A 57,671-nucleotide genomic window follows, 5' to 3' on the forward strand; every position below is an offset into this window, starting at 1 on the left:
CCATCGGCACGGAATCGCGCAAGGTCGCCACTGCGGTACAAACGCGCGCCCGGCACGAACGGATCCGGCACAAAGCGTTCAGCGGTCAGGTCTGGACGTTGGTGATAACCCCGGGCGACGCCCTCGCCGCCCAGGTACAACTCACCCGCGACGCCCACCGGCAACGGCTGCAAACCGCCGTCCAGAATGTAGGCACTGCGGTTGCCCACCGGCCGGCCAATCGGCATGAACGCCGAATCGAACTCGGTATCCGGATAGGCCAGCCAGATCAGCGGCGTGATCACCGTTTCGGTCGGGCCATAGCCGTTGATCAGGCGCTTGGGTTGCAGCACCTGCTGGACTTCATCGAACGCGTGCTTGGCCATGCCTTCACCGCACGGGGTGTAGGAACGGATTGGCAAGTCACGCCCCGCTTCGCCCATGAATTCGGCGATCTGCCCCAGATAGGTCGGGGTGAAGCAGGCGATGGTGATGCCGTGCTTTTCGATCTCGGCGCAGGTGCGCTCCACGCTCCACAACTCGTCGTCGCGCGGCATCACCGCCGAACCGAACACCAGCGGCGTCAGCCAGCGCTCGTGGGCGCCGTCGAAGCTGATCGAGGCGAATTGCAGCTCGCGATCATCCGGGGTCATGCCGTACAACTCGCCGATCGACAGGCAATGCATGGCCAGCGGACCGTGGGCCACGCTGACGCCTTTCGGCCGGCCGGTGGAGCCCGAGGTGTAAATCAGGTACGCGAGGTTTTCGCCGCAAGTCAGGTTGACCGGGTTGGTTTGCGCCATGAACTCCAGCGGCTCGCGGTCGATTTCCAGCACCGGCAGGCCTTGAGGCAACGGCAGTTTTTCCCGCAGCCATGATTGGCTGATCATCAGCGAAATGCCGCTGTCTTCCATCAGGTAACGCAGGCGTTCCGTCGGGTACGCCGGGTCCAGTGGCACGTAAGCGCCGCCGGCCTTGAGGATCGCCAGCAAGCCGATGATCATTTCCGGCGAACGCTGCATGGCCAGGCCAACCCGGACTTCCGGGCCGATGCCCAGTGCGCGAAGACGATGGGCCAACTGGTTGGCGCGACGGTTGAGTTGGTCGAAGCTCAATTCCAGGTCGTTGAAGATCAGTGCAGTGGCATCCGGGCGGATGTCCGCTTGGGCTTCGATCAACTGATGCACGCAGAGCGGCTTTTGCGCTGCCGTGAACGCCGGGTTCCACTCGACCAACTGTTGCGCGCGCTCAGGTGCGGTCAGCAGGTCCAGTTCACTCAATGCCGCCTGTGGCGCGGCAACCATCGCCGCCAGCAGCGCGGCCAGATGCTCGCTCATGCGAACAATCGCTTCGCTGCTGAAATGCGCGCACTGGTAGCTCCAGTTCAGGCTCAGCTGACTCTCGGCGGTGGCCGCCAGGGTCAGCGGGAAGTTGGTGCGTTCGTGGTTCTGCGGAATCGAGAAGCTCAAACCGGCCGGCGCACCCTGTTGCAGCGCTTCGGCCACCGGGAAGTTTTCGAACACCAGCAGGCTGTCAAACAGCGGCTCGCCGGCACGTCCGGCCCAGCGCTGAATGTCACCCAACGCGGTGAATTCATGCTCACGCAATTCGAGGTTTTGTGCCTGCAAGCGGGTCAACCACTGGCCGACGCTTTCCACCGCGTCCGGGCTGCTGATCACCGGCAAGGTGTTGATGAACAGGCCGAGCTGACTTTCGGCACCTGGCAAATCCACCGGCCGCCCCGCCACGGTCGCGCCGAACGCGACGCTGCGTTGACCGCTGTAGCGTTGCAACAGCAGTGCCCAGGCCCCTTGCACCAAGGTGTTGAGGGTGACTTTTTGCTGACGGGCAAACTCGCTGAAGCGCTGGCTGGTGGCAACGTCGAAGGTCTGCCGATGGTCGGCAAATTCCGCCGTCGACAGGTTTTTACTGTCGCCATGGGCCAGGCTCTGCGCCAGCAGGGTCGGGTTGTCGAGGGTCGCCAGTTGCTCGCGCCAGAAGGTCTCGTCGGCGTGGGCATCCTGACGTTGCAGCCAGCCGATGTAATCGGCAAAACGCCCGGTCGGTGCCTGCACGTCCTGCCCGGCATAACGCTGCAAGACTTCGCTCAACAGCAGGGAATTACTCCAGCCATCGAGCAACAGGTGATGGTGGGTGTAGATCAGTTGCTGACGCTCATCGTCGAGGCGCACCAGGGTCAAGCGCATCAGCGGTGCCCGGGTCGAATCAAGTTGCAGGCGTTCGCTGTCGATCAGTTGTGCGAGCGCTTCGGTTTGATCGCTGCGGCCGCGCCAGTCGAGGCAGGTCATCGGCAATTGCAGATGACGATGGACCAGTTGCACCGGCGCCTCGAAGCCATCCGGGAAGTGGAAGCTGCTGCGCAGGATCGGATGGGTGTTGAGCACCGCTTGCCAGGCGCGGCCCAGAAGCTCGGTATCGAGGCCACGGGCTTCGACGCTGAGTTGGTTCACATAAGCGCCGGACTCGGATTCGTACAAGCTGTGGAACAGCAAACCGGCCTGCATTGGCGACAGCGGATACAGATCCTCGATCTGCGCCGGCGGCACCGGCAGGCCATCGAGTTGCGCCTGGGTCAGGTGCGCCAACGGGAAGTCCGCCGGGGTCACGCCGCCCGCGCCGTCGCTCAGGCAATGGGCGATCAGCGCCAGCAACTCGCTTTGATAAGCCGCGGCCAGCGCTTCGATTTCACGCGGGTCGAAGCATTCGCGGCTGAAGGTCCAGTCGAGTTTCAGCTCACCGCCATACACCTGACCGTCCACCGACAACCAGTTCGGCAACGGTGCGTCGGCCGATTGCGCGGCGCCGCTGGACTCCGTGGCCGGTTTGAACAGGGCGTCTTCGGCGAAGCTCTGGTCGAACTGCCCAAGGTAGTTGAAGGTGACGCGCGCTTGCGGCAACGCGGCCAGCGCCGCTTGGGTCGAGGCATCGCCCATGTAGCGCAGCAGGCCGTAGCCCATGCCTTTGCCGGGAATCTCGCGCAGTTGCTGCTTGATCGCCTTGATCGAACCCGCAAGGTCGGCAGTTGGCGTCAGGCGCACCGGGAACAGGCTGGAGAACCAGCCGACGGTGCGGGTCAGGTCGATGTCGTCGAACAGCTCTTCGCGGCCGTGGCCTTCGAGCTGAATCAGCGCCGATGCATCGCCGGTCCAGCGGCTGAGGGTGCGGGCCAGTGCGGTCAGCAGCAGGTCGTTGACCTGCGTGCGGTAGATCGCCGGCGCCTGTAGCAGCAACTGGCGGGTCTGTTCGCGGTCGAGGCCGATGCTGACGCCCTGGCGCAAATGCCCGGCCTGACTGGCTTGGGCGTTGGCGGCTGGCAACGAATCATTGGCGACGCTCAGTTGCGCTTGCCACCAGTTCAGTTCGTCGGCAGCGGCTTCGGAGCGTGCATAAGCGTCGAGCTTGTCGGCCCAGGCCTGGAAAGAGCTGGTCTTCGGTGGCAGCTCTTGCTCTTGGTAAGCGGCCTGTAAATCTTCCAGCAACACCCGCCAGGACACACCGTCGACAGCCAAATGGTGGATCACTAACAGCAAGCGCTGGGAACCATCAGCCTGGGCGATCAACGCTACGCGCAGCAGCGGACCGTCTTGCAGGCTGAGGCTGCGCTGCGCTTCGTCGCACACCGATTCCAGCGACTCACTACTGGCAACGCGAGCGGTCCAGAGCATGTCGATCACGTCGGCGCTGTCGGCACCGACATAACGCGCCGACCATTGGCCGTCGACCTGACTGAAGCGCAAACGCAGCGCATCGTGTTGCTTGAGCAGGCGTTGCAGGGCGGCTTGCAGGCGCGGCAATTCGAGGGTTTCGCGCGGTGTCAGCAACACCGCCTGGTTCCAGTGCGCCCGTTGCGGAATCGGCTCGTCGAAGAACCAGCGCTGGATCGGCGTGAGTGTTTGCACGCCGTCAACCGGCCCTTGTTGGGCCAACGGCGCCGCCTGTTCTTTGACCACCGCCGCCAGTGCTTGCAAAGTTTGCTGCTGGAACAGATCACGGGGCTGCAGGCTCAGCCCGGCACGACGGGCACGGCTGACCACCTGAATCGAAATGATCGAGTCGCCGCCCAGTTCAAAGAAGTTGTCCTGACGCCCGACCTGCTCCACGCCCAACACGTCCTGCCAGATCTGCGCCAGCACCTGCTCATGTTCGCTGCGTGGCGCTTCGAAGGCGCGCTGGCTGACTTGCGCGGTCGGCACCGGCAGGCGTTTGCGGTCGAGTTTGCCGTTGGGGCTCAAAGGCATTTGCTCGATCAGCACGGTCTGCGCCGGCACCATGTAATCCGGCAGGCTCGCCAGCAGATGGCTTTTCAGGGTTTCACGCCATGCACCTTGTTGCTCGGCATCGGCGCCGACCAACCCTCGGTCCTGCGGCACGATGTATGCGACCAATTGCTTGCCGCTCGGGCCATCGAGGGCCAGCACCACGGCTTCCTGTACGTCAGCATGTTCTTGCAGGCGCGCTTCGATTTCACCCAGTTCGATGCGCAAACCGCGAATCTTCACTTGATGGTCGATTCGTCCGCAATAGTCGATGGCGCCGTCAGCGCGATAACGCGCCAGGTCACCAGTGCGGTACAGCCGCTCGCCACTGCCGAACGGATCGACCACGAACCGCTCGGCGGTCAGCGCGCCACGACGGTGGTAACCGCGCGCCAGGCCGACGCCGCCCAAATACAACTCACCCACCGCTCCCAGCGGCAAGGGTTGCAGTTCGCTGTCGAGGATGCAGGTGCGCAGGTTGGTGATCGGACGGCCGATCGGCACGCTGTCGCGCCCCTCTTCGACGCAGGTCCAGTGGGTCACGTCGATGGCCGCTTCGGTCGGGCCATACAGGTTGTAGAGATTCGCTTGCGGCAGGCTGCGCAAGGTCTGGCGTTGCAGTTCCATTGGCAGCGCTTCACCGCTGCAAATGATCCGTTGCAGCGACGTGCAGGCCAGCGCCTCGTCGGCACTGATGAACGCCGAGAGCATCGACGGCACGAAGTGCAGCGTGGTGATCGCCTGCTCGACGATCAACGCGGCCAGGCGTTGCGGATCGCGATGTTCGCCCGGTGCGGCGATCACCAACGTGGCGCCCTTCATCAGCGGCCAGAAAAACTCCCACACCGACACGTCAAAACTGAACGGCGTCTTTTGCAGCACGCGGTCGCTCGGCAGCAATTGGTAGGCTTGCTGCATCCACTCCAGACGGTTATGCAGCGCCACATGGCGGTTGCCCGCGCCTTTCGGTTTGCCGGTGGAACCGGAGGTGTAAATCACATACGCAAGGTTTTCTGCGATGGCCAGGTTCGGCAGATCGGTGCCCGGTAGATCGCTCAGCCAATCGGCGTCGGCGTGCAGGCACAAGGTGCGCACGTTGTCCGGGGTCGGCAGTTGTGCCAGCAGATGTTCCTGGGTCAGCAGCAGCGAAATGCCGCTGTCTTCGATCATGTAGCTCAGGCGATCAAGCGGGTATTCCGGGTCCAGCGGCACATACGCGCCGCCCGCCTTGAGAATCGCCAGCAGGCCGACGACCATTTCAAACGAACGGTCGCAGGCAATCCCCACGATCACTTCCGGGCCGACGCCCTGGGCGCGCAAGTGATGGGCCAGGCGGTTGGCGCGCAGGTTCAGTTCGGAGTAACTCAGGCTTTGGCCCTGGAACACCAGCGCCGTTGCTTCACCGTTTTCAACCACGCGCTCCTCGAAATGCCGCTGCACGCAGACTTCGCCCGGATAGGCCCGGGCGGTGTCATTGAGGTCGTCGAGGATGCGCAGACGCTCGTCGGCCTCCAGCAACGGCAACTCGGCGAGCGGGCATTGCGGGTTCGCCAACACCCCGGCCAGCAGGTTGCGCCAGTGCCGCGCAAGGTGCTCGATGCGCTCGGCGTCGAACAAATCGGCGGCATAGGTCAGGCTGGCGAACAGCTTGTCGCCCTCCTCCTGAGTGTCCAGTTGCAGATCGAACTGCGTGGTGTGCGCCGTGGCGTTCAGGGCTTCGACGCGCAGGCCGGCGAGCAAGCCGCTGACCGCCGCCGGTTTGGCTTGCTGGTGGTTGAACATCACCTGGAACAGCGGGCTATGGCTCAGGCTCCGTTCACCTTGCAGCGCCTGCACCAGTCGCTCGAACGGCAAATCCTGATAATCCTGGGCATCCAGCGACGCGGCGCGGGTCTGGTCGAGCAATTGGCTGAATGACAGACGTCCGTCGAGTTCGGCACGCATCACCTGGGTGTTGACGAAGAAGCCGATCAGGCCACGGGTTTCCGCACGATTACGGTTGGCAATCGGCACCCCGACTCGCAGATCGGACTGGCCGCTGTAGCGATAAAGCAGCGCCTGGAAACTTGCCAGCAACAGCATGAACGGCGTGACGCCGCGCTGTTTGGCCAGGCTCATCAGACCGCTGGCCAAGGTCGCATCGAGGGCGAAATCCAGACGCGCACCGCGCTGGCTCGGTTGCGCCGGACGCGGACGGTCAGTCGGCAATTCGAGCAGCGGTTGTTCGCTGCTCAGGGTTTCCCGCCACCAGTTGAGTTGACGCTCCAGCTCCCCCGCTTCCATCCAGCGGCGTTGCCACATTGCGTAGTCGGAATACTGGATCGGCAATGCCTCCAGCGCAGCGTTCTGGCCTTGGCAATGCGCGGCGTAGAGCCGGGAAAACTCTTCCACCAGCACACCCATCGACCAGCCATCGGTGACGATGTGGTGCAGGGTCAGCAACAGCACGTGGTCTTCGGTGTCGAGTTGCAACAAAGTGACCCGCAACAACGGACCGTGCTGCAGATCAAACGGCCGGGCGATTTCCTGTTCGACGCTGTTCATCGCCAGATCGAAGTGCTGATCCTGAGGTTCGGCACGCAGGTCGATCTGCTCGATGGGCAGCGAGGTGAACTCGGCCAGCGTCTGCAGCACCTTCCCGTCATCCTCGACGAAACGGCTGCGCAAGCTCTGATGCCGCTCCAGCAGCACGTCGAAACTCTGTTGCAACGCCGCGACATTCAGCGGCCCGTGCAAACGCAACGCGGCCGGAATGTTGTACGCCGAGCTGTGCGGATCAAGCTGCCAGAGGAACCATTGGCGCTGTTGCGCATACGACAGTTCGAAGGTGGTGTGCGGCTCGGCGGCAGGCGGAATCGGCAGCTGGCCGAAGCTCACGCCCTGCTCTTGCATGCGGGCCAAAAATTCGCGGCGCTTTTCGGCAGGCAGTCCGGCGAAGCGGCTGGCGATACGCTGGGCAGTGGTGTGTTCCATCAGTTGATCTCCATCTCGTCGAGAAGCGACTCAAGCGCATCAAGACGTGCATCGTTGTCAGCCGGGGCGTGTTGCCCGGCCATGGCGGCATAAGCCTGAAGGTCGGTGGACTCGAACAGCGCGCGCAGCGGCAGCTCGATGCCCAGTTCCAGTTCCACGCGGGCGCTGGCCTGGGCGGCGAGCAGCGAATGCCCGCCCAATTCAAAGAAGTTGTCGCGTCGGCCGATCTGCGCCACGCCCAGCACGTCGGCCCAGATCGCGGCCAGTTGCTGTTCGAGGTCGCCCTCAGGGGCTTCGAATGGACGTTGCCATTCCTGAGCGTCAGGCACTGGCAAGGCCTTGCGGTCGAGCTTGCCGTTGCCCGTCAGTGGCAAGGCATCGAGCAGTAGCCAGTGGCTCGGCACCATGTAATCCGGCAGATCGACCTTGAGCGCGGCGCGCAGGTTGTCGCGCCAAGCGATCGGGGCAGTCGGGGTCTGCTCGGCTACGACGTAGGCGCAAAGTTGCGGCCCGCTTTCGCCTGCATGCACACTCAACACCGCTTGGCGCACGCCCGGTTGAGCCAGCAACGCGGCTTCGATTTCACCCAGTTCGATACGGAAGCCACGGACCTTCACTTGCTGGTCGATGCGGCCGAGGTAATCGATGCTGCCGTCGGCACGCTGACGCGCCAGGTCGCCGCTGCGATAGAGCCGCTGCGAGGCCTCGAACGGGCTCGGCACAAAACGCTCAGCGGTCAGGCCGAAACGGCCGTGATAACCCCGCGCCAGACCGGCGCCAGCGATGTACAGCTCGCCCGCCACACCCACCGGCACAGGTTGCAACTGGCTGTCGAGCAAGTACCAGCGCAGGTCGCGGATCGGCAGGCCGATCGGGCTCTGGGCCTTGGCGTCGAGGTCGGCGAGGCGGATGGCGCGATAGGTCACGTGCACCGTGGTTTCGGTGATGCCGTACATGTTGACCAGGGTTGGCTGTTGGTCGCCGAAGCGTTCGAACCAGGGACGCAGGCTTGCGACTTCGAGGGCTTCGCCGCCGAAAATCACCTGACGCAGCGCCATGCTTCGTGGGCTGGCGCAGGCAATCGGCAGCAATTGGCGGAACGCGGTCGGGGTCTGGTTTAACACCGTCACGCCTTCATCACAGAGCAAGCGATGGAACTCTTGCGGCTCTCGGCTGATGTAATACGGCACGATCACCAGACGCCCGCCGGTGCACAGCGAACCGAACAGCTCCCACACCGAGAAATCGAACGCGTAGGAATGGAACAGCGTCCAGACATCGTCCGGGCCGAAGTTGAACTCGCCAGCGGTGGCCGTGAGCAGACGCCCGACGTTGCCATGGCTGAGCAATGCGCCCTTCGGCCGACCGGTGGAGCCGGAGGTGTAGATCACGTAGGCGAGGTTATCCGGCGTCGCCAGTGCCGACAGGTTATCGTCGCTGAACGCGTCCAGTTGCAACGATTCCAGACTCAGCACCTGCAGACCGTCGAGAACCGGCAGACCGTCGATCAAGTGTTGCTGAGTCAGCAACAGCGTGATGCCGCTGTCTTCGATCATGTAGCTCAGGCGCTCGGCCGGGTATTGCGGATCGAGCGGCACGTAGGCGCCGCCGGCCTTGAGAATCGCCAGCAAGCCGATCACCAGCGGCATGGCCCGCTCGGTGGCGATGCCGACGCGCACTTCGGGGCCGACACCCAGCTCGCGCAGTGTGCGCGCCAGTCGGTTGGCCTGGGCGTTGAGCGCGGCGTAGGTCAGTTGCTCGCCTTCGTAAGTCAGTGCGATGGCGTTCGGCCGTTGTGCGGCTTGCGCTTCGAACAACTGGTGCAAGGTCGGCGACGTCGGTTGTGCCAGGAACGCAGGGTTCCAGTGCTGCACCAAGGCCTCTTGCTGCGACCCGTCAATCAGTGGCAGTTCGGCAACCCGTTGCTGCGGATCGCTGACCACCGCGCGCAGCAGGCTCAACCACTGCTCGGCGAGGCGCTGCATCGATGCCTCGTCGTAAAGGTCCGTGGCGTAAGTCAGGCTGGCATCGAGTGCTTCGCCCTGCTCCTGAGTGTCCAGCACCAGATCGAATTGTGTGGTGTGTTGCTGCCAGTGCAGACGTTCGACGTTCAAGTCAGCAACCGTGCGCTCAACGCTGGCACCCAACTGCTGCTGATGGTTGTAGAGCACCTGGAACAATGGGCTGTGATTGAGGCTGCGATCCGGTTGCAAGGCGTCGACCAACTGCTCGAACGGCAAGTCCTGATGCGCCTGAGCCCCCAATGCAGTTTGCTTGACCTGTTGCAGCAAGGTGCTGAATGGCTGCTGCCCGTCGATCTCGGCTCGCAGCACTTGGGTGTTGATGAAGAAGCCGATCAGGCCCTCCGTTTCGAGACGCGAACGACCGGCGCTCGGCACACCTACGCTGATGCTCGACTGCCCGCTCTGGCGATGCAGTAAGGTCTGGAAACTCGCCAGTAACAGCATGAACAAGGTCACTTGCTGTTCCTGGGCGCGTTGACGCAAACCGGCGAGCAGGTCGCGATCCACGTTGAGCATCAGGCTGGCACCGCGCTCGGTGCGACGGGCTGGACGGGTCAGTTCACTCGGCAATTCAAGCGGCGTTTGGTTGCCCGCCAGTTGCTCGCGCCACCAGGTCAGTTGGCGTGCGCCCTCGCCTGCTTCCAGCCAGTCACGCTGCCAACGGGCGTAGTCGCTGTAGTTCACCGGCAGGTCAGCCAAACCGGCGGCGCGACCGCAAGCGGCCGCCTGATACAACGCACTGAACTCATCGACCATGACCTGCATCGACCAGCCATCGGCGGCGATGTGGTGCACGGTCAGCACCAGGACGTGTTCGTCGGTGTTCACTTGCAGCAGCAACACGCGCCACAGCGGACCGTTGCGCAAGTCGAATGGACGGGCGATTTCTTCGGCCACGGCGGCATCGACCGACGACTGATCGAGCGTGCGCTGTTCCAGTTGCAGCGTCAGAGTGTCATGCAGCACCGGACGCGCCTGCAGGCCATCCTGTTCGAAGGTGGTGCGCAGGGTCTGGTGACGGACCTGCAACTGTGTGAAGGCTTCACGCAAGGCGTCGCGGTTCAGCGGGCCCTTGAGGTGCAGCGCGGCAGGGATGTTGTAGGCCGGGCTCTGCGGGTCCAACTGCCAGAGAATCCATTGGCGCTGTTGAGCGTAAGAGAGGATCGGCGGCTGATCGACCGCAGCGTGTTGCAGCAAAGGTTGCCCGCTGGAATTGGCCAGTGCAGCCCGCCCTGCAAATTCCGCCAGGTTCGCGGCGGAGAACAGGCTGCTCACCGACAGTTCGAGCTGCAACTGCTGACGCACGCGAGAGATCACTTGCAGCACCAGCAACGAGTGCCCGCCCAACTCGAAGAAGTTGTCGTCGCGGCCGACTTGCCCGACCTGCAACACGTCCTGCCAGATCAGCGCCAGTTGCGTTTCCAGCCCTTCGGCCGGGACGACGAAATCACGTAGGCCATCGCGAGCCTCGGCACGCGGCAAGGCCCGACGATCCAGTTTGCCGTTGTTGTTGAGCGGCAGTTTCGCCAGCAGGATCAGGTGATTCGGCACCATGTATTCCGGCAACGATTGACGCAAGACGGCTTTGAGGCCTTCCAGATACTCCGTCTCCGAAGCCACCGTGCCGTTGGCCACGATGTACGCCACCAGTTGCGAACCGTCCTGAGCGATGACCGCCGCTTCACGCACGTCTTCACGGGCTTGCAGGCAGGCTTCGATTTCACCCATTTCAATGCGGAAACCGCGGATCTTGACTTGATGGTCGATGCGGCCGACGTATTCCAGATGTCCTTCAGCGTTGTAGCGCGCCAGATCGCCGCTGCGGTACAGACGCGCGCCCGGCTCACGGGCAAACGGGTCTGGCAGGAAACGTTCAGCGGTCAGCGCTGGACGGTCGAAATAGCTTTGAGCGAGGCAGGCCGGCGCGCCGATGCACAGTTCGCCGACGCCGCCGCTTGGCAACAATTGACCCGCCGCGTCCAGCACATACAGCGCACGACCGGCGATGGCGCGACCAATCGGAATGCCAAACGCGTCGCTGGCGTCTTCGAGACGGCATTCATGCACGCTGGACACCACGGTCGCCTCGGTCGGGCCGTAGGTGTTGAGCAATCGCACATGGCTTAATCCGGCCTGATGCCAAAAGCGCAGACCTTCGACCGACATCGCTTCGCCGCCGACGTGGACCTGGCGCAAAGCACCGAGATTGCTGACCACGTCGCTCGCGCATTCGCGGGCCAGCAAATGCCAGTAAGCAGCCGGCAAGTCCGCCACGGTCACGCCGTGCTGGACGATTTCGGCGGCGAGACGACCGGCGTCCCACACCTCATCACCGCGCATGATCAACGCCGCGCCGACGCACAGCGCCGGGAAGCATTGCTCGACGAACCCGTCGAAGCTGAAGGTCGCGAACTGCAACACGCGGTCCGACGCCGACAGCAGCGAATAGTCGGCGGCGCCCTGGCAGAACTCGCGCAACGCGGCGTGGGCGATGGCCACGCCTTTGGGTTGGCCGGTGGAGCCGGAGGTGTAGATGATGTAGGCCAGGTCTTCAGCAACCGCGTGGTTGTGCGGATCGCTTTCCGGGTAGCCGGCGTTGTCGTCGAGGGTCAGACGTGGCACGCCTCGTACATCTTCCAGCAGGCCGGATTCGCACAGCAGCACGTCGAGACGGCTGTCGCCGATCATGTAGGCCAGGCGTTCGTTCGGGTATTTCGGATCGAGCGGCACGTACGCAGCGCCACTTTTCAGCACAGCCAACAGGCTGACAATCAATTGCGGACCACGGTGCAGCGCCAGACCGACGCGTTTGCCCGGACCGGCACCGTTTTCAATCAGACGATGGGCCAGACGGTTGGCCTGGGTGTTCAATTGCGCGTAGCTCAGGGGCTGGCCGTCAACCTGCAACGCCAGAGCGTCCGGGGTCGCGGCGGCCTGAGCGGCGATTTGCTCGTGGACCAGAAGTGTTGTGGATAACCCGATCGGCGGCGGTTGGCTGATCGCGAGCAGCGCGTTTTTGCCGTCGAGATCGAGCAGTTCCAGCGCGCCCAGTGCAGCGTCCGGCTGCGAAACCAATTGCGCCAACAGATGCTGCAAATTGGCCGACAACTCAGCGACCTGAGCCGCACTGAACCGCGCCGCGTCGTAGCTGAAGTCCAGGCTCAAGCCTTCGCCCAGTTCGATGCCCAGGGTCAGCGGGTAATGCGTGCGCTCGTGATTGTGCAGGTTGCCGAACGACAACCCGGCCGGCGCGCCCTGTTTCAACGCTTCGGCCACCGGGAAGTTCTCGAACACCAGCAGGCTGTCGAACAGCGCCGAGCCCTGCTGCCCCGCCCACCCCTGAATGTCGTAAAGCGGCACATGCTCGAATTCGCGCATGGCCAGGTTCAGCCCTTGCAGCTCGCCGAGCCATTGGCTGACGGTTTGATCCGGCTTGATCGCGCAGACCAGCGGCAGTGTGTTGATGAACAAGCCGAGCTGCTGTTCGATGCCTGGCAGCGGCGCCGAACGCCCGGCCACGGTGGCGCCAAACACCACGCAATCCTGGCCGGTGTAGCGATGCAGCAACAGGCTCCACGCCGCTTGCAGCACGGTGTTGAGGGTGACTTTCTGCTGACGGGCGAACTCGGCCAGACGCTGTGTCGCGCGGCTGTCGAGTGCTACGCGGCATTCCTCACTGCCTTCGACACTAACCGGCGGGCGCAAAGCTTCGGCCAGCAAGGTCGGCGCTTCGAGCGGTGCCAGTGCAGCTTTCCAGAACTGCTCACCCGCGGCGGCCGATTGCTGCTGTAACCAGCCCAGATAATCGCGGTATTGCCCGGTCGGTACCGGCAGCGATGGCCCGGCGGCGTAGTGCTGGATGACTTCGGCGAGCAACTGCGCGTTGCTCCAGCCGTCCATCAAAATGTGGTGGCTGGTGTAGATCAGGTGCCAGTCATTGGCGCCCGTGCGGACAAGCTTCAAGCGGAACAGCGGCGCGGTGCCCAGTTCAAAACCTTCGGCGCGCTCGGCGTCGGCCAGCGCATCGGTGTCGGTTGCTTCAAGCACTTCAAGCGGCAACGCGACGTTGCGGACAATCGCCTGGTGCGCGGTGTCGAGGCCCAGCCAGTGAAAGCTGCTGCGCAGAATGTCATGACGCTCCAGCGCGGTTTGCCAAGCCTGAGTGAATCGCTGCGGATCGAGGCCCTGAATGTCCAGGCGCAACTGACTGATGTAGGCGCCGACCTCGGGTTCGTAGAGGGTGTGGAACAGCATGCCCTGCTGCATCGGCGACAGTGGATATAAGTCTTCAAGCGTCGCGACTGGCAATTCGTCGAGTTGCGTCTGACTGATGCGCGCCAGCGGGAAGTCCGACGGCGTCGCTTGGGTTGCCTCAACCGCGCAGCAATGCTCGATCAGCGCATTGAGTTCTTGCGCGTAATCATCAGCCACACGCTGAATGGTCGCGGCATCAAACATCTCACGGCTGAAGCCCCAGCTCAGCGACAACTCACCGCCATAGACCTGGCCTTCGACCGTCAGCCAGTTGCCCAACGGCGCCGATGGGTCCTGCGCCACGCCATTGCCTTCGGTGGACGGCACAAACATCGCCGCGTCGTCGAACTGACGGTCGAACTGCCCCAGATAGTTGAAGGTGATGCGCGGTTGCGGCAACGCAGCCAGTTCGGCGCGGATCGCCGGGGAGCCGAGGTAACGCAGCGCGCCGTAACCGAGGCCTTTGTCCGGCACCGCGCGCAGTTGTTCCTTGATGGTTTTGATCGACGCGCCGAGCTCACTCGATGGCATCAGATTGACCGGGAACAGGCTGGTGAACCAGCCGACGGTGCGGGTCAGGTCGATGTCGTCGAACAGGTCTTCGCGGCCATGGCCTTCGAGCTGAATCAGCGTGCTGCCCTGCCCGCTCCAGCGGCACACCGCCCGTGCCAGCGCGGTCAGCAGCAAGTCGTTGACCTGGGTGCGATATGCCGCTGGGGCGTGTTGCAGCAGTTTGCGGGTTTGTTCGGCGTCGAGTTTGATCTCGAGTTTGTGCTCGAAGCGGTTTTGCAGCGCGCCGTTCGGGCGGTCGCATGGCAGATCGCTCGGCGCGTTTTTCAGTTGGGTCTGCCAGTGTCCGAGGCTGTTTTCAAAGACTGGCAGATGATCCTGCAAGCGAGCGACCCAGCGCTGATAGGTGCTGGTTTTCGCCAGCGACACATTACCGCCGCTGTAGAACTGCTGAAGATCTTCCAGCAGCACGCGCCAGGAAACACCGTCCACCGCCAAGTGATGAATGACCAGCAGCAAACGCTGAGTTGCGTCGGCCATCGTCACCAGCAGCGCACGCATCAGCGGGCCATTTTGCAAATCGAGACTGCGCTGGGCTTCGTCGCACAGGGCGTTGAGTTCTTCGACCGATTGCACCTGACGCTGCCACAAGACCGACTCGGTGGTCGGCGCGGCATAGGCTTGCTGCCAACCTTCGGCAGTCTGTTCATAACGCAGGCGCAGGCTGTCGTGATGGGTCAGCAATTGCTCTAACGCGCGATCCAGCGCTTCGACGTTCAACGCCTCGCGCGGCACCAGCAGCAACGACTGGTTCCAGTGCTGACGCTCGGGGATGACTTGCTCAAAGAACCACTGTTGCACCGACGCCAGCGCCACCGCGCCCACCGCCGGGCCTTGATCGATCAACGATTGCTCGCCGCTGCGAGCCGCCTGGGCCAGGCTGCGGATGGTCTGGTGCTGGAACAAATCCTTGGGGCTCAACACGATCCCGGCCTGACGCGCGCGGCTGACCACTTGCATCGAGACGATGGAGTCGCCGCCCAGTTCGAAGAAGTTGTCTTCCAGACCGACGTTGTCGATGGCCAGCACATCCTGCCAGATCGCGGCGAGGGCTTTTTCCATCGCCGTGCGCGGCGCGACGTGTTCGCGCTGTTGTTGCGAGCCATCGATTGCCGGCAAGGCCTTGCGGTCGAGTTTGCCGTTGGGGGTCAGTGGCAACTGCGCGAGGAACAGCAGGAACGCAGGGACCATGTAGTCCGGCAGATGCTGACGCAGTGCGGCTTTCAGGGATTCACGCAGAGTCGCTTGCGCATCGGCGTCGTCCATCAACGCCGGATCGCTCGGCACGATGTACGCCACCAGTTGCTGCCCGTTGACGCCGTCCTGCGCCAACACCGCCAATTCGCGCACGGGCGCTTGCTGCAACAGCCGCGCTTCGATTTCACCCAGCTCGATACGGAAGCCACGGACCTTGACCTGATGGTCGATGCGCCCGACGTATTGCAGCGAGCCGTCGGCCTGATAACGGGTCAGGTCGCCGGTGCGGTACAGGCGTTCGCCGTTGCTGGCGAAAGGGTTCGGCACGTACTTCTCGGCGGTCATGCCCGGGCGTGCAAGGTAACCGCGGGTGATGCCTGCGCCCGACAGGTACAGCTCGGCGGACACGCCTTGGGGCACCGGTTGCAGGTCGGCATCCAGCACATAGCTGGCGGTGTGCTTGAGCGGTCGGCCGATGTTCGCGCGGCCACCGGCCTCACGGCGAGTCCAGGTGGAATAGGTGGTGTCTTCCGACGGCCCATACAAATCGTAGACGTGCTCGACGGTCGGTTGCTGATACAGCGCCTCCACAAGGCTTTGCTTCAGCGGCTCGCCGGCCAGGTTGATGATGCGCACGCTCGGCGGGATCTGCCCGTCGCGCTGCAAGGCAGCGATTGCCGACGGCACGGTGTTGATCAGGCGCACCTGATCCCGGGCCGGTAGTTGCGGCAATTCCAGGGCATTGCGGGCGATGATCACCGAGCCGCCGTTGGCCAGGGTCACAAACAACTCCCACACCGACAGGTCGAAGCACACCGAGGTCGAGGCCAGCACACCCTGGATGTCTTCGCGGCTGTAGACCGATTTCGACCAGTCGATCAGCGCCAGCACGTTGCGATGGGCGATGGCCACGCCTTTGGGTTTGCCGGTCGAACCGGAGGTGTAGATCACGTAGGCCAGATTGTCCGGCGCGACGCGGGTGACCGGCGCGCTGGTTGGGTAAGCGGCCCACGTCATGTCGTCCATGAGCAGCACTTGCGTTTCGGCTGCCACGGTCAAGGTCGCGGCGACCGATTGCTCGGTCAGCAGCACCAGGGCGCGGCTGTCTTCGAGCATGTAGGCAACGCGTTCGGCCGGATAATCCGGGTCCAGCGGCACGTAGGCGCCACCGGCCTTGAGCACGGCGAGCAATGCGACCAGCAAGTTGTCGGAGCGCTGCATGGCCACGCCGACCCGGACTTCCGCACCGACACCCAGCTCGATCAACTTGTGGGCCAGGCGATTAGCCTGACCGTCGAGTTCGGCGTAGGTCAGTTGCTGGGTGGCAAAAGTCACCGCCAACGCGTCCGGGCTAGCCGTGACTTGCTGGCTGATCAGTTGATGAATGCACAGGTCCTGCGGGAAGCTTTCGTCGGCGCGATTCCAGTCATGCACGATGCGCTGGTACTCGCCGCTTTCCAGCAGCGGCAAATCGCTGATGCGCTGCTGCGAATCGCTGACCATGCCCTGCAACAGATGCGTCCAGTGCTGCGCCATCCGCGCGATGGTCGCGGCGTCGAACAGGTCGTTAGCGTAGGTCAGCGCGGCGTGCAGCTTGCCACCTTTTTCGTAAGTATCGAGGGTCAGGTCGAACTGCGTGGTGCGCCCTTCCCACTCAATCACGCCCAGCGCCAGGCCGGACGCCGTGCTGACCGTGGAAATGTCCGCGACCTGCGGCTGGTGGTTGTACATCACCTGGAACAGCGGCGTGTGGCTGAGGCTGCGTTCCAGTTTCAGCGCTTCGACCAGACGCTCGAACGGCAAATCCTGATGGGCCTGGGCACCGAGGGCGGTTTCCTTGATGGCGCGCAGCAACTCGTCGACGCGGGTCTGGCCGTCGAGCTTCGTGCGCAACACCTGGGTGTTGACGAAGAAGCCGATCAAGCCTTCGATTTCGGCGCGGTTGCGGTTGGCAATCGGCACGCCGACGCGGATGTCGGTCTGCCCGGTGTAGCGATGCAGCAGCGCATTGAAGGCGCCGAGCAACAGCATGAACAGGGTGATGTTGTGTTTCTGCGCCGTGGCCCGCAGTTGCTCGGCCAGTTGCGCATCCACCGCGAATTCGTAACGGGTGCCGCGATAGCTAGGCATCGCCGGGCGCGGGTGATCGGTGGGCAGTTCCAGCACCGGGTGCTCGTCGCCCAGTTGCGCCTGCCAGTAATCGAGCTGGAGCGCCTGTTCGCCCGCCTCCAGCCAGCGGCGCTGCCACAAGGCGTAGTCGCTGTACTGGATCGGCAACGCCGCGAGTTGCGGTTGCGTGCCGGCCTCGAAGGCGTCGTAGCAGCGGATGAATTCGTCGATCAGCACGTTCATCGACCAGCCGTCGGAAACGATGTGGTGCAGGGTCAGCAGCAGGACGTGTTCTTCGTCGGCGAGCTTGAGCAAGGTGACGCGTAGCAGCGGGCCGACGGACAGATCAAACGGCAACACTGATTGCTGCTCGGCCGCTTGAGCGACTGCCACTTCGCGCTCAGCGGCCGATAGCGCGCTGAAATCCACCTGATCGATGACCAACGGCGCGCTGGCCGGCACTTGCAGCAAGGTGTCGTCGGCCTGGCGCTGGAACACCGTGCGCAGGGTTTCGTGACGCGCCACCAGGCTGGCGAAGGCTTGCTCCAGCGCCGGCAGGTTCAACCGCCCGGTCAGACGCACCGCGCCGGGCAGGTTATAGGCGCCGCTTTGCGGGTCGAGCTGCCAGAGAAACCACATGCGTTGCTGGGCGTACGACAGCGCCTGGCGGTCTTCGGCTTCGACACCGGCAGGAATGGGAAACCGGGCGAAATCAACGCCTTCCTTTTGCAAGGCCGCAAGGAACATCTGGCGCTTTTCCAGGGGCAACCCGATAAACCGGCGAGCAAGTTTCAAGGAGTCTTCAGCATTCATTTCTAAGCATCCGGATCAGTGGCGGGAAGCACAAAGGCACGTCGTCCCTATAAAACGAATGCAGACCGGAAAAATTAGCGAATGAGAACAAGTATCAGGAAGGGGGATGGAACGAGGAAATACAGGGCGATGAAAAAACCTGTGGGAGCGGGCTTGCCCGCGATAGGGTCGGCACATTCAACAGGTATGTGACTGACAGACCGCTATCGCGGGCAAGCCCGCTCCCACAGGTATTGAGTGAAGCTTGAGATCTGTTAGCTGACGGCCATCAAGCCATGCCGGCGATGATGCACATCGAGCTGATCCTTGATCACCCGCAGCACCTTGGCCTCGTGCTCATGGATGAAGAAATGCCCGCCGGCCAGCATGTCCACGGAAAAGCTGCCGTGGGTTTCCTTGCTCCAGCCGATCAACTGCTCGGTGGTGGCGCGGTCGGCCTTGCCGCCGAGCACGTGCACCGGGCACTTGAGCAACGGACGCTGCTGCGGTTCGAAACGCCCGCACAGCAGGAAATCCGCACGCAGCACCGGCAGCGTCAGGCTCATCAATTCCTCGTTGGCCAGCACTTCTTCGCTGGTGCCATTGAGGGTGCGCAGTTGATCGATCAACTCGGCATCAGTCCTGGGTTCAGCGAAACCGCGATCGTAGTCGGCCCGCATGGTCGGCGCAGCGGTGCCCGAAGCGAACAGCGCCACCGGTTCCGGGCAACCCAGCGAGCGAAACGCATGGGCCATTTCACAGGCCAGCAACGCGCCCAGGCTATGGCCGAACAACGCGTACGGCGCCTTGAGCGTGGCTTTTTGTTCCTGCGCCAGTTGCAACGCCAGGCGCCGCATGTCGGTGTGCAACGGCTCGCCATACCGCGCGCCTCGGCCAGGCAGCTCCACCGGTTGCAGCTTGAGCCACTCCGGCAGCTTGCGCCGCCACCGGCTGTAAACCATGGCGCTCGCGCCTGAATAGGGCAGGCACAGCAATGTCAGCTGGGTCACCGGGCTTACCTCGAAAAGTTGTCTGTATTAGAGAACGGATGAGCACCGCGCAGAATTAGCCGTACCAATGACCCTGTGGGAGCGGGCCTGCTCGCGATAGCGGTGCAACAGTCACCATCAAGTTGACTGACACGCCGCTATCGCAAGCAAGTCCCCCGTTAATCTCTATTTCAGGTGACGAAACTTTCATGGTTCGGCGTGAACTCTCGCCAGCACCCGCCAGTCAGCTGATTAAGCCCTCAACTCAAGGCGCCAACGCTGATGCAGATTTCCCTCGACCAACAAGTTGCCCTCGTCACCGGTGCCAGTTCCGGCATTGGCGCAGGCGCTGCCAAGGCTTTGGCTGCCGCTGGGGCTGCGGTGGTGATCAACTACCATTCCCAGGCTGAGCCCGCCGAAGCACTGGCCCGGCAGATCAACGCTGAAGGCGGTCGCGCCCTCGCCCTCGGTGCCGATGTCTCCAACGAAGCCGATGTCGAACGCCTGTTCGCGCAAACCCTGGAAGCGTTCGGCTCGGTGGACATTCTGGTGGCCAATTCGGGCATGCAGAAAGACGCGCCAGCAGTAGACATGACCCTCGCCGACTGGAACCAGGTGATCGGCGTCAACCTCACCGGCCAGTTCCTCTGTGCCCGCGCCGCTCTGCGGATTTTCAACAAGCAAGGCATCCGTAAAGGCGTGTCCCGGGCCGCCGGCAAGATTATTCATATGAGCTCGGTGCACCAGCGCATTCCCTGGGCCGGCCACGTCAACTACGCCGCGTCCAAGGGTGGCGTGGACATGCTGATGCAAACCCTCGCCCAGGAAGTCAGCCACCAGCGCATCCGCATTAATGGCATCGCGCCGGGGGCGATTCGCACGGCAATCAACCACGATGCCAACGAGGAACAGTTGCTCAAACTCATTCCTTACGGCCGGGTCGGTGAAGTCGAGGACGTCGCCAACGCGGTGGTCTTCCTCGCCTCGGATGCCTCCGACTACATCGTCGGCACCACCCTGTTCATCGACGGAGGCATGAGCCTCTATCCGGAGTTTCGCGGCAATGGCTGATCATCATCCCGAACGACAAAGCAACATTGACGCCCACGGCATCATCGGCGACATGCGCAGCGCGGCGCTGGTCAATGACAAGGGCAGCGTGGACTTTTTCTGCTGGCCGGAGTTCGACAGCCCGTCGATCTTCTGCTCGCTGCTGGACACCCCCAAGGCCGGTATTTTCCAACTGTCGCCGGACTTGCCTGATGCGCGCCGAGAGCAGATTTACCTGCCCGACACCAACGTGCTGCAAACCCGCTGGCTCAGCGATCGCGCCGTGGTTGAAGTCACCGACCTGCTGCCGATCGGCGACAGCGAAGATGATTTGCCGGTGCTGATGCGCCGGGTTCGCGTGGTCAGCGGCCAGGCGACGTTTCACATGCGCTGCGCCGTGCGGCATGACTACGCACGCGCCAAGACCCGCGCGCGCCTGGATGGAAAGGACGTGGCGTTCGAGGCGGACGATCAGCCCGCTCTGCGCCTGTCTTCAGACCAGGTGTTGAGCCTTGATGGCAACGCGGCGGTGGCCGAATTTATCCTCGAACAAGACCAGAGCGCGGAATTCCTGCTCGGCGGCATCGACGACCCGCGCTTCAACGAAGGCGCCGCCGACTTGTGCCTGGAACGCACGCTGAAGTTCTGGCGCGACTGGAGCGGCCAATCCAATTACCGCGGTCGCTGGAGGGAGATGGTCAACCGTTCGGCCCTGGCCCTGAAGCTGCTGACCTCGCGCAAACACGGCGCGATCCTCGCTGCGGCGACCTTCGGCCTGCCGGAAACGCCCGGCGGCGAACGTAATTGGGACTACCGCTATACCTGGATTCGCGACGCCTCATTCACGGTGTATGCGTTCATGCGCCTGGGCTTCGTTCAGGAAGCCAACGATTACATGCGCTGGCTGCGTGGGCGGGTCAGCGATTGCCATGGCAAACCGATGAAACTCAATATCCTCTATGCCATTGACGGTCGCCAGGAACTGCCGGAAACCGAGCTCCCGCACCTGTCAGGCCACGGCGGCGCGACGCCGGTACGGATCGGCAATCAGGCTTACGATCAGGTCCAGCTCGACATCTTCGGCGAGTTGATGGACGCGGTGTACCTGGTCAACAAATACGGCGACGCCATCTCCCATGAGGGCTGGAAACACGCGGTGGAAGTGGTGGATCAGGTCTGTGAAACGTGGCAGCAAAAAGATGTGGGCATCTGGGAAATGCGTGGCGAGCAGCATCACTTCCTGCACTCGCGGCTGATGTGCTGGGTCGCACTGGACCGGGCCATTCGCCTCGCCTCCAAACGCTCCCTGCCAGCCCCGTTCGCTCGCTGGGACCAGACCCGTCAAGCGATCTACGCCGACATCTGGGACAATTTCTGGAACGAAGAACGCGGACATTTCGTCCAGCACATCGGCGGCACCGCGCTGGACGGTTCGATGCTGCTGATGCCGCTGGTGCGTTTCGTCAGCGCCAAGGACCCACGCTGGCTCTCGACCCTCGAAGCGATCCAGAAAACCCTGGTCCGCGACGGCATGGTCTACCGCTATCGCAACGAAGACAACCAGATCGACGGCCTCGCCGGCACCGAAGGCGCTTTCGCCGCGTGTTCGTTCTGGTACGTCGAATGCCTGGCCCGGGCGGGTCAGGTGGAAAAGGCGCATCTGGAGTTTGAACAGTTGCTCAGGTACGCCAACCCGCTGGGATTGTACGCCGAAGAATTCGACAGCCATGCTCGGCATCTAGGCAACACGCCGCAAGCCCTGACGCACCTGGCGCTGATCAGCGCGGCGAGCTTTCTGGATCGCAAATTGAGTGGGGAGAAGAATTACTGGCAGCCTTGAGACCGCGTCACCCCTTTCGCGGGCAAGCCACGCTCCCACAGGCCCCGTGTCGAACACGCCTTTTGCAACCGACACGAAACCTGTGGGAGCGCGGCTTGCCCGCGAAGAGGCTATCAGCCATACACAAAACTTACTGCCTACCCGCAAACCAGTAGCCAATGCGGGGCAAGCACCTACAACCATTAAACAAACCTGCCCAATCACCCGAAACCGCTCATTCCAACCGCTCGAAAACGTTTGTTGCCAGCCGTTACATCCACCCCTAACATCCACGCTCAACGGGTGCAGCGGAGCTGCCCAATAAAACCCGAATTCAAGGAACCAGAATGAGCCACCGCATCCACCGCCCCATCGACGCCCCGTTCCGTTCAGGCCTGAACCGCAACGAATTGTGGGAAGCCCACGACAAAGGGCTGATCAAATGCTGGGAAATCGGCCGCCAACGCGCCATCCGTTTCCCCGAGCTCGCCCAACGCTGCCTTGCCGGCGAACTGCCGGTGCTGGGCTGGAAAGGTGGCGTCAGCCGCAGCCTGAAAAAACTCGAAAAATACGGATCGCTCAAATACCTCGCCCAGTGGCAGGGTTTGCGCGGGGAAGATCTGGATGTGGGTCTTGATGAAGAGCGGGCGTTGACGTGTTCGCGGACCAGGATGGTGGTGACGTTTACGCCGGACCGATCGAAGTACTTCAACCAGGTGGCGGAAGTGGAAGCCTGAGACGGCGGCCCTCTGGTCGATGTGCTTCATTCGTTTGAAAAAACACCTCCGGAGTGTCCGATGAACCATGAAGCCTCGATCCAATACGCCAAAACCCAGGTTTTGACGGTCGCCTACGAAGAACACGGCCCAACCACCGGCGACCCCGTCATCCTCCTCCACGGATTTCCCTACTCCCCCCGCGGCTACGACGAAATCGCCCCGACTCTTGCGGCAAAAGGCTACCGCGTCGTCGTCCCGTACCTTCGCGGCTACGGTCTGACGGTTTTCAACAACCCCGATACCCTGCGCTCGGGCCAACAAGCCGCCCTCGCCCAGGACCTGTTGGACTTGATGGACGTGCTGGCCATCCCGAAAGCCGCCCTCTGCGGCTACGACTGGGGCGGTCGGGCGGCGTGCATCGTGGCGGCGCTTTGGCCGGAGCGGGTTCGTTGCCTGGTGACGGGTGATGGCTACAACCTGCAGAACATCCCCCATTCCACCGAACCGCTGGACCCGAAAACCGAGCATCGCCTCTGGTATCAGTATTACTTTCACACCCCGCGCGGCGTCGAAGGTCTGACGAAAAATCGCCGGGACTTTTGCAAATTGCTCTGGAAGTTATGGTCACCGACTTGGGCCAACGGCCCTGAGCGCTACCCGCTGAGCGCACCGGCCTTTGATAACCCGGATTTCGTCGAGGTGGTGATTCACTCGTATCGTCACCGATTCATGTACACGCCAGGCGATCCGGCGCTGGAGTGGATGGAAGAGACGCTGACCCGACAGCCGCCGATCAGCGTCCCGACGATTTCCCTGTGCGGGGCCGACGATGGCGTCGGACCGGCAGAGGAGATCGATGACGACATCGAGCATTTCACGGGGTTTTATGAGCGGCGAGTGTTGGCGGGCATCGGTCACAACATCCCCGAAGAAGCGCCCGAAGCGACCCTCAAGGCATTACTGGATCTGCTTCAGCGCTGACGGAAAACCGCTCGCGATAGGCTTGTGGCGTCACGCCCATGGCCCGCAGAAAACTGCGTCGAAGCGTCTCTTCACTGCCGAACCCACACTGCACCGCCACCCGTTTGATCGGCAAACCTGTGTCGCTGAGTAAACGACGCGCGGTCTCGACCCGGATCAGCTCAATGGCCCGCGCCGGCGTCTGGCCGGTGTCGGCGCGGTAATGGCGAACGAAGCTGCGCTCGCTCATGCCGGCTTGCAAGGCGAGGGTCGGAATGCCCAAGTCCATGGTGAGATGTTCGCTGATCCAGGCATGAAGTTCGTCGAACCGGCTGCCTTCCTTTTGCAGCGACAAGGTCACGCTGAACTGCGACTGGCCGCCCGGGCGTTTGAGGAACACCACCAGTTGCCGGGCGACCTCCAAGGCCATCGTGCGCCCCAGATCCTCTTCGACCATCGCCAACGAAAGGTCGATGCCCGCCGTGACCCCGGCCGAGGTCCAGACCGGGCCGTCGTTGATGAATATCGGATTGGGCTCGACCCGCAATCGGGGATACTGTTGCGCCAGTTGCTCGCAACGGGTCCAGTGAGTCACCACCCGCCGACCATCGAGCCAGCCACTGGCCGCCAGTAAAAACGCTCCGGTGCATACCGATGACACCCGCCGACACGCCGTCGCATGTTCACGCACCCACGCCACCAGCGGCTCGTCTTCGGCCGCGGCATAAACACCCCAGCCCCCGGCGATGATTAGGGTGTCGCTGCCTTGCTCGGGCAACGGCTCGGCCAACAGCGCCAGCCCCGCCGACGACATCACCGCCCCGCCGCCGCTGGCAATCACCGTTGGCGCGTAGGGCGGCGGCAAGCCGTGTTGACGGGCGATGTCGTTCGCCGAGGCGAACACCTGCAACGGCCCGGTGACATCGAGCAGTTGCACATTGGCGAACGCAAGCACATGAATGGTTTTCGGCATGTTGGCGTAATTCGTGGGGTGATTGGCGTATGCGCCAGATCCTACGAGCCTAGAGTGAAGCCGTCCACCCACTCCATGAGAAAAACACCATGACGTTGCAGATCGGTTTTCTGTTGTTTCCACAGGTTCAACAACTGGACCTCACCGGCCCTTACGACGTACTGGCTTCGCTGCCGGACGTGAAGGTGCACCTGATCTGGAAGGACCTTGTGCCGGTGACTTCAAGCACTGGACTGGTGCTGAAGCCGACCACGACTTTCGACGATTGCCCGGCGCTGGATGTGATCTGCATTCCCGGGGGCAGCGGTGTCGGGCCGTTGATGGAGGACGAGCAGACATTAGCCTTCATCAAGGCTCAGGCGGCCAACGCGCGTTATGTCACGTCAGTGTGCACCGGGGCGCTGGTGCTCGGCGCGGCCGGTCTGCTGAAGGGCAAACGCGCGACCACTCACTGGGCTTATCACGAACTGCTGGCACCTTTGGGCGCGATACCGGTGAAGGATCGCGTGGTGCGCGACGGCAATCTGCTGACCGGTGGCGGGATTACCGCCGGGATCGATTTTGCTCTGACCCTGGCCGCCGAGTTGTTCGATAAAGACACGGCTGAACTGGTGCAGTTGCAACTGGAATACGCCCCGGCACCGCCGTTCCATTCCGGCAGCCCGGAAACGGCGCCGCAAAGCGTATTGGCAGAAGCTCATCGGCGTTCAGCGCAATCATTGCAGCAACGGGCGCAGATCACTGAGCGGGCAGCGGCCAAGCTGTAGGAGCACTTTTCGACAGGAGAAAAAAAACCCGCCTCGGCGGGTTTCTCAAGACCATTTTCGACATCCTGTCGGCAGCCGTCCTGGCCAATGGTCGATCATCCGTGATCCTGAGGCACTCCCTGTGCTTCAGTTGATGGATCCAGAATAAGCGTATCGGCGAAGCATCAAAAGACGACATGCCCGTTAAGCCGTGTAAGCCTTTGACCATTCGAGCCATGAAGCACCACCGAGTGCAGTTTTCAGCAGACGAAAAAAAACCCGCCGAAGCGGGTTTTCCCAAGACCATATCGACTCCCTGTCGGTAGCGAATCCTTGCTAATGGTCGATCATCCATGATCCTGAAGCACTTCCTGTGCTTCAGTTGATGAGGCTAGATTACGCATCGGATCCAATGTGCAACAGACGACATAGCTACCATCGCGTGTAAGACATTCGCTATACCCGCCCTTCCGAAAACCCTTAGACGCGTCAGGCATCCAGCATGGAAGCCGCGAGTTCAGCGGCCTGCAGCTGACCTTGTGCTGCAACGTCATCGTTATCCTCAAGAAACCATGCCGCCGACAATCCCGCAAACGCCAACACCCATTGCAGCAGCCGGCGACGTTCAAGCCCCGCGACTTCGGCTACGACCTCGATTTGTCTTTGGAAGCGTTGTGGATGAGTCGCCGTCGGCAATTCGGGATTGCAGATCAGGTTGGCGTAGTCGAACCCGCGCTCGCCCATTACCCGCTTTGGATCGATGGCCAGCCAGCCTCGCGGGCCGAAATCCAGAACGTTGTCGTGGTGCATATCACCGTGCAAAACCACCACGTCCTGCGGTGCGGCGAGCAACGCTTCGGCGGTTATCAGGCTGAACAAATAAGTGCCGCCCTGCCTCTCGGCCGCCAGGCGCAATGAAGCGAACCATGAAGACAAGGGAATCAGCGGCGGTGGTGGTGATGGACGCGGAGCATGCAAACGAGCCAATGCCGCACACAGGATCCGGCTGGCTTCGTCATCCTGGCCGTTGAGCGCCATGCGCATCAGCGATCGCTCACCCTCGGCACGTTCAAGCACCAAGGCTTCGCTGTGATGGGCGTAAACCCGCGCGGCACCCTCGCCGCCCCACCAGGTCATCAGCAGATTGCCGAACTTTTCCTCGGCATCAATGGCGACTTTCAACATGGCCGGTGAATCATCCATCCGTACCGGCAGCAAACGACTGCCGGGCGTGATGATCGGTTCGCCGTCCGGCACCAGGGCCCAGCGCTCCAACCAAGGTTCAAACATGCAGGGTTTACTCTGACTGACTCTCGCGAGCCTTGGCGCTGGTTTTCAGAAACTCTTCGATATTGTTCATCTGCTCATCCCAGCCACGGCTGTCCATGCGGAATGCCTTGAGCCTGCGCGCTTGCGGGATGTGATCAAAACCGGACTCGGTGACCTTCAACAAGGTGCCTTCATCCATGTCTTCGAGCTCGAATTTCACCAGCGTGGTGGGCTCCTGGGAGTAATCGATATCGGGCTCAATCGCATACGGGTGCCAGCGAAACGAAAACACCCGCTCCGGCTCGACCCGCTCTACCAACACATTCCACAGCAAGTGCTCATAACCTGGGTAAGTAATCTGCCCTTGCGTCCATTCACCGGCGACAAAGCGCTTGCCTTCCAGCGCCACGCCAAACCACTGCCCGAAGGCTTCGGCATTGGCCACCACACGCCAGACGTGCGAGCGCGGCACTCTGAGCAGGATTTTCCTTTCGATGCGATCTGATGCTGGGTTCATAAGTCACCTCCTGTACTGAACAGTAGGCCTGTAAGACCACAAGACCAACCCTAAAGTTGTATCAATGGGGAGTTGTTATCAAGCATGTCTGAAATATTCCGCTGCATTTGCAGTGGTAAGTTCTGGCTCGCAGACGAATGCCAGGCAAAGTATGGGACCGTTAACGCAGGCAAGCCCCTTGGCTAAAGAGGTGGCGCCTGACTTCGTTATTGGTTGACCACCCTCTTCGCTACACTGCATTTCAACTTTTACCCATCACAGCGAGAATCACTATGTATCCACGCGTCCTTCTGGCGCTGACGCCGTTGTTGCTCACCACCGTTGCCCACGCCGCGGACTGCGACAACGCCACCGACCAGGCCACGATGAACCAGTGCGCAGCGCAGCAGCACAAGACGGCGGATAAGGAGTTGAATGCGCTTTACCAGCAGATCACCAACCGTTTGAAGAGCAACCCGGACAGCAAAAAGCTGCTACTCGGGGCGCAGCGTTCGTGGATTGCGTTTCGGGATGCCGAGTGCAAGTTCTCGGCGTCTGCTGTGGAAGGCGGGAGTGTTTATCCGCTGATCTACAGCAACTGTGTGACTGAGTTGACCAAGGCGCGGGTGGAGACTTTCAAGAATTATCTGAAGTGTCAGGAAGGGGATATGAGTTGCCCGGTGCCGGGGGCGTAATATTCGGGCGTCCTCAGGGGCCTCTTCGCGAGCAAGCCCGCTCCCACATTCGACCGCATTCCCCCTAAATAAACTCGGTTGTATGTGGGAGCGGGCTTGCTCGCGAAGGCGGCAGATCAGCCGCCGCAATTACCGGACAAATATCTGCGCGGTGGTAATCGCCATATCCCCACCCGGCAATTTGATGTTGCCGATCTGCTTCATGCTCTGCGGATCAAAAATCGCCACATCATTGAACGTCCCGGCCAGATAGATCTTGCTGCCGTCCTTGTTGAAGGAAATGCAGTAGTAAGAATGATCCAGCGTCGCCGCCTGCAGCATTTTCTTCTCCTTGATGTCGTACTTGGCCAAGCGGTTGAGCACGCCAAACATCAGGTTCGGATCCTTGGGCGAGCGCATGCCACTGAAGTAGATTTCCGTCAGCGGACCAAAGTCGGTGGTTTCGGTCTTGCCGGTTTTCAGGTCGATGCTGAACAGTCCGTACAGGTATTCGGCCGTTGCGGGGTCCTGCTTCTTGTCCTTGAATTTCGCCGTGGTGTAAAGCAGCGAGAAGTCGTGGCGATAGGTCTGCTGGTTCCACACGTAAAGCACGTCCGGCGCACTGTAGTTCGGTCGTTTCCAGTGGCGACTGGGGATCAGCACGTCGAACTTGCCGGTCTTCACATCGACCTTGTAGACATCCGCCCCCGCCACATACAGCGTGCCGTCGTCACCGCTCTGCATGATGGTCAGCTGCCGTGGTGCCGGGAAACTGCGCACGGGTTTGGCGTCCATGCCAGCGTCGGTGGCGTAGACATCGAGCCGAGGCTGTTGCACTTCGTAGCGGTCATTGAGCATCAATGTCGGGTTGGCGATGGCGAACAGTTCCTTGCCATCGTGGCTGAGGGTGAAGGCGAACATCGACTTGGCTTTCTCCCCCGGTTTCTGGGTGATGCTGGCGTGGAACACCTGCTTGCAGCTGTCGAGTTCAACGCCGTAGACATCGGCGTAGTGATTGTTCAGCACGTAAGCGGTCTTGCGATCCGGCGACAGCTGCACGGTGCCAGGGCCGAATGCATCCGGCATCTTGCAGGTCTTGAGCACCGTGTCGGTGGCCAGGTCGATGATGTGCAGGTTGTTCGGATAATTGGTGGTCACCATGTACTCGTGACCGGCTTGTAATGCGGTGTTTTCATCGGCCAGAACAGTGAGCGCAGAGGTGCTCAGGACGGCGAATGCGGCCAGGCCGCAGGCTTTGATGCTAGGCATGCTGGAATCCTTCTTCTCTGTCCGATCACTTGTCTTTAGGGAAGACAGTGCCAAGGTTGCGCCAGTTGTCGTTGGACGCCTGGGCATCCTTGTTCCAGTCCGGGTAGGTGCTCATCATGTCGGGCACCTGGGCCGGCCACCAGCAAGGGTCGGAACAGCCATAAAGGTCGGCTTCCATCGGCTGGCACAGCGACGACACCCCGCCAAACGCATCGATCTCCCAACCCGGGTCGGTGGTCGAGGCGCAGCCCGCAACAGAGCTCATCGCCACCACTTCTTCGATACGGTTTTCGGCCGCGGCCTCATCGAGTTTCAACGCTTTATTATTGATTGCCTTGAGATGTTTCATATCAGTGAGCCTTGCGCGGAGTGATGTAGCTGCTGATAAACGCAGGGTTGTGGGCCATGATCCGGGTGTAGACCTCGATGCCGAAGTCGACCCAGTCACGCATCAGTTCGCAGTAGTGATAGGTCGGGTGGGTCGGGTCGCCGTAACGGGCGTAGCTCTCGTGGTAGCAACCGCCGGAGCACAGATTGCGGATCTGGCAGTCCTCGCAACCGGTGTTGGTACGGTCCAGGCGCTGGGACAGGAAGTCGTTCAATTCCACCTGTTTCACACCGCTGTGGACGTTGCCGAAGGTCGGCAGTGATGAACCGGTAAAGCGATGGCACAGGTTCAGCTCACCCTTGTGATCCACCGCCAGCATCTTCAGGCCCGCGCCGCAAGGCAGGGCTTTTTTGTGGCCTTCGTGGATGTCGGTGATCAACTGGTGCAGGTTGGAAAAACCGATGTTGCGGTGCTCCAGCGCGGCTTCCAGATAACGACGACCCAGCCTCTTCATGCTGGCGAAGACTTCGATCAGTTCGTCGCTGGACAGGTTGAAGGTGCTGATGTCGCCGGAGGTCACGGGGGCAAAACCGACTTCGGCAAAACCCAGTTCGTTGAACAGGTGGTCCCAGATGGTTTCCACATCGGTCACGCCCGTCGTCAACGTGACCCGGGCGCCCACCGGACGGCTGTTGTAGCGCGACAGCAGCATCTCGGCCTTGCGCCGCACCACGTCATACGTGCCCTGCCCGCCCACGGTGATGCGGTTGCGGTCGTGCACGGTTTTCGGTCCGTCGATACTCACCGAGAGCCCGAAACGGTGGGCATTCAGGTAGTCCACGGTCTCTTCGGTGAGCAGCGTGGCATTGGTGGTCATGACGAACTCGACGAACTTGCCGGCCTCGCGGAAACGCTTCTCGCAATAATCGACCATGTACTCGATCAGCTTGCGATTGCTCAGCGGCTCGCCACCGAAAAACACCACGGTGAAACGCTCTTCATCCGGCGATTCGCGCAGCAGCATTTCCACCGACGCGATCGCGGTTTCGACGTCCATTTTCTTGCCCGCCGAGGGTTTGTCGAGGTCTTCCTTGTAGCAGTAGGTGCAGCTCAGATTGCAGCCGGTGTTGACGTTGAGCACCACGGTATTGATCGCGGTGCGCTCCACGCGTTTGGTGCCGATGTCCGGGGTCAACGGCGAGCCGTCGCTGACCAGCTCCAGGGACATCAGCTCGCGCAGGGTCTCGGTAATTTCTTCGCCGTTGAAACGCGAGGCCAAACGCTGGATCAAGTCCTCCGACGAACAGCCGGGACCGCGCAAGGTATCGATGATGGTGCCCGTCAGTTCATCGCTGGCGAACAGCGAACTGCTAGGGATGTGGAACAACATGCGGTCGGCATCGACGTGCACTTCGTGCAGGTTCCGCTCAACCAGATTCAAAATAGCGCCCATTGCAACCTCCTGTGCAAACCCCGTTTGACGGGGCCTGCGGTCATTCCGAAAAAGTGTCTGAAGCCTGCGGTTTCAGCCAACTCATGGAATGGGTGGATTGTTCCAGCGTTGCACGGTGACGATCATGTGGCCCTCGCCGGTCAGGGATTTCCCTGCATCGTCGACGGCGGCAATCACCTTGAGGTTGCCGGCATTGTTGGTGGACATCTTGCGTTGCGGGTTCGGCCCGGCATCGCCCGGTGTGAACACGCCACTGTCGGCCTGCATGGTGCCGGCGAACTTGACGTCTTCGTCTTCCTTGGCGCGATCGTCAAAGGCTTCGACCGACCACTGCGCCGGGAACACACCGATGCGATACGGCTTGCCATCAGCCCCCTTGCCCCAGGCTTCGGCATCGAAACGGCCCTGGACTTTCGGCGTCGAACCACCGCCATCGCCGATCCGCGCCACCGAGAATTCGGGCACGACTTTGACTTGGTTGATCTTGCTGTAGACCGACAGGGTCGGGCCTTTCAACGTGCCGACGGTGACGTTGCGCAGACCCGGTTGGGCGTTGGCGGCGGCCTTGAGCTTGACGCGCATACGCTCAGGACTTTGCTCGATGACGTCGACCACTTCCACGCCTTTGCCGAAATTCGGCTTACCGGTGAGACCACTGCCGATCAAGGTGATTTCCGTCTCGGCACCCGCCTTCAGATAACCCGGCTGCACCGCCAGCAAACGGCTGCTGCCCTGCTTGGCGGCGACGAAGTCCAGACCACGTTCGTCATGCTCGGCCTCGAACATCCTGCCCTGCATCGCGTTGCCTTGGGCGGCAAACACCTGGCGCATGGTCACGCCTTCAATGGTCACGTTGCCGCGCCATTCGTAACCGGTATAGAGAATCGCGCTGCCGTCGCCGTTGAACGGGCTGCCGTCGGCGTATTGGCCTTTGACGCTGACCTTGAACGTGTCACTGCCATCGGCCGTGACGCTCATCATGCCGGCCAATTCACCCTTGCCCGGCAAGTGGCCGCTGAAGCTCCAGTCACCCACCAGCGCTTCGGCTTTCGGCGCGGTGCTCAGCCATTTTTTCCAGGCCGGGTTGTCCAGCGGATAACGCTTGGCCAACAGCGGCACCATGTCTTTTCGAGCCAGGTCGAACCAGTCGCGGTCACGAGACAGCGCCTGGTATTCCAGTGACGGCCATTGGCCGAGGTGGAAGTTCACCAGGCGTTCCCATTCCTGGGCCGGACGCCGTTGCAGGGCGACCCGCGCACCGGAGTGGCAGCGGCCGCACATCTGGCTGGTCTGATCGTCGAACTTCTCGACAGTATTAAGTCGGCGCTCCAGCGCATAGCGAACGCTGTCGGTTTCGCTCGGCGCCAGGCCTTGAGTGTCGGCCAGGTATTTGACCAGGGTGCGGCGGTCGTCATCGCTGATCTGCAAACCGTGCATGACCTGCATCCGGGCGATGCTCATCAGCCAGCCTTCCGGGGTTTTGCGCTGGTGGCTGATGCGGCTCAGGGCATTGTCGGCTTCGGGGGTGTGACAACCCTGGCAGGTTTCCTTGAGGATGGTCTGGGCGTCGCGGGCTGCCAGGCTGTCGGGCGAATGCAGCGCCATACATGCGGCCACGGCCAGCAGACTGGCGCTCAGGCCTGATCGGAGTCTTCTCTTCATCAACGTCGAACCTCGCACGGTGCTTTCTTATTTTTGTGGCTTATCGTTTTTATGGTTTCTGCCGCCGGCGGCGCACCGCTGACGGAGGCAAGAGAAACGTCTGCGATGAGCAATACACGGAGCGTGCCAGCTTGCCGATAGCCTTTTTTATCAATCAGTTACGTGAAGACAAGACCTTCGAATCGCGCCTGTACGAGTCCGTCGGCGTCTAATATCGCGACAGGTGTTGCAACCTGAGACAAGCATAGATGGCCCGACCGGCACAGTTCATCGCCCGACGATTGACGGCCTCCGTCAGCGGGTGCGAAATGATGGTTCACCGATTGCCAGTCAGGGGATAACACAATGGCAAGCATCACTGTCCTGGCGGGGGACTTTCTGCAGGGTGATGGAGAGTACAGAGACGGCGTTTTTACCCTTAGAACGTCGCTTCACCCGTGGCCCGGCATCACCCTCCCGCTCTCATCGTTCAAGCGCGTGGAAGTCGCTAACCAGGAATCGATCAACAACATCAAGGACGCCATCGGCTTCGGCGTGGCGGGCGCGATGTTCCTGGGGCCTATCGGCGCGATTGCGGGTTTCATTTTGGCCGGCAAGGAAACCGAAGTGACCTTTCTGGCGACGCTCAATGATGACAAAAAGCTGTTGGCTGCCGTAGATGGCGACACGTTTGATGAGATTTCGCGGAAGATTCATTCCTGATCCGCCATTTCCCCGCAGCACTTGCGTGTTGCGGGGGACGCCGGCTCAACTGGCCAATGTCGAGGAAATGCGTTTATGAGCCTCGATTTTTTGCTGAATATCCGCCACAAGTACAGCAATGTCATGGGGACTGTTCAAGTTCCATACAGGGACGTTAGTGGCGATCAGATCCACTTTTCCTGTCATGCAGTCACAGACCCGGATCGTCAGGGATTGGTCTGCCTCCATGATGCACGTGCAGACCGCGGGCAGCATTTTGTGTTCAATGATGCTTTGAATTTCCAGGGTTGAAAGGAACATCGTTACCTCCCTTACGCCAGATGGTTGGCCGGATGAACGGACCATCGCTTCATCCACCGAGCTAGAAAATTCTAGTCCCCTAAAGTGGGTGTCTCAAGGTCGCAACAGGTCGCTCGTCGTCTCATAGTTGTCGCAATTTGCAACAGCCCCCTCTGTGTCCGCTGTTCCCATGAGCCCCCAAAACCCCGCCGACCAAGGGCGTCCCTGCCTTTCCTGGCACTTGGCACAGCCATTGCGAAAGCCTCGTTCTCACGAACAACAAGAGGTCTCGCCATGCCCCTCCCTTATCTGCTTCCCGCCACCTGCGCGTTCATCCAGCGCGCCCCGCGCATGCTTATCGGCGGCGACTGGGTCGAGGCCGCCGACGGCCAGACCATGCCCCTGCACAACCCGGCTACCGGCGAAGTGCTGTGCGTGGTGCCACGGGCCACGCCCGAGGATGTCGACCGCGCCGTGCTGGCCGCCCGTCAGGCCTTCGATGATTCAGCCTGGACCCGCACTCGCCCACGGGAGCGGCAGAACCTGTTGTGGAAACTCGCCGACCTGATGGAACGCGACGCCGAACTGCTGGCGCAACTGGAATGCCTGAACAACGGCAAAAGCGCGGCAGTGGCCCAGGTGATGGACGTGCAACTGTCCATCGATTTCCTGCGCTACATGGCGGGCTGGGCAACCAAGATCGAAGGCTCCAGCGTTGAAGTGTCGTTGCCGCTGATGCCCAACGATCAGTTCCACAGCTTCATTCGCCGCGAAGCGGTGGGCGTGGTCGGCGCCATCGTCGCCTGGAACTTCCCGTTGCTGCTGGCCTGCTGGAAACTCGGCCCGGCCTTGGCCACCGGCTGCACCGTGGTGCTCAAACCCGCCGATGAAACCCCGCTGACCGCCCTGAAACTCGCCGAACTGGTGCTGGAAGCCGGTTACCCCGAGGGCGTGTTCAACGTGGTTACCGGCACCGGCATCACCGCTGGCTCCGCGCTGACCCACAACCCGCTGGTGGACAAGCTGACCTTCACCGGCTCCACCGCCGTGGGCAAGCAGATCGGCAAGATCGCCATGGAGTCCATGACCCGGGTCACCCTGGAACTGGGCGGCAAATCTCCGACCATCGTCATGGCCGATGCCGACCTGAAATCCGCCGCAGCCGGGGCCGCCAGCGCGGTTTTCTTCAATCAGGGTCAAGTGTGCTGCGCCGGTTCCAGGCTGTATGTGCAGCGCAAACATTTCGATAATGTGGTGGCGGACATCGCCGACATCGCCAACGCCATGAAGCTCGGCAACGGGCTGGACCCGAGCGTCGAGATGGGGCCGCTGATCTCGGCGCGGCAGCAGGAACGGGTTTACGGTTACATCGAGAAGGGTCGGGAAAGTGGCGCGACCATCGCCTGCGGCGGTGAGCAGTTCGGGCCGGGGTTCTTCGTCAAGCCGACGGTGATTGTCGATGTCGACCAGAAGCACTTGCTGGTGCAGGAAGAGATCTTCGGCCCGGTGCTGGTGGCGATTCCGTTCGATGATGAGGCCGATGCGTTGCGCATGGCCAATGACAGTCCCTATGGGCTGGGGGCGAGTATCTGGTCGAACGACCTGGCGGCGGTGCACCGGATGATTCCGCGGATCAAGTCGGGGTCGGTGTGGGTCAATTGCCACAGCGCGCTCGATCCGGCGCTGCCGTTTGGCGGGTACAAGATGTCCGGGGTTGGACGGGAGATGGGGTATGCGGCGATTGAGCATTACACCGAGTTGAAGTCGGTGTTGATTAAGTTGTAGGTTTTGGGGGATGGATTGGTATTGGATTTAAGATCCACCCCAGCCCTCTCCCCATAGGGGAGAGGGGGAAAGGGAGCCGATCTTCATGGTTTTCAGAACCTGAGTTCGGTTCGATATTTCAGGTCGATGGAGCTCTAAGAATACCTCGGTCAGTCCCCTCGCCCCCTCGGGGAGAGGGTTAGGGTGAAGGGTCGATATCCCTGACTCAACAACCAACTCCTGACCACCCGCCCCTGCTCCACCGTCAACCCCGCCAGCACCTGCTCGGCCGGCTCGACACGCAACCGCCGCACCAACGGCGCCAGCTCAACCCCTTGCACATGCCAGATCCCCAGCGGTTGATCCGCCGTGATCACCACCTCGACCTCATCCACAAAACCATCTTTCAGCACCGGCGCCCGCTCAATTCTCAACGCCGCAAAATCCGCCTCGGCATGGGCCACTTCAGCATCAGGCCACTGTCGCCGCGCCTGCCAGAACGGCTGTTCCAGCCACCGCTGCTCATTGGCATAAAAATCCCGCCCGATCCGCGCAAAGCGCAAAAACAGCTGTTCCACTCGCTGTTGATGAAAGCGCTGGGCCAAGGCTGCTCGCTCGGGCTTACGCAACAACGTGTTGATCACCGTGGGCGCCTGCAACGCTGAAGACAAGGACTGAAAGATGCCATTGCCCGACAGCGGATCCACCGCCATCGCGGCATCGCCCACCCGAATCCAGTGATCGCCACACACCTGCGCGCTCAAGATCGCCGTGCTGCTGCGCGCATGCAACTGAAGATCGATTTCAGCACCAGCACCGAAAAACTCACGCGCCAACGCCGAGCCCTGACGTCGCGCGCGACAGTAATCCAGCAACTTCGCCTTCCCCGGCAAATCGGCACTGGCCACGTCCACCGTCCATTGCCAGTAACACTGGCCGTCGGCCCGTCGCGCCATCCAGGCCCAGCCGCTCTCAAGGCTCTCCACCGCGCTGGCGGTGCTGCCTGGCCTGCCTTGCCAGCGATTGAGCAGGCTGACTGTCTCAGGCCCGCGCAGGCCTTTGCCGAGCGCAGGAGCCTGACGACCACGCGCTTCCACCAGAAAATCCGCGTTCAGCGCCTCGCGCCCTTCAATTTCGACCCGATGTCCGGTCGCCGAGGTCTGAACGCCCAGCACCCGGCCTTCAATCAACTCGACGCCCGCCAGGCGCAGGTCTTCGCGCAAGCCTCTGTCGAAGCTCGGACGGTCCAACAGAAACTCGATGTTTTGCGCATGCTGCTGACCGTTCCACGACACCTGACGCTGAGAAGGCAACGCCGCATCCGCGAGCGCTTGATGCAGGCCCGCACCGCGCAAAGCCTCCAGCACCCGAATGGAAACACCTTCCAGCGCCGCAAACCGCCGCCACTCGCTGACCAGGGTCACGGCATAACCAAGCCGCCGCAAACCCAAGGCGACCGCCGCACCTGCGGGCCCCGCGCCAAGAATCAGAATCATGGGCCGAAGCGCCGTTCAGGACCGCGGTACCGGGCGTTCTCGCGCAGCCATTCGATGACGTGTTCATTGCTCGCATCGGGATGCGCAACCAGGAAACCGGCAATGTGCCCGCTCAACGCCGCACAGCCAAGACTCGCACCCGATTGCCCCGGATAGGTCCCGTGCACGCACGCCGCAAAATCGGCCTGGGCACTGTTGAGCCAGGACCATTCATGTTCGGCGCAACGGGCATCACCGGTGACTCGCAGCACTTGAGGATAATTCGCCGGAAACACGCCCTCACCCTGCGCCGGGCTGGAGGCGCACAGCAAAATGCCGCGCGCCACCGCCGCTGCGCAGGCTTCGCGCAACAGGCTTCGATCCTGTCGTAATCCCAGGCTCAAATTGATCAGCCGAACGTCCTGCGCCACCAGCCAGTCAATCGCGGTAGCGATCTGCAAGGCGCTGGTGACGCCCCGCTGGTCAAACACCTGGCCCACGCAAAACACCGCCGCAGGCGCCCGTCGACCGATCGCCTCGATCACCGCGCTGCCGTGGCCCAGCGGATCGTCGCGCAAGTCGCTTTCGGCCAGGCCATCCTCGAGCAGCGAGAAGCGCCGTCCCGCAACCACTTGCACCCGTTGCGCCGCCGAATGTCCGCTGTCGACCACGCCGATTCGTAGCTCAGGCTTCATGCAGCACCGTTTTTGAAGTGAGCAAGCCGTCGAGCAATTCAAAGCGCAAATCGGCATCGGCGAGCGTGGAAGGTCGATGGCTGATCAGGATTCGCGTACGCCCGGCAAACAGTCGGTCGATGGCCTCGATGACTTCGCGCTCGGTGGCTTCGTCCACCGCTGAGGTCGCTTCGTCCAATACCAGAATCAGCGGATCCTGCAACAGCGCGCGAGCGATGGCGATACGCTGTTTCTGCCCGCCGGACAGCTGCTGGCCGCGCTCGCCCAGCGGGCTGTCGATACCTTCGGGTAACGACTCGATCAGGCTGTCCAGTTGTGCCAGTCGCGCGACTTCGGCAATCGCTTCACGACTGGCGTCCGGCACCGCGTAGGCGAGGTTGTCCGCGAGGCTTCCTCGGAACAGCACAATGTCTTGACTGACCACGGCAATCCGCCGACGCAGTTGGAACAGGTCCAGTTCTCGCAGATCCACCTCTCCCAGTAGCACCCGGCCGGATTGTGGATCGTGATGACGTTGCAGAAGATCGACGAGCGTTGATTTACCGACGCCGGAGCCGCCGCTCAGGGCGACTTTCAAGCCATAAGGGATTCGCGCTTCGATGCCGCGCAAGGTCGTCGGGCGACCGGGATGGCTGAAGTGCACGTCGTCAAATCGCAACTCGCCGAAGGTCGGCATCGGCTTGGGCTCAACCGGTGTCAGCACCGTCGGTTCTTCACCACGCAATTCCATGACCCGACCGAGGCTGACGGTCATCCGCTGAATCGCGACATAAAGCCCGAGCAGACTCTGAACCGGCCCGACCGCCATCCCCAGGTACGTGGAAAACGCAATCAGCGCGCCCAGTTGCCAGGTCCCCTGCACCACCCAATAACCGCCAATCAAAAACGCACAGGCGCGGGACAATGACGTCAGTGTGCCGGGCACTGCCTGGGTGAAAAACTCGGTGACTTGCAGGCGCAGCAACTGGCTCATGTAGCCTTGACCGAGCGACTCCAGCCGACGCGACTCACGTTGTTGCTGGCCGGCCGACTGGATGAATTTCATCACCGGCAAAGTCTCGACCATGAACGAGGACATGTCCGCCGAGCGCTCGCGCAACTGCCGCACATCGCGCTCAACCTTGCGCCGCATCCAGCGCAGCCAAAGTATGTCGAGGGGAATCAGCACCAGCGCCAGCAGCGAGAGCTTCCATGACAGGGTCAGCAGCATCGCCACCGCAACCACCAGGCCAATGACGCTGGATACCGCCGAAAACAGTGAATCCACAGCGAAGCGCTGGATCTCCGCGACGTCGCCATCGAGGCGCGACATCAGATCACCGATGCGCCGCTGCCCGTAAAAACTCGGCGACAGGGTTTGCAGATGCCGATAAAGGTCATCGCGCAGCGAGAACAGAATCCGCCCGGACAGTCGCGTGTGCAGGTAGCGATTGATCCCCGACAGTGCCGTGCCGAGCAACCCGGCGAGAATCATCAACCCGGCAATCAACACCAGCATCGGAAAGTTTTTCGCCAGCAAGCCATCGTCGATCAGCAGTTTGGTCAGCCACGGTTGCACCAGCACCAGCGACGAGGCGCAGACCGACAAACCGAGCAGCCCGGCAATCGCCAATCGATGCGGGCGCACGAAACTGTAGAGCCAGCGCAGCGCTGCTTGCAGGGTTTCGGGGTTCTGGCTGTCGATCAGCCGAACGATCAAGCGCTGCATCACGAGCGCAACTGTTTGAGCTTGCGATACAGGGTCGCGCGGCTGATGCCCAAGGCGTCGGCGGCGGCCGAGACGTTGCCCTGATGGCTGTCCAGGGACTGGCGGATCAGCTCCAGTTCGTTTTCGCGAATGCTGCCTGATGCCGGGCGTTCTGTGGCGGTCAATTCGTCGAGCATGCTGTCGGGCAAGTGGTCGAGAGTGAGCACCGTGTCCCCGGGCTCACGCATGGCCAGCGCGGTACGCAGGACCATTTCCAGTTGGCGGATGTTGCCCGGCCAGTGATAGCCGTCGAGCAAGCGGCTCAGATCGTCATGCAGGACCATCGCCGGGGCACCAAGCTTGGCAAGCAGACGAGCAACCAAACCGCTGAAATCCTCGCGCTCGCGCAGGGCCGGGAGCATCACGCTGATGCCGTTGACCCGGTAGAAAAGATCTTCGCGAAAGTGCTTTTCTTCAACCAGGCGTTTGAGGTCGCGGTGGGTGGCGCAGATCAGTGCAACGTCGATGTCTTGTTCCTCGCCGGCACCCAGTGGCGCGACTTTGCGGTCTTGTAATACGCGCAACAAACGCGCCTGCAAGGCCAGTGGCATATCGCCGATTTCATCGAGAAACAAGGTGCCACCGTGGGCCTGTTGCAGGCGACCGATCATGCCGCCACGACGGGAGCCGGTGAAGGCGCCTTCGCGGTAGCCGAACAGTTCCGACTCGATCAGGCCTTCGGGGATCGCCGCGCAATTCACCGCAACGAAGGGCTTGTCACAGCGGGTTCCGGCCATGTGCAGTGCGCGGGCGATGACTTCTTTACCCGTGCCGGTTTCACCGAGCAGCAACACAGGCAATTCATTGGCCAGCCCTTGGCGAGCCATGCGCAAGGCCCGGGCGTAACGGACGTTGCTGCCGGCAAGGGATTCGAGATCCGGCTGCGGTTTGGCGGTTTTGGCGGTGGTGCGCGGCGGCGTGCTGACATTGATCGAACGTTGCGGCGCACGCAGGGTTTTGTAGAAGAATTCGCCTTTGGCGGTCTGCAAACTGCCGACGCCACCTTGATGCAGACGCGACAGCAATTGCAGGCCATCGACACCCAGAAACTCTTCGCAGCGTCGACCGACCAGCGCCGAACGCTCGGCACGCAGCAACTGACAGGCCTGGGCGCTGACCGCGAGGATCTGCCCGCCGAGGCTCACTGCCAGCAGGCCCTGCCAAGGGGATTCGAGGTATTGCCGACGGCTGTGGAAGGCCAGGACGATTTCGTCCGGATAACTGGCGTTGAACACGCGGCTTTCGATCTGGCTGACGGCCATGGCCAGCAACGCGGTGCTGTCATGCACGCGGCCGAGCGGGCCTTCGCGGGTCAGGTCGAGAACGCCGAGAATGTCGCCTTGCGGGCAATGGATCGGCACCGACGTGCAGGAGAAATCGCTGAGACGGTCGAGGTAATGTTCGCCGCAATCGATCATCGTCGGTCGCGCTTCGACGAGTGCGGTGCCCAGTGCGTTGGTGCCGCGAGCGGCTTCGCTCCAGCAGGCGCCGAGGGTGATGTCTTGCAGGCCGCTGCCCTTGAGGCGATCGGCGCGACCTTCGACAGCCAGGATGGTGGCATCGGAGTTGGCGAGGATGATCAGGCCTTCCTTGCCTTGGCGCTCGGCGAGGTAATCGATCGCCGGCAATGCGGCGTCGATCAACAGCCGATTGCTCGCCAACAGCACGTCGAGGCTGGCACTCGATTCCAGCGCCAGTTCGTGCTTGGCGTTGAAATGCACGCCATGGCTGAGACTGCGCCGCCACGAGGCATCGATTTCGGCCCGCAGCACGCCATCGGGGACTTCGCCCTCGAGATGGAGTTTTTCCCGGGCGAGCCGGGCTTCGCGGTGAAGCGTGGGAGGAGTTGTTTTTATTAGCGTCATCAAGCGCTCCGGATCGGTCCGCTTTGCGCTTATTCAAGATCAGCGCCCTGCCGCAATCTTTACGTTAACGTCAGGGCGATGGCAAGTGCCTTATGGCGCTTGTGTTCTGTCAGGTGGACCGCGTTATCGTTCTTCGCGGGAAAGCCCACTCCCACAGGTGACCGCACTCCTCTGAAAGAACGCGGTCACCTGTGGGAGCGGGCTTGCTCGCGAAGGCGATCTACCAGACACCATCAATCCTTGATTGCTTAGACGTGTGGATCGCCCGGTACCTTGCTCGGCGTGGCGTATTGCGGCTTGAGATGGCCGTCCTGATCGAGCAACCAGGCGTCCATGATTTGCCGCACGACCGGGCCGGCGACACGACCACCGGCCTCACCGTTTTCGATCATCACCGAGATGACAATCTTCGGGTGTTCAGCCGGAGCGAAGCCGACGAACAGAGCGTTGTCGCGGTTACGTTCCAGGGTCTTCGCCCGGTTGTAGCGCTCGCCTTGCTTGATCGCGACGACTTGCGCGGTACCACTCTTGCCGGCGATGCGGTACTGAGCACCCTGTGCCGCCGCTCGGGCAATCCCGCGGGCGTCGTGCATCACCATCTGCATGCCATGGTTGACCTGCTCCCAGTCACGCGGGTCCTTGAGCAGGATGTTCGGCATCGGATGCTCGTCCACCGGCGCAACACCGTCCACGGTCTTGGCCAGGTGCGGCCGGTTCCACACGCCTTTGTTGGCGATCAGCGCGGTGGCCTGGGCCAGCTGCAGCGGCGTGACCTGCATGTAACCCTGGCCGATGCCGAGGATGACCGTCTCGCCCGGGAACCAGGCCTGACGGCGCGTGGCACGCTTCCAGGCCTGGGAGGGCATCAGCCCGGCTGACTCCTCGAACATATCCAGCGAGACTTTTTCGCCGAGCCCGAACATCGCCATGTAGTCGTGCAGGCGATCGATGCCCAGCTTGTGGGCAAGGTCGTAGAAGTAGGTGTCGTTGGAGCGCATGATCGCCGCGTCCATGTCCACCCAGCCGTCGCCGCTGTGGTTCCAGTTGCGGTATTTGTGATCGAAGTCCGGGAGTTGGTAGTAGCCGGGATCGAAGACGCGAGTCTGAGGGGTGACAACGCCGGCATCGAGACCGGCAATGGCCACCTCGGGCTTGATGGTCGAACCCGGCGCGTAAAGGCCGCGCAGGACGCGGTTGAACAGCGGCCGATCAATGGAGTCGTGCAGCGCCGCGTATTCCTTGAAGCTGATGCCGGTGACGAACAGGTTCGGGTCGAAGCTGGGCTTGCTAACCATCGCGAGCACTTCACCGGTCGACGGGTCGAGCGCCACCACTGAACCACGACGATCGCCCAAGGCTTCCTCGGCCGCTTCCTGAAGTTTGACGTCCAGACTCAGGACTATGTTTTTGCCGGGGATCGGATCGGTGTGCTTGAGCACTCGCAGTACGCGACCCTGAGCGTTGGTTTCGACTTCTTCGTAACCCACTTGGCCATGCAACTGCGACTCGTAGAATTTTTCGATGCCCGTCTTGCCGATGGACTGGGTGCCGCGATATTCCACCGTATCGAGGGCTTTGGATTCTTTTTCGTTGATGCGACCGACGTAGCCGATCGAGTGCGCGAAGTGCGCGCCCAACGGGTAGTGACGAACGAATTGGGGCTCGACATCGATCCCTGGCAGACGGAACTCGTTGACCGCGAGTACCGCGATTTGCTGTTCACTGAGCTCGTAGAGCAGGGTGACCGGCACAAACGGGTGGCGCGCCTGCTTCATGGCCTTGTCGAACAGTGTCCGATCCTCGGCGGGCAAATGCAGGAGATCGACCACCTCATCCAGTTCTTCTTTGACGTCGGAGGCGCGTTCGCGGGTGATGGTCAGGTTGAAGCTGGGCCGGTTGTCTGCAAGGACTACACCGTTGCGGTCGTAGATCAGCCCTCTCGCGGGGGTGATTGGCAGGACATGTACGCGGTTGTTTTCGGAGATTGTGGAGTGATAGTCGAATTCAACCACTTGCAGGACATACATGCGCACCACTAGCGCGCAGGTAATAGCGACGACGAACAAGGCGCAAGCCATCAGTCTCTTGTTGACCAGCCGCGTCTCTTTTTCGTGATCCTTGATGGGTATCGGTTGGGGCATTTCTGCAGCAGCTCTTTGACTAAAAAAGGGGGCACCGCTCCGTAGGCTTTTCATCAGTCCGTTAAAAAACGAGCTGCACCATACCAAAAACCAAGCGGTCACTTTAGCCCGATTTACTCGAACGGTTGTCCTTGAGAGCCAAAACGACAGTCGGTTTTTTCTGTAACTCGTGCGTTTTGTTCAAGATTGATATTCCGATTCATGCATTTTTCTTGCAGGCGGGCCTGTAGATACTGGGTGCATGTCATTCCATTTCGTTTTCTGGGAGTCTTTTCATGCATCCGCGATTTCAACGATTACTCGGTTCGAATGGGTTTTCCATCGGACTGGAACTGCCACTGGATAACGATTGGTCCAGCGATGGACAGCGGCTGCGGATTGCTGAAGATCGGCCGTTCGGAGTTCCGGATTTGAAGCAGCACGCGGCGATGGCGCGTTTGGCTGACAATGCCGGTTTTCGCGCCCTTTGGGTACGTGATGTGCCGGTTTACGACCCCAACTTTGGCGATGCGGCACAGGTCTTCGAAACCTTTTCCTACCTTGGGTATCTGGCCGGGATCACCGACAACATCATGCTCGGCACGGCGGCAGTTGTGTTGCCGTTGCGTCAGCCTTGGTTAACGCTCAAGGCAGCGAACAGTGTTGATGAACTGAGTGATGGGCGTTTGTTGCTTGGGGTGGCCAGTGGTGACCGGCCGATGGAATATCCGTTGTTTGGGGTGGATTACGATCAGCGCGGGGAGATTTTTCGCGACACGGTTGAGTTGATACGCAGTCAGGGTGAAGGTCGATTGCCTGAGGGGGCTCGATTGCTTCCGGAGCGCGATCACTCTGCGCCGTTACTGGTGGCAGGTCTGGGCCAGCAATCACCAGCATGGATTGGTGAACACATGGATGGCTGGCTCGCCTACCCTGGAACGCCGGATGAGCATCGGCGTCGAGTGGAACTGTGGCGGGAAGTAGGAGGTGATAAACCTTATATCAGCTTTGTACACCTGGATCTGGCTGCTAATCCTCATGCCCCCATGCGACGTGTGCGCTTCGGTGGGAGTTGTGGACGGCTGGCCTTGATTGATGAGCTTCAGGCGTTACGTGAGGCAGGTGTGCAGCATGTCGGCTTGCACGTGCGTCGTAGCGAACGCCCTGTGGCGGAGGTTATTGAAGAAATAGCAGAACACGTACTGCCGAAGTTTCACTAACGACGCAGACGGATCCTGGGGCAGTTATCAGACTGCCCTTTTCTTTGCGCCACTTTCCTGCGGACAAAACAAAACCCCAATTGCTTTCGAAATTGGGGTTTCGGAATTTAATCTTGACGATGACCTACTCTCACATGGGGAAACCCCACACTACCATCGGCGATGCATCGTTTCACTGCTGAGTTCGGGATGGGATCAGGTGGTTCCAATGCTCTATGGTCGTCAAGAAATTCGGTAGCCAGGTCGTGGGCCCTTGCGGGTTCACGCTCCAGCGAATGGGTATGTGACAGCTTGGTGTTTTGTGAGTATCTCGAACTTTCGGTTCGTTTCGTCTTCACACACCGCAATCTGGTGCTCTTTCGCCTTTGGGCTCGAAGCAAGCAAATTGCTTGGGTGTTATATGGTCAAGCCTCACGGGCAATTAGTATTGGTTAGCTCAACGCCTCACAGCGCTTACACACCCAACCTATCAACGTCGTAGTCTTCGACGGCCCTTCAGGGGACTCAAGGTCCCAGTGAGATCTCATCTTGAGGCTAGTTTCCCGCTTAGATGCTTTCAGCGGTTATCTATTCCGAACATAGCTACCCGGCAATGCCACTGGCGTGACAACCGGAACACCAGAGGTTCGTCCACTCCGGTCCTCTCGTACTAGGAGCAGCCCCTCTCAAATCTCAAACGTCCACGGCAGATAGGGACCGAACTGTCTCACGACGTTCTAAACCCAGCTCGCGTACCACTTTAAATGGCGAACAGCCATACCCTTGGGACCGGCTTCAGCCCCAGGATGTGATGAGCCGACATCGAGGTGCCAAACACCGCCGTCGATATGAACTCTTGGGCGGTATCAGCCTGTTATCCCCGGAGTACCTTTTATCCGTTGAGCGATGGCCCTTCCATACAGAACCACCGGATCACTAAGACCTACTTTCGTACCTGCTCGACGTGTCTGTCTCGCAGTCAAGCGCGCTTTTGCCTTTATACTCTACGACCGATTTCCGACCGGTCTGAGCGCACCTTCGTACTCCTCCGTTACTCTTTAGGAGGAGACCGCCCCAGTCAAACTACCCACCATACACTGTCCTCGATCCGGATAACGGACCTGAGTTAGAACCTCAAAGTTGCCAGGGTGGTATTTCAAGGTTGGCTCCACGCGAACTGGCGTCCACGCTTCAAAGCCTCCCACCTATCCTACACAAGCAAATTCAAAGTCCAGTGCAAAGCTATAGTAAAGGTTCACGGGGTCTTTCCGTCTAGCCGCGGATACACTGCATCTTCACAGCGATTTCAATTTCACTGAGTCTCGGGTGGAGACAGCGCCGCCATCGTTACGCCATTCGTGCAGGTCGGAACTTACCCGACAAGGAATTTCGCTACCTTAGGACCGTTATAGTTACGGCCGCCGTTTACCGGGGCTTCGATCAAGAGCTTCGCGTTAGCTAACCCCATCAATTAACCTTCCGGCACCGGGCAGGCGTCACACCCTATACGTCCACTTTCGTGTTTGCAGAGTGCTGTGTTTTTAATAAACAGTCGCAGCGGCCTGGTATCTTCGACCGGCATGGGCTTACGCAGTAAATGCTTCACCCTCACCGGCGCACCTTCTCCCGAAGTTACGGTGCCATTTTGCCTAGTTCCTTCACCCGAGTTCTCTCAAGCGCCTTGGTATTCTCTACCCAACCACCTGTGTCGGTTTGGGGTACGGTTCCTGGTTACCTGAAGCTTAGAAGCTTTTCTTGGAAGCATGGCATCAACCACTTCGTGTTCTAAAAGAACACTCGTCATCAGCTCTCGGCCTTAGAATCCCGGATTTACCTAAGATTCCAGCCTACCACCTTAAACTTGGACAACCAACGCCAAGCTGGCCTAGCCTTCTCCGTCCCTCCATCGCAATAACCAGAAGTACAGGAATATTAACCTGTTTTCCATCGACTACGCTTTTCAGCCTCGCCTTAGGGACCGACTAACCCTGCGTCGATTAACGTTGCGCAGGAAACCTTGGTCTTTCGGCGTGGGTGTTTTTCACACCCATTGTCGTTACTCATGTCAGCATTCGCACTTCTGATACCTCCAGCAAGCTTCTCAACTCACCTTCACAGGCTTACAGAACGCTCCTCTACCGCATCACCTAAGTGATACCCGTAGCTTCGGTGTATGGTTTGAGCCCCGTTACATCTTCCGCGCAGGCCGACTCGACTAGTGAGCTATTACGCTTTCTTTAAAGGGTGGCTGCTTCTAAGCCAACCTCCTAGCTGTCTAAGCCTTCCCACATCGTTTCCCACTTAACCATAACTTTGGGACCTTAGCTGACGGTCTGGGTTGTTTCCCTTTTCACGACGGACGTTAGCACCCGCCGTGTGTCTCCCATGCTCGGCACTTGTAGGTATTCGGAGTTTGCATCGGTTTGGTAAGTCGGGATGACCCCCTAGCCGAAACAGTGCTCTACCCCCTACAGTGATACATGAGGCGCTACCTAAATAGCTTTCGAGGAGAACCAGCTATCTCCGAGCTTGATTAGCCTTTCACTCCGATCCACAGGTCATCCGCTAACTTTTCAACGGTAGTCGGTTCGGTCCTCCAGTTAGTGTTACCCAACCTTCAACCTGCCCATGGATAGATCGCCCGGTTTCGGGTCTATTCCCAGCGACTAGACGCCCTATTAAGACTCGCTTTCGCTACGCCTCCCCTATTCGGTTAAGCTCGCCACTGAAAATAAGTCGCTGACCCATTATACAAAAGGTACGCAGTCACCCAACAAAGTGGGCTCCCACTGCTTGTACGCATACGGTTTCAGGATCTATTTCACTCCCCTCTCCGGGGTTCTTTTCGCCTTTCCCTCACGGTACTAGTTCACTATCGGTCAGTCAGTAGTATTTAGCCTTGGAGGATGGTCCCCCCATATTCAGACAAAGTTTCTCGTGCTCCGTCCTACTCGATTTCATGACTAAGAGATTTTCGCGTACAGGGCTATCACCCACTATGGCCGCACTTTCCAGAGCGTTCCGCTAATCTCAAAGCCACTTAAGGGCTAGTCCCCGTTCGCTCGCCACTACTAAGGGAATCTCGGTTGATTTCTTTTCCTCAGGGTACTTAGATGTTTCAGTTCCCCTGGTTCGCCTCTTAAGCCTATGTATTCAGCTTAAGATAACCATCTTATGATGGCTGGGTTCCCCCATTCAGACATCTCCGGATCAAAGTCTGTTTGCCGACTCCCCGAAGCTTTTCGCAGGCTACCACGTCTTTCATCGCCTCTGACTGCCAAGGCATCCACCGTATGCGCTTCTTCACTTGACCATATAACCCCAAGCAATCTGGTTATACTGTGAAGACGACATTCGCCGAAAATTCGATAATACTCAATTAAGAGCAACTCACAAATTTTACCTTAGCCTGATCCGTTACCAGTGAAAGTAACGTTCAGTCTATCTTTCTATCACATACCCAAATTTTTAAAGAACGATCTAATCCAAAGACTAGAAATCAACATTCACCATCATCACAATGGAATGCTCATTTCTAAGCTTTCAACAAACAGAAGCAGTAGTGGTGGAGCCAAACGGGATCGAACCGTTGACCTCCTGCGTGCAAGGCAGGCGCTCTCCCAGCTGAGCTATGGCCCCGTATTTCTACAGGTTCCCACACAAAATTGGTGGGTCTGGGCAGATTCGAACTGCCGACCTCACCCTTATCAGGGGTGCGCTCTAACCAACTGAGCTACAGACCCAATTTCGGGCTGCTTCTTTATCGTCTTCTTCAATGAATCAAGCAATTCGTGTGGGAACTTATGGAGCAGCTGATGTCGTCGATTAAGGAGGTGATCCAGCCGCAGGTTCCCCTACGGCTACCTTGTTACGACTTCACCCCAGTCATGAATCACACCGTGGTAACCGTCCTCCCGAAGGTTAGACTAGCTACTTCTGGTGCAACCCACTCCCATGGTGTGACGGGCGGTGTGTACAAGGCCCGGGAACGTATTCACCGCGACATTCTGATTCGCGATTACTAGCGATTCCGACTTCACGCAGTCGAGTTGCAGACTGCGATCCGGACTACGATCGGTTTTCTGGGATTAGCTCCACCTCGCGGCTTGGCAACCCTCTGTACCGACCATTGTAGCACGTGTGTAGCCCAGGCCGTAAGGGCCATGATGACTTGACGTCATCCCCACCTTCCTCCGGTTTGTCACCGGCAGTCTCCTTAGAGTGCCCACCATTACGTGCTGGTAACTAAGGACAAGGGTTGCGCTCGTTACGGGACTTAACCCAACATCTCACGACACGAGCTGACGACAGCCATGCAGCACCTGTCTCAATGTTCCCGAAGGCACCAATCCATCTCTGGAAAGTTCATTGGATGTCAAGGCCTGGTAAGGTTCTTCGCGTTGCTTCGAATTAAACCACATGCTCCACCGCTTGTGCGGGCCCCCGTCAATTCATTTGAGTTTTAACCTTGCGGCCGTACTCCCCAGGCGGTCAACTTAATGCGTTAGCTGCGCCACTAAGAGCTCAAGGCTCCCAACGGCTAGTTGACATCGTTTACGGCGTGGACTACCAGGGTATCTAATCCTGTTTGCTCCCCACGCTTTCGCACCTCAGTGTCAGTATCAGTCCAGGTGGTCGCCTTCGCCACTGGTGTTCCTTCCTATATCTACGCATTTCACCGCTACACAGGAAATTCCACCACCCTCTACCATACTCTAGCTTGTCAGTTTTGAATGCAGTTCCCAGGTTGAGCCCGGGGATTTCACATCCAACTTAACAAACCACCTACGCGCGCTTTACGCCCAGTAATTCCGATTAACGCTTGCACCCTCTGTATTACCGCGGCTGCTGGCACAGAGTTAGCCGGTGCTTATTCTGTCGGTAACGTCAAAACACTTACGTATTAGGTAAATGCCCTTCCTCCCAACTTAAAGTGCTTTACAATCCGAAGACCTTCTTCACACACGCGGCATGGCTGGATCAGGCTTTCGCCCATTGTCCAATATTCCCCACTGCTGCCTCCCGTAGGAGTCTGGACCGTGTCTCAGTTCCAGTGTGACTGATCATCCTCTCAGACCAGTTACGGATCGTCGCCTTGGTGAGCCATTACCTCACCAACTAGCTAATCCGACCTAGGCTCATCTGATAGCGCAAGGCCCGAAGGTCCCCTGCTTTCTCCCGTAGGACGTATGCGGTATTAGCGTCCGTTTCCGAGCGTTATCCCCCACTACCAGGCAGATTCCTAGGCATTACTCACCCGTCCGCCGCTCGCCACCAGGTACAAGTACCCGTGCTGCCGCTCGACTTGCATGTGTTAGGCCTGCCGCCAGCGTTCAATCTGAGCCATGATCAAACTCTTCAGTTCAAACATCTTTGGGTTTTTAAGAAACCCTAAACTTGGCTCAGCAATCGTTGGTTACATCTTTGATTTCTCGCGGAGTAACTTGTGATGCTGATAATCTTGTTGACTATCAGTCTGACTCCACAAGCACCCACACGAATTGCTTGATTCAGTTGTTAAAGAGCGGTTGGTTAAGATCTTTCGTCTCAACCGAGGCGCGCATTCTACAGCAGCCTCTGTTGCTGTCAAGCGGTTATTTTCAGAAGTTTTCAAAGTTTCCTTTGCAACTTCAACCACTTGCGCTTCCGATCTCTCGTTAGCGGGAGGCGAATTCTACAGCGTTACTCGCTGCTGTCAACACCTCTTTTTCTCCGCTTTCGACCGAGAAGATCGAACCGTCAATCAAGCCAAACAAACCCGCTTGATCAACTCCTTCTGGGCTTCGATGACCTGAAGCAACTCACTGTCGAAAACTGCGTAACTCTTTGTTTACCAAGGAGTTTTCCGTTTCGACTGCGCCGGAAGTGGGGCGAATTATAGACTTCCAGAATCTGCCGTCAACCCCTGATTTGGCTTTTCTATCAGGATGTTCAAAATCACTGCTTATATATAGACGCAACCGTCGAGAATGCGCAGTATATTGCCCAATACACACAGAACAACACTCTCGCCTTCCACTTCGGACGATGCCACGCAATGAATGACCATCCTCGCAGCCTTGCCTCGACCCTGTTCTCGGTTGGCCTGCTATTAATAGCCATGGCGTCGATCCAGTCCGGAGCTTCACTGGCCAAAAGCATGTTCCCGATTATAGGCGCACAGGGGACCACCACCCTGCGGCTGCTTTTCGCCAGTGTGATCATGCTGATCCTGTTGCGCCCATGGCGGGCGAAGCTCACCGCAAAATCCCTGCGTACCGTCATCGTCTACGGGATGGCACTGGGCGGCATGAACTTTCTCTTTTACATGTCCTTGCGCACCGTCCCCCTCGGTATTGCCGTAGCCCTGGAGTTCACCGGACCACTGGCGGTGGCGATCTATGCCTCACGCCGCGCGATCGACTTCTTGTGGATAGCCTTGGCGGCCATCGGCTTGCTGCTATTGATACCGACAGGAGCGACGACGGTGGGAATCGACCTTGCAGGTGCCGGTTATGCCTTGGGTGCGGGTGTGTGCTGGGCACTGTACATCCTGTTCGGCCAGAAGGCGGGCGCCGACAATGGCGTGCAGACCGCGGCACTGGGAGTAATGATTGCCGCACTGTTCGTCGCCCCTATCGGCATCGTCCATGCCGGCGCCGCGCTGCTGACTCCATCATTGATCCCCGTGGCCATCGGTGTCGCCCTTCTATCCACAGCGGTGCCCTACACGCTGGAGATGATCGCGCTCACCCGAATGCCGACCCGGACCTTCGGCACATTGATGAGCATTGAACCGGCTATTGGTGCGCTGTCTGGCCTACTGTTTCTCCAGGAATACCTCACGCTGTCACAGTGGATGGCGATCATGTGCATCATCCTGGCTTCAGTCGGGGCGACCATGACCATGGGAAGTGCCGCCAAGCCAGCGGTCGCGGCGGATTGATACAGGATTTGACGCAGGTCTGGTATTTACCGCTCAATTAGGCCATGTTTAGGCCCGCAAGCCAGTGTCAGACATGGATTTTTCAGGATAGGGATATCAGAACGCTTCAAGCGAAAGCGAATGCAGCCACACCCGGGCACGAGATCCGGGAACGCTATAAGGACAGTAATGAAACGAATTTTGCTTCTGGTCGCCGTACTCGCAATTGCGGGCTGCGCGGCGACATCGAAAACACAAGTCAAACATGGCAAGAAAGGGCTGCATATCAACTGTTCAGGGCTTTCGTCATCCTGGGACAAGTGTTACACCAGCGCCGTCAACTCGTGCGCACCCAAGGGTTACAAGGTCATCGCCAAGTCGGGGGATGCCGTGGAAGAGCCAGGCGATTACCCATTTGGTCTCAATCCTGCCGGCTATACCAGCCGAAGCATGATTGTCATTTGCAAATAGGTTGTTGCCGCCCGGCAATCTGGCGGCCAATCTCATCGTAACTGGACTTCAGCACAGTGCGCTGAATGTCCGCAGTGGCCAGCATTCGCGCCACGACCAGCGCACCGATGCACTGCGACAGAATTGCCCATGCCAGGCTGTCGCTTTCCAAAACCCTCGCCCAACTTGCCTGCAACTGACAAATCCAGACTTCCGCCTGCTGACGAATAGCGATATCCGAACGGGCAATTTCAGCTCCCAGTACCGGTAATGCACAACCGGACTCCGGATGTTCGACATGGGACATGCTCAGATAATGTTTCAGGCAACGTTCCAGTCTGTCGCGATCCTGATCAGCCCCCAATCGCTCCAGGCTTTGGCTCAACTCGCGTTCGACAATCGAGGCGAAGAGCGCGTCCTTCGACGAAAAATGGCTGTAGAAAGCAGCGCCACTCAAGCCGATCGCCTTCATCAGCCCATCGACACCTACCGTGGAAAAACCGGACTTTTTGGCCGACACCGCGCTGCTTGTCAGCAGTTTTTCTCTTGTTTCCAACTTGTGATTGGCCGAGTAACGCATTGCCTTGCCCTCAGGGTTGATCGTCTTGACGCCTGCCGAATCCTAGCATAACGTTCGTTCAGTTAACGATCGTTTAGCAAAGGGATCTACCCATGAATAATAAGAAGGTCGTACTGGTTGTCGGTGGAGGTGATGCCACCGGCGGCGCCATTGCCAAGCGTTTTGCCCAGGAAGGTTTCATTGCCTGCGTTACTCGTCGCAGCGCGGACAAACTCCAGCCGTTGGTTGATGCAATCAAGGCCAATGGCGGTGACGCCCACGGATTTGCTTGTGATGCGCGCAAGGAAGAGGACGTGATTGCGCTGGTCGAGCAGATTGAAACCGAGATCGGCCCCATCGAAGCGTTCGTTTTCAACATAGGCGCCAATGTGCCGTGCAGCATTCTCGAAGAAACCGCCCGCAAGTATTTCAAGATCTGGGAAATGGCCTGTTTCTCAGGTTTCCTCAACGCGCGTGAAGTGGCCAAACGAATGGCCAAGCGCCAACGAGGTACGATTCTATTCACCGGCGCCACCGCAGGCCTGCGCGGTGCGGCGGGATTTGCAGCGTTCGCCGGCGCCAAGCACGGGATTCGCGCACTGGCCCAAAGCATGGCCCGCGAACTTGGACCGATGAACATTCACGTTGCCCACGTCGTGGTCGACGGCGCCATCGATACCGACTTCATTCGCAACAGTTTTCCGGAGAAGTACGCAACCAAGGACGAGGACGGCATCCTCAATCCCGAGCACATCGCCGAGAACTATTGGTACTTGTACAACCAGCCCCGGGACGCCTGGACTTTCGAGCTGGATCTGCGCCCCTGGAACGAACGCTGGTAAGCCCTTCCCTCCCCTACAACAATAAGCAGAGCGCACCGACGATGAGCAAAACCGTAGAGTTCTTTTTCGATCTTGGCAGTCCCGCGACCTACCTGGCCTATACCCAACTGCCAAAGATCTGCGAGCAGACCGACAGTCAGTTGATCTACAAACCGATGCTGCTGGGCGGAGTTTTCAAAGCCACCGGTAACGCTTCACCGGCAACCATCCCGGCCAAAGGTCGCTATATGTTTCAGGACCTGGACCGCTACGCCAAACGATACGGCGTACCACTGAAGTACAACCCCCACTTCCCTATCAACACCCTGATGCTGATGCGTGCCGTCACCGGTATGCAGTTGCGTCATCCGGAACGCTTCCATGCGTTTATCGATTGCCTGTTCCACGCACTCTGGGTTGAGGGACGCAGCCTCGATGATCCGGCGACTGTTGCAGCCGTGCTGACGCAAAACGGTTTCGATCCGAACGAAGTACTGGCCCTCACTGCCGATGAGGAAGTCAAAGCCGCTCTCAAGGACAACACCGAGAAAGCGGTCCAACGCGGTGTATTCGGCGCACCGAGCATGTTTGTCGGCGATCAGTTGTACTTCGGCCAGGATCGACTGGAGTTCGTCATTGAGGCCCTGCGTTAAATCTCGATGACCAACCGCCCTTGAGCTGCTCCAGCAGCGAGCAGTTCATGGGCGGCCTCGGCGGTTTGCAAGGTGAACTGCCGCGGGTCGAGCAACGGCTTTAACTTACCGGCCTCAATCAACTGCGCGGCTTCCCGAAGGATCTGCCCGTGATGTTCGCCTCCCTTGCCAGTCAACAAAGGCAATAAGGTAAACACTCCGGAGTAGGTCGCGCCCCGAAACGACAATGGCGCCAAACTGTGCTGCCCCCAACCGAGGCAGCTCACCACATGCCCTTCGTAAATCCGAGCAGCCTTGAAGGAAGCGTCCAGCGTTTCACCGCCCACCGTGTCGTAGACAATATCGAATCCCTCTCCCGCCGTGTGCTCCGCCACATAATCCTCGACCGAAGACTTGCGGTAATCAATGAACGTCGCACCGAAGCTTTCGATGATTGCCTGCTGCCCTGCCGAACCAGTGGCGAACACTTCGGCACCGAAAGCCCGGGCTATTTGGACAGCCACGTGCCCGACACCACCGGCACCACCGTGAATCAGCACTTTCTGACCTGCCCGCACCCGAGCCCGGTCCACCAAACCTTCCCATGCTGTAATCAAAACCAAGGGCAACCCTGCGGCCTCACGCATACTCAGATTGTCCGGCTTGTGAGCCAGCAGCCGCGCATCGACCACCGCGAACTGCGCAAGTGAACCTTGCACACCGCCAATGCCGGTCGCCATCGCATAGACCTCATCACCCGCCAGCCATCCGCTGACGCCTTCTCCCAATGCCTCAACTGTCCCCGCCAGATCCATCCCCAGCACCGCCGGCAAAGGCTGACGCGCATGAGCGGCCTGACCCGAACGAATCTTTCCATCCAATGGGTTCACCCCACTGGCTTTGATCCTGACGAGCACCTGACCCGGTCCAGGCACGGGTCGCTGCATGGAAACCAAGCGTAACGGCCCATTCGCCGAATCAACAATCAGAGCACGCATTTCAAGTGAGTCAGTCATTTCGTAAATTCCCGTCAGAGGTGGCTGTAGGACCGATCTTCCTCCCACACACTCATGCCGATAAGACGCTATATAGCTATAGTGTCCATGCCCATTTGGCATCAATGAGAAAATCCGTGGACAAACTCAATGCAATGGCCATCTTCGTCCGGGTCGTCGAACGGGGCAGTTTTTCTGCCGTGGCCCGGGAGATGCAGACCAGCCAGCCGACCATCAGCAAAGTATTGAGGGCGCTGGAAACTGAACTGGGCGGGAAACTGATTTCCCGCAGCACGCGCCAACTCTCGCTGACGGACGAAGGTCAGCGGTACTACAGTGAATGCCGACAAATCCTGGCAGCTGTGGACGCGGCGGAACACAGTTTTCAATCAGGACGCGAAACGGTTGCCGGCAACCTGAAGATCGGTTCCTCCGTGAGTTTCGGGCGCTTGCAGATTGCACCGCGACTCCCTGAGTTTCTGAAACAACACCCTCAGGTTCAGATAGACCTTCAACTCAGCGATCAGAATCAGGACCTGGTCAGTGAAGGCCTGGACGTTACGTTTCGGATCGGCGAATTGACCGACAGCGGCCTCATCGCCCGTCGCATCGGCACCACCCACCGGGTGACCGTCGCAGCGCCGGACTACCTCAAACAATTCGGCCAGCCGCAAACACCGGAGGAACTGTGCGGACACAACTGCCTGCAATTCAACCTGCTGAACAGTCAGAACCTATGGGTTTACGAGAGAGGTGCCCAGCGTCACGGGGTGCGGATCAAGGGCAATGCACAAAGCAACAACTCCGAAGCGATTCGCGAGCTGGTGCTGGGAGGACTGGGGATTGCGTTGTCGCCGGTGTGGTTGTTCAGCGAGGATCTGAACGCCGGTCAAGTGATCGCGATTTTGCAAGACTACACCGCGCAGGCGCTGCCGATTCATGCCGTGTCCCCGGCGAATCGTCGCCAATCCGCCAGGGTCAAAGCCTTTGTCGACTACATGAGTCAGGCGCTCGAAACAGCGCCTGAGTTCCAACCGGTCAAATAGCCGCAGTGCGTGTGTTCAGCCACTCAAGAGCCGCGCCATCCAGCAACGGGCTCAGGCGCTCGCGCACCTCGGCGTGATAGGCGTTGAACCATTGCTTTTCGTCCAGGGTCAGCAGCGACGGTTCGAGGCAGCGGGTGTCGATCGGGCACAGGGTCAGGGTTTCGAATTTCAGGAACTCGCCGAATTCGCTCTTGCCCGCTTCGCGATTCAACACCAGGTTCTCGATCCGCACACCCCAGCGGCCCGGACGGTAAGTGCCCGGTTCAATGGACGTGATCATGCCCGGTTGCATCGCGGTTTGCGGTGCTGCAGCGGCCTGATAGGCAATGACCTGCGGGCCTTCGTGAACGTTGAGGAAATAGCCGACGCCATGCCCGGTGCCGTGTCCGTAATCAACGCTTTCAGCCCAGATCGGCGCTCGGGCAATCGAATCGAGCAGCGGCGAGAGAATGCCACGAGGGAATTGCGCACGGGACAGGGCGATCACGCCTTTGAGCACCCGCGTGCAATCGCGCTTCTGCTCATCCGTCGGCGTACCGACCGGTACCATCCGCGTAATATCGGTAGTGCCGCCCAGGTATTGACCGCCGGAGTCGATCAACAACAAACCATCACCCTCGATCACCGCGTGTTCTTCTTCGGTAGCGTGGTAGTGCGGCATCGCGCCATTGGCGTTGAACGCGGCAATGGTGTTGAAGCTCAGCGACACATAACCCGGGCGTCGGGTACGCGCGGCCGTCAGGTGTTCGTCGATGGTCAGTTCGGTGATGCGTTCACGACCCAACGCCGAGTCCAGCCAGGTGAAGAATTCGCACAGCGCCGCTCCGTCCTGCTCCATGGCCTGACGAATGTGCTCGGCATCGGCCAGGCTCTTCTGTGATTTGGCCAGAGTGGTCGGGTTCAGGCCTTCGACCAGTTTCACGCCGCTGTCCAGGTTTTCCAGCAAACCGGCGGTCACGCGCGCCGGATCGACTTGCAGGCTCGCGCCGCTCGGCACAGCGCGCAGGGCGTCGGCCACGTCGCGGTAATCGCGCAGGGTCACGCCGTCTTTTTCGAGGACCGCCCGCAGCTCGGCATCGACTTTGCTCAGGGCCACGAACAGGGTGGCCTGCTCCTGGCTGATCAAGGCAAAGGAAACGAACACCGGGTTGAACGACACGTCGCCGCCGCGCAGATTGAACAGCCAGGCAATGTCATCGAGAGTGGCGATGAAGTGCCAGTCAGCGCCACGATCTTTCAAGGCTTCACGCAGCTTCGCGAGTTTTTCACCACGGCTGACGGTCGCCTGAGGCGGCAAGTGCTGATAGATCGGCTCGTTCGGCAGCGTCGGACGGTCGCTCCAGACTTCGCTCAACAGGTCGATGTCAGTGCGCAGACGTGCGCCGCGTTCTTCGAGTTTGCCACCCAGCGTACGGGCCGATGCAACGGCCATTACCGCGCCATCCACCGCGACCACGCCGCCTTCAGGGGTCTGCTCCGCCAGCCAGTCCAGCGGGCCAGGCTGGCCCGGTTGCAGCTTGACCAGTTCGATGCCGCTGCCGTTGAGTTCCTTGGTCGCTTGTTCCCAATAACGGCTGTCGGCCCAGACGCCGGCAAAGTCCGGGGTCACGATCAGTGTGCCGACCGAACCATGAAAGCCCGACAGCCACTGCCGTCCTTGCCAATAGCCCGGCAGGTATTCCGACAGGTGAGGATCGGCCGACGGCACCAACAGGGCATGAATGCCCTCCCGGCTCATCAGTTCGCGGGTTTGCGCCAGGCGCTCGGACACCGATCCATTGATCGAAGGCTGCGTACTCATCATCTCTCCTGCTAATCACTTCATCATTATTGTTG

Annotated in this window: 33 protein-coding genes, 2 tRNA genes and 3 rRNA genes (1 of these 38 running past the window's edge); 14 read left to right on the forward strand and 24 right to left on the reverse strand. The window is 60.2% G+C overall.

Annotated features, from left to right (window positions below; translation table 11 throughout):
• The 3 genes from DJ564_RS22435 to DJ564_RS22445 all read right to left on the reverse strand — a co-directional run.
• Positions 1–7,229 carry the 5' portion of a non-ribosomal peptide synthase/polyketide synthase gene (locus tag DJ564_RS22435; protein WP_109633422.1) on the reverse strand. It extends 4,537 nt beyond the left edge of the window, so only the first 7,229 of its 11,766 coding nucleotides appear in the window; the start codon lies at positions 7,227–7,229; the stop codon falls past the left edge of the window.
• Positions 7,229–18,196, reverse strand: a complete 10,968-nt coding sequence (locus DJ564_RS22440; protein WP_109633424.1) for a non-ribosomal peptide synthetase — start codon at positions 18,194–18,196, stop codon at positions 7,229–7,231. Before DJ564_RS22440 ends, DJ564_RS22435 begins: the two co-directional genes overlap by 1 nt.
• A 254-nt stretch (positions 18,197–18,450) precedes the next feature.
• Positions 18,451–19,185 carry a thioesterase II family protein gene (locus DJ564_RS22445; protein WP_109633426.1) on the reverse strand — a complete coding sequence of 245 codons (735 nt, stop codon included), beginning with the start codon at positions 19,183–19,185 and terminating at the stop codon, positions 18,451–18,453.
• A 261-nt stretch (positions 19,186–19,446) separates the two neighbouring features.
• Here DJ564_RS22445 and DJ564_RS22450 point away from each other — a divergent pair, with 261 nt between their 5' ends.
• From DJ564_RS22450 to DJ564_RS22465, 4 genes are all read left to right on the forward strand, one after another.
• Positions 19,447–20,235 carry a glucose 1-dehydrogenase gene (locus DJ564_RS22450; RefSeq protein ID WP_109633427.1) on the forward strand — a complete coding sequence of 263 codons (789 nt, stop codon included), beginning with the start codon at positions 19,447–19,449 and terminating at the stop codon, positions 20,233–20,235.
• Positions 20,228–22,054: a glycoside hydrolase family 15 protein gene (locus DJ564_RS22455; protein WP_109633429.1), complete on the forward strand. Its 1,827-nt coding sequence runs from the start codon at positions 20,228–20,230 to the stop codon at positions 22,052–22,054. The genes DJ564_RS22450 and DJ564_RS22455 overlap by 8 nt, the downstream gene beginning before the upstream one ends.
• A gap of 326 nt (positions 22,055–22,380) precedes the next feature.
• Positions 22,381–22,770, forward strand: coding sequence for a hypothetical protein (locus DJ564_RS22460; RefSeq protein ID WP_109633431.1), 390 nt, complete (start codon positions 22,381–22,383; stop codon positions 22,768–22,770).
• 60 nt (positions 22,771–22,830) lie between these two features.
• A complete protein-coding gene (locus tag DJ564_RS22465) occupies positions 22,831–23,733 on the forward strand; it encodes an alpha/beta fold hydrolase (RefSeq protein ID WP_109633433.1) in 903 nt (300 codons plus the stop codon).
• Here DJ564_RS22465 and DJ564_RS22470 read toward each other — a convergent pair.
• A complete protein-coding gene (locus tag DJ564_RS22470; protein WP_109633435.1) occupies positions 23,702–24,685 on the reverse strand; it encodes a GlxA family transcriptional regulator in 984 nt (327 codons plus the stop codon). The genes DJ564_RS22465 and DJ564_RS22470 overlap by 32 nt on opposite strands.
• Positions 24,686–24,774: 89 nt before the next feature.
• Here DJ564_RS22470 and inhA point away from each other — a divergent pair, with 89 nt between their 5' ends.
• A complete protein-coding gene (gene inhA / locus DJ564_RS22475; protein WP_109633437.1) occupies positions 24,775–25,452 on the forward strand; it encodes an isonitrile hydratase in 678 nt (225 codons plus the stop codon).
• Between the two features lie 468 nt (positions 25,453–25,920).
• Here the strand turns inward: inhA and DJ564_RS22480 are convergent, their stop codons facing one another.
• Both DJ564_RS22480 and DJ564_RS22485 read right to left on the reverse strand, forming a co-directional pair.
• Entirely contained in the window at positions 25,921–26,721 is an 801-nt protein-coding gene (locus DJ564_RS22480; RefSeq protein WP_109633439.1) for an aminoglycoside phosphotransferase family protein, read from the reverse strand.
• Between the two features lie 7 nt (positions 26,722–26,728).
• A complete protein-coding gene (locus DJ564_RS22485) occupies positions 26,729–27,217 on the reverse strand; it encodes an SRPBCC family protein (protein ID WP_109633441.1) in 489 nt (162 codons plus the stop codon).
• Positions 27,218–27,489: 272 nt separating this feature from the next.
• Here DJ564_RS22485 and DJ564_RS22490 point away from each other — a divergent pair, with 272 nt between their 5' ends.
• The gene (locus tag DJ564_RS22490; RefSeq protein WP_109633443.1) at positions 27,490–27,891 is read left to right on the forward strand and encodes a lysozyme inhibitor LprI family protein; all 402 of its coding nucleotides are present in this window, start codon (positions 27,490–27,492) and stop codon (positions 27,889–27,891) included.
• Between the two features lie 129 nt (positions 27,892–28,020).
• Here the strand turns inward: DJ564_RS22490 and peaD are convergent, their stop codons facing one another.
• From peaD to peaA, 4 genes are all read right to left on the reverse strand, one after another.
• Positions 28,021–29,139: a quinohemoprotein amine dehydrogenase subunit beta gene (gene peaD / locus DJ564_RS22495; protein ID WP_109633445.1), complete on the reverse strand. Its 1,119-nt coding sequence runs from the start codon at positions 29,137–29,139 to the stop codon at positions 28,021–28,023.
• A 25-nt stretch (positions 29,140–29,164) separates the two neighbouring features.
• Positions 29,165–29,488 (reverse strand): quinohemoprotein amine dehydrogenase subunit gamma, encoded by a 324-nt coding sequence (gene qhpC / locus DJ564_RS22500; protein ID WP_008027961.1) that lies wholly within the window; start codon positions 29,486–29,488, stop codon positions 29,165–29,167.
• Position 29,489: 1 nt separating this feature from the next.
• Positions 29,490–30,920 carry a quinohemoprotein amine dehydrogenase maturation protein gene (gene peaB / locus DJ564_RS22505; RefSeq protein WP_109633447.1) on the reverse strand — a complete coding sequence of 477 codons (1,431 nt, stop codon included), beginning with the start codon at positions 30,918–30,920 and terminating at the stop codon, positions 29,490–29,492.
• Positions 30,921–31,001: 81 nt separating this feature from the next.
• Complete coding sequence (gene peaA, locus DJ564_RS22510; RefSeq protein WP_109633449.1) at positions 31,002–32,582, reverse strand: quinohemoprotein amine dehydrogenase subunit alpha; 1,581 nt, start codon at positions 32,580–32,582, stop codon at positions 31,002–31,004.
• 345 nt (positions 32,583–32,927) lie between these two features.
• Between peaA and DJ564_RS22515 the strand changes: the two genes are divergently transcribed.
• A complete protein-coding gene (locus tag DJ564_RS22515) occupies positions 32,928–33,284 on the forward strand; it encodes a hypothetical protein (protein ID WP_109633451.1) in 357 nt (118 codons plus the stop codon).
• Positions 33,285–33,329: 45 nt separating this feature from the next.
• Here the strand turns inward: DJ564_RS22515 and DJ564_RS22520 are convergent, their stop codons facing one another.
• A complete protein-coding gene (locus DJ564_RS22520) occupies positions 33,330–33,584 on the reverse strand; it encodes a DUF1652 domain-containing protein (protein WP_109633453.1) in 255 nt (84 codons plus the stop codon).
• 273 nt (positions 33,585–33,857) lie between these two features.
• On the opposite strand from DJ564_RS22520, the gene DJ564_RS22525 reads away from it, so the two are divergent.
• A complete protein-coding gene (locus DJ564_RS22525) occupies positions 33,858–35,348 on the forward strand; it encodes an aldehyde dehydrogenase (RefSeq protein ID WP_109633455.1) in 1,491 nt (496 codons plus the stop codon).
• 149 nt (positions 35,349–35,497) lie between these two features.
• Here the strand turns inward: DJ564_RS22525 and DJ564_RS22530 are convergent, their stop codons facing one another.
• From DJ564_RS22530 to mrdA, 5 genes are all read right to left on the reverse strand, one after another.
• On the reverse strand, positions 35,498–36,823 hold the full coding sequence (locus tag DJ564_RS22530; protein ID WP_109633457.1) for an FAD-dependent monooxygenase: 1,326 nt from the start codon (positions 36,821–36,823) through the stop codon (positions 35,498–35,500).
• Positions 36,820–37,497, reverse strand: a complete 678-nt coding sequence (locus DJ564_RS22535) for a S8 family serine peptidase (RefSeq protein ID WP_109633459.1) — start codon at positions 37,495–37,497, stop codon at positions 36,820–36,822. The genes DJ564_RS22530 and DJ564_RS22535 overlap by 4 nt, the downstream gene beginning before the upstream one ends.
• On the reverse strand, positions 37,487–39,205 hold the full coding sequence (locus DJ564_RS22540; RefSeq protein ID WP_109633461.1) for an ABC transporter ATP-binding protein: 1,719 nt from the start codon (positions 39,203–39,205) through the stop codon (positions 37,487–37,489). The genes DJ564_RS22535 and DJ564_RS22540 overlap by 11 nt, the downstream gene beginning before the upstream one ends.
• Entirely contained in the window at positions 39,205–41,109 is a 1,905-nt protein-coding gene (locus DJ564_RS22545) for a sigma-54-dependent Fis family transcriptional regulator (protein WP_109633463.1), read from the reverse strand. The genes DJ564_RS22540 and DJ564_RS22545 overlap by 1 nt, the downstream gene beginning before the upstream one ends.
• A gap of 248 nt (positions 41,110–41,357) precedes the next feature.
• Positions 41,358–43,250, reverse strand: coding sequence for a penicillin-binding protein 2 (gene mrdA / locus DJ564_RS22550; protein WP_109633465.1), 1,893 nt, complete (start codon positions 43,248–43,250; stop codon positions 41,358–41,360).
• A gap of 275 nt (positions 43,251–43,525) precedes the next feature.
• Between mrdA and DJ564_RS22555 the strand changes: the two genes are divergently transcribed.
• Complete coding sequence (locus tag DJ564_RS22555) at positions 43,526–44,449, forward strand: TIGR03571 family LLM class oxidoreductase (protein ID WP_109633467.1); 924 nt, start codon at positions 43,526–43,528, stop codon at positions 44,447–44,449.
• Between the two features lie 111 nt (positions 44,450–44,560).
• Here the strand turns inward: DJ564_RS22555 and rrf are convergent.
• From rrf to DJ564_RS22580, 5 genes are all read right to left on the reverse strand, one after another.
• Positions 44,561–44,676: ribosomal RNA gene (gene rrf, locus DJ564_RS22560) — 5S ribosomal RNA — on the reverse strand.
• A 173-nt stretch (positions 44,677–44,849) separates the two neighbouring features.
• A 23S ribosomal RNA gene (locus DJ564_RS22565) occupies positions 44,850–47,741 on the reverse strand.
• Between the two features lie 250 nt (positions 47,742–47,991).
• Positions 47,992–48,067 (reverse strand) — tRNA-Ala (locus DJ564_RS22570).
• A gap of 27 nt (positions 48,068–48,094) precedes the next feature.
• Positions 48,095–48,171: transfer RNA gene (locus DJ564_RS22575), tRNA-Ile, on the reverse strand.
• A gap of 83 nt (positions 48,172–48,254) precedes the next feature.
• Positions 48,255–49,793: ribosomal RNA gene (locus tag DJ564_RS22580) — 16S ribosomal RNA — on the reverse strand.
• Together the 16S, 23S and 5S rRNA genes with 2 tRNA genes alongside form the textbook arrangement of a ribosomal RNA operon.
• Positions 49,794–50,465: 672 nt before the next feature.
• On the opposite strand from DJ564_RS22580, the gene rhtA reads away from it, so the two are divergent.
• Entirely contained in the window at positions 50,466–51,353 is an 888-nt protein-coding gene (gene rhtA, locus DJ564_RS22590) for a threonine/homoserine exporter RhtA (RefSeq protein WP_109633468.1), read from the forward strand.
• Between the two features lie 168 nt (positions 51,354–51,521).
• Positions 51,522–51,803, forward strand: coding sequence for a hypothetical protein (locus DJ564_RS22595; protein ID WP_109633470.1), 282 nt, complete (start codon positions 51,522–51,524; stop codon positions 51,801–51,803).
• On the opposite strand, the gene DJ564_RS22600 is transcribed toward DJ564_RS22595, so the two are convergent.
• Positions 51,790–52,362: a TetR/AcrR family transcriptional regulator gene (locus tag DJ564_RS22600; protein WP_109633472.1), complete on the reverse strand. Its 573-nt coding sequence runs from the start codon at positions 52,360–52,362 to the stop codon at positions 51,790–51,792. The genes DJ564_RS22595 and DJ564_RS22600 overlap by 14 nt on opposite strands.
• A gap of 92 nt (positions 52,363–52,454) precedes the next feature.
• On the opposite strand from DJ564_RS22600, the gene DJ564_RS22605 reads away from it, so the two are divergent.
• Both DJ564_RS22605 and DJ564_RS22610 read left to right on the forward strand, forming a co-directional pair.
• Positions 52,455–53,183, forward strand: coding sequence for an SDR family oxidoreductase (locus tag DJ564_RS22605; protein ID WP_109633473.1), 729 nt, complete (start codon positions 52,455–52,457; stop codon positions 53,181–53,183).
• Positions 53,184–53,224: 41 nt separating this feature from the next.
• A complete protein-coding gene (locus tag DJ564_RS22610; protein ID WP_109633475.1) occupies positions 53,225–53,815 on the forward strand; it encodes a 2-hydroxychromene-2-carboxylate isomerase in 591 nt (196 codons plus the stop codon).
• On the opposite strand, the gene DJ564_RS22615 is transcribed toward DJ564_RS22610, so the two are convergent.
• Positions 53,812–54,810, reverse strand: a complete 999-nt coding sequence (locus DJ564_RS22615) for a zinc-dependent alcohol dehydrogenase family protein (RefSeq protein ID WP_109633477.1) — start codon at positions 54,808–54,810, stop codon at positions 53,812–53,814. The genes DJ564_RS22610 and DJ564_RS22615 overlap by 4 nt on opposite strands.
• A gap of 104 nt (positions 54,811–54,914) precedes the next feature.
• On the opposite strand from DJ564_RS22615, the gene DJ564_RS22620 reads away from it, so the two are divergent.
• On the forward strand, positions 54,915–55,835 hold the full coding sequence (locus DJ564_RS22620) for a LysR family transcriptional regulator (protein WP_178082318.1): 921 nt from the start codon (positions 54,915–54,917) through the stop codon (positions 55,833–55,835).
• Here DJ564_RS22620 and DJ564_RS22625 read toward each other — a convergent pair.
• Positions 55,828–57,636, reverse strand: coding sequence for an aminopeptidase P family protein (locus DJ564_RS22625; RefSeq protein ID WP_109633483.1), 1,809 nt, complete (start codon positions 57,634–57,636; stop codon positions 55,828–55,830). The genes DJ564_RS22620 and DJ564_RS22625 overlap by 8 nt on opposite strands.
• Between the last annotated feature and the right edge of the window lie 35 nt (positions 57,637–57,671).

Origin of the sequence: Pseudomonas sp. 31-12 (genome assembly GCF_003151075.1) — a bacterium.
GTDB lineage: Bacteria > Pseudomonadota > Gammaproteobacteria > Pseudomonadales > Pseudomonadaceae > Aquipseudomonas.

Excerpts from the sequence above, each read along its gene's own strand:
- DJ564_RS22480 (WP_109633439.1), bottom strand. The coding sequence starts at position 26,721 with ATGTTTGAACCTTGGTTGGAGCGCTGGGCCCTGGTGCCGGACGGCGAA.
- DJ564_RS22465 (WP_109633433.1), top strand. The coding sequence starts at position 22,831 with ATGAACCATGAAGCCTCGATCCAATACGCCAAAACCCAGGTTTTGACG.
- DJ564_RS22450 (WP_109633427.1), top strand. The coding sequence starts at position 19,447 with ATGCAGATTTCCCTCGACCAACAAGTTGCCCTCGTCACCGGTGCCAGT.
- DJ564_RS22600 (WP_109633472.1), bottom strand. The coding sequence starts at position 52,362 with ATGCGTTACTCGGCCAATCACAAGTTGGAAACAAGAGAAAAACTGCTG.
- peaA (WP_109633449.1), bottom strand. The coding sequence starts at position 32,582 with ATGAAGAGAAGACTCCGATCAGGCCTGAGCGCCAGTCTGCTGGCCGTG.
- peaB (WP_109633447.1), bottom strand. The coding sequence starts at position 30,920 with ATGGGCGCTATTTTGAATCTGGTTGAGCGGAACCTGCACGAAGTGCAC.
- DJ564_RS22440 (WP_109633424.1), bottom strand. The coding sequence starts at position 18,196 with ATGAATGCTGAAGACTCCTTGAAACTTGCTCGCCGGTTTATCGGGTTG.
- DJ564_RS22515 (WP_109633451.1), top strand. The coding sequence starts at position 32,928 with ATGGCAAGCATCACTGTCCTGGCGGGGGACTTTCTGCAGGGTGATGGA.
- DJ564_RS22605 (WP_109633473.1), top strand. The coding sequence starts at position 52,455 with ATGAATAATAAGAAGGTCGTACTGGTTGTCGGTGGAGGTGATGCCACC.
- rhtA (WP_109633468.1), top strand. The coding sequence starts at position 50,466 with ATGAATGACCATCCTCGCAGCCTTGCCTCGACCCTGTTCTCGGTTGGC.
- DJ564_RS22455 (WP_109633429.1), top strand. The coding sequence starts at position 20,228 with ATGGCTGATCATCATCCCGAACGACAAAGCAACATTGACGCCCACGGC.
- mrdA (WP_109633465.1), bottom strand. The coding sequence starts at position 43,250 with ATGCCCCAACCGATACCCATCAAGGATCACGAAAAAGAGACGCGGCTG.
- DJ564_RS22555 (WP_109633467.1), top strand. The coding sequence starts at position 43,526 with ATGCATCCGCGATTTCAACGATTACTCGGTTCGAATGGGTTTTCCATC.
- DJ564_RS22530 (WP_109633457.1), bottom strand. The coding sequence starts at position 36,823 with ATGATTCTGATTCTTGGCGCGGGGCCCGCAGGTGCGGCGGTCGCCTTG.
- DJ564_RS22625 (WP_109633483.1), bottom strand. The coding sequence starts at position 57,636 with ATGAGTACGCAGCCTTCGATCAATGGATCGGTGTCCGAGCGCCTGGCG.
- DJ564_RS22525 (WP_109633455.1), top strand. The coding sequence starts at position 33,858 with ATGCCCCTCCCTTATCTGCTTCCCGCCACCTGCGCGTTCATCCAGCGC.
- DJ564_RS22620 (WP_178082318.1), top strand. The coding sequence starts at position 54,915 with ATGAGAAAATCCGTGGACAAACTCAATGCAATGGCCATCTTCGTCCGG.
- DJ564_RS22520 (WP_109633453.1), bottom strand. The coding sequence starts at position 33,584 with ATGTTCCTTTCAACCCTGGAAATTCAAAGCATCATTGAACACAAAATG.
- DJ564_RS22595 (WP_109633470.1), top strand. The coding sequence starts at position 51,522 with ATGAAACGAATTTTGCTTCTGGTCGCCGTACTCGCAATTGCGGGCTGC.
- DJ564_RS22460 (WP_109633431.1), top strand. The coding sequence starts at position 22,381 with ATGAGCCACCGCATCCACCGCCCCATCGACGCCCCGTTCCGTTCAGGC.
- DJ564_RS22490 (WP_109633443.1), top strand. The coding sequence starts at position 27,490 with ATGTATCCACGCGTCCTTCTGGCGCTGACGCCGTTGTTGCTCACCACC.
- qhpC (WP_008027961.1), bottom strand. The coding sequence starts at position 29,488 with ATGAAACATCTCAAGGCAATCAATAATAAAGCGTTGAAACTCGATGAG.
- peaD (WP_109633445.1), bottom strand. The coding sequence starts at position 29,139 with ATGCCTAGCATCAAAGCCTGCGGCCTGGCCGCATTCGCCGTCCTGAGC.
- DJ564_RS22485 (WP_109633441.1), bottom strand. The coding sequence starts at position 27,217 with ATGAACCCAGCATCAGATCGCATCGAAAGGAAAATCCTGCTCAGAGTG.
- DJ564_RS22545 (WP_109633463.1), bottom strand. The coding sequence starts at position 41,109 with ATGACGCTAATAAAAACAACTCCTCCCACGCTTCACCGCGAAGCCCGG.
- DJ564_RS22540 (WP_109633461.1), bottom strand. The coding sequence starts at position 39,205 with ATGCAGCGCTTGATCGTTCGGCTGATCGACAGCCAGAACCCCGAAACC.
- inhA (WP_109633437.1), top strand. The coding sequence starts at position 24,775 with ATGACGTTGCAGATCGGTTTTCTGTTGTTTCCACAGGTTCAACAACTG.
- DJ564_RS22470 (WP_109633435.1), bottom strand. The coding sequence starts at position 24,685 with ATGCCGAAAACCATTCATGTGCTTGCGTTCGCCAATGTGCAACTGCTC.
- DJ564_RS22535 (WP_109633459.1), bottom strand. The coding sequence starts at position 37,497 with ATGAAGCCTGAGCTACGAATCGGCGTGGTCGACAGCGGACATTCGGCG.
- DJ564_RS22610 (WP_109633475.1), top strand. The coding sequence starts at position 53,225 with ATGAGCAAAACCGTAGAGTTCTTTTTCGATCTTGGCAGTCCCGCGACC.
- DJ564_RS22615 (WP_109633477.1), bottom strand. The coding sequence starts at position 54,810 with ATGACTGACTCACTTGAAATGCGTGCTCTGATTGTTGATTCGGCGAAT.